General features: G+C 59.4%; 43 protein-coding genes and 1 tRNA gene. 19 read left to right on the top strand and 25 right to left on the bottom strand.

What is annotated here, in order from left to right; genetic code table 11:
* Positions 1–69 precede the first annotated feature (69 nt).
* Both CF137_RS13260 and CF137_RS13255 read right to left on the bottom strand, forming a co-directional pair.
* A complete protein-coding gene (locus tag CF137_RS13260) occupies positions 70–1,461 on the bottom strand; it encodes an alkaline phosphatase (protein WP_139719574.1) in 1,392 nt (463 codons plus the stop codon).
* Positions 1,462–1,473: 12 nt separating this feature from the next.
* Complete coding sequence (locus CF137_RS13255; RefSeq protein WP_139719572.1) at positions 1,474–2,871, bottom strand: alkaline phosphatase; 1,398 nt, start codon at positions 2,869–2,871, stop codon at positions 1,474–1,476.
* A 321-nt stretch (positions 2,872–3,192) separates the two neighbouring features.
* Here CF137_RS13255 and ylqF point away from each other — a divergent pair, with 321 nt between their 5' ends.
* A complete protein-coding gene (ylqF, locus tag CF137_RS13250; RefSeq protein ID WP_042022138.1) occupies positions 3,193–4,143 on the top strand; it encodes a ribosome biogenesis GTPase YlqF in 951 nt (316 codons plus the stop codon).
* A 426-nt stretch (positions 4,144–4,569) separates the two neighbouring features.
* On the opposite strand, the gene CF137_RS13245 is transcribed toward ylqF, so the two are convergent.
* Entirely contained in the window at positions 4,570–5,229 is a 660-nt protein-coding gene (locus tag CF137_RS13245; RefSeq protein WP_139719570.1) for a YccT family protein, read from the bottom strand.
* A 144-nt stretch (positions 5,230–5,373) separates the two neighbouring features.
* The gene (gene dinG, locus CF137_RS13240) at positions 5,374–7,446 is read right to left on the bottom strand and encodes an ATP-dependent DNA helicase DinG (RefSeq protein ID WP_139719568.1); all 2,073 of its coding nucleotides are present in this window, start codon (positions 7,444–7,446) and stop codon (positions 5,374–5,376) included.
* 396 nt (positions 7,447–7,842) lie between these two features.
* Here dinG and CF137_RS13235 point away from each other — a divergent pair, with 396 nt between their 5' ends.
* Positions 7,843–8,925: a porin gene (locus tag CF137_RS13235; protein ID WP_139719566.1), complete on the top strand. Its 1,083-nt coding sequence runs from the start codon at positions 7,843–7,845 to the stop codon at positions 8,923–8,925.
* A 518-nt stretch (positions 8,926–9,443) separates the two neighbouring features.
* Here the strand turns inward: CF137_RS13235 and tyrA are convergent.
* The 12 genes from tyrA to hinT all read right to left on the bottom strand — a co-directional run bounded on the left by tyrA (position 9,444) and on the right by hinT (position 21,920).
* Positions 9,444–10,583, bottom strand: a complete 1,140-nt coding sequence (gene tyrA / locus CF137_RS13230; RefSeq protein ID WP_139719564.1) for a bifunctional chorismate mutase/prephenate dehydrogenase — start codon at positions 10,581–10,583, stop codon at positions 9,444–9,446.
* Positions 10,584–10,707: 124 nt separating this feature from the next.
* Positions 10,708–11,781: a 3-deoxy-7-phosphoheptulonate synthase gene (locus tag CF137_RS13225; protein WP_139719562.1), complete on the bottom strand. Its 1,074-nt coding sequence runs from the start codon at positions 11,779–11,781 to the stop codon at positions 10,708–10,710.
* A 365-nt stretch (positions 11,782–12,146) separates the two neighbouring features.
* Positions 12,147–13,475, bottom strand: a complete 1,329-nt coding sequence (glgC, locus tag CF137_RS13220) for a glucose-1-phosphate adenylyltransferase (protein WP_101321434.1) — start codon at positions 13,473–13,475, stop codon at positions 12,147–12,149.
* 293 nt (positions 13,476–13,768) lie between these two features.
* A complete protein-coding gene (secF, locus tag CF137_RS13215; RefSeq protein WP_101321432.1) occupies positions 13,769–14,686 on the bottom strand; it encodes a protein translocase subunit SecF in 918 nt (305 codons plus the stop codon).
* A gap of 160 nt (positions 14,687–14,846) precedes the next feature.
* Positions 14,847–16,649, bottom strand: coding sequence for a protein translocase subunit SecD (gene secD / locus CF137_RS13210; RefSeq protein WP_139719559.1), 1,803 nt, complete (start codon positions 16,647–16,649; stop codon positions 14,847–14,849).
* Between the two features lie 156 nt (positions 16,650–16,805).
* Positions 16,806–17,240 carry a hypothetical protein gene (locus CF137_RS13205; protein WP_101347480.1) on the bottom strand — a complete coding sequence of 145 codons (435 nt, stop codon included), beginning with the start codon at positions 17,238–17,240 and terminating at the stop codon, positions 16,806–16,808.
* Positions 17,241–17,335: 95 nt separating this feature from the next.
* The gene (locus CF137_RS13200; RefSeq protein WP_101347479.1) at positions 17,336–18,193 is read right to left on the bottom strand and encodes a DUF6279 family lipoprotein; all 858 of its coding nucleotides are present in this window, start codon (positions 18,191–18,193) and stop codon (positions 17,336–17,338) included.
* A 3-nt stretch (positions 18,194–18,196) separates the two neighbouring features.
* Positions 18,197–19,054, bottom strand: a complete 858-nt coding sequence (locus CF137_RS13195) for a phosphotransferase (protein ID WP_139719557.1) — start codon at positions 19,052–19,054, stop codon at positions 18,197–18,199.
* Positions 19,044–19,640 carry a penicillin-binding protein activator LpoB gene (gene lpoB / locus CF137_RS13190; RefSeq protein WP_101347477.1) on the bottom strand — a complete coding sequence of 199 codons (597 nt, stop codon included), beginning with the start codon at positions 19,638–19,640 and terminating at the stop codon, positions 19,044–19,046. Before lpoB ends, CF137_RS13195 begins: the two co-directional genes overlap by 11 nt.
* Positions 19,640–20,038 carry a YcfL family protein gene (locus CF137_RS13185; RefSeq protein WP_042022171.1) on the bottom strand — a complete coding sequence of 133 codons (399 nt, stop codon included), beginning with the start codon at positions 20,036–20,038 and terminating at the stop codon, positions 19,640–19,642. The genes lpoB and CF137_RS13185 overlap by 1 nt, the downstream gene beginning before the upstream one ends.
* A 95-nt stretch (positions 20,039–20,133) precedes the next feature.
* Positions 20,134–21,570, bottom strand: coding sequence for a COG3014 family protein (locus CF137_RS13180; protein WP_162515935.1), 1,437 nt, complete (start codon positions 21,568–21,570; stop codon positions 20,134–20,136).
* Complete coding sequence (hinT, locus tag CF137_RS13175) at positions 21,570–21,920, bottom strand: purine nucleoside phosphoramidase (protein ID WP_139719555.1); 351 nt, start codon at positions 21,918–21,920, stop codon at positions 21,570–21,572. Before hinT ends, CF137_RS13180 begins: the two co-directional genes overlap by 1 nt.
* A gap of 251 nt (positions 21,921–22,171) precedes the next feature.
* Here hinT and CF137_RS13170 point away from each other — a divergent pair, with 251 nt between their 5' ends.
* Complete coding sequence (locus CF137_RS13170) at positions 22,172–24,184, top strand: methyl-accepting chemotaxis protein (RefSeq protein WP_101321418.1); 2,013 nt, start codon at positions 22,172–22,174, stop codon at positions 24,182–24,184.
* A 70-nt stretch (positions 24,185–24,254) separates the two neighbouring features.
* Here CF137_RS13170 and CF137_RS13165 read toward each other — a convergent pair whose 3' ends face one another.
* Entirely contained in the window at positions 24,255–25,130 is an 876-nt protein-coding gene (locus CF137_RS13165) for a 6-carboxytetrahydropterin synthase (RefSeq protein ID WP_162515934.1), read from the bottom strand.
* Between the two features lie 79 nt (positions 25,131–25,209).
* Between CF137_RS13165 and CF137_RS13160 the strand changes: the two genes are divergently transcribed.
* The 4 genes from CF137_RS13160 to CF137_RS13145 all read left to right on the top strand — a co-directional run bounded on the left by CF137_RS13160 (position 25,210) and on the right by CF137_RS13145 (position 28,894).
* Positions 25,210–26,553: a dihydroorotase gene (locus CF137_RS13160; protein ID WP_139719553.1), complete on the top strand. Its 1,344-nt coding sequence runs from the start codon at positions 25,210–25,212 to the stop codon at positions 26,551–26,553.
* 112 nt (positions 26,554–26,665) lie between these two features.
* A tRNA-Pro gene (locus CF137_RS13155) sits at positions 26,666–26,742 on the top strand.
* Positions 26,743–26,999: 257 nt separating this feature from the next.
* Positions 27,000–27,431 carry a CC0125/CC1285 family lipoprotein gene (locus CF137_RS13150; protein WP_139719551.1) on the top strand — a complete coding sequence of 144 codons (432 nt, stop codon included), beginning with the start codon at positions 27,000–27,002 and terminating at the stop codon, positions 27,429–27,431.
* A 203-nt stretch (positions 27,432–27,634) separates the two neighbouring features.
* On the top strand, positions 27,635–28,894 hold the full coding sequence (locus tag CF137_RS13145; protein WP_101324324.1) for a dicarboxylate/amino acid:cation symporter: 1,260 nt from the start codon (positions 27,635–27,637) through the stop codon (positions 28,892–28,894).
* 82 nt (positions 28,895–28,976) lie between these two features.
* On the opposite strand, the gene CF137_RS13140 is transcribed toward CF137_RS13145, so the two are convergent.
* Complete coding sequence (locus CF137_RS13140; protein WP_139719549.1) at positions 28,977–29,579, bottom strand: DUF924 family protein; 603 nt, start codon at positions 29,577–29,579, stop codon at positions 28,977–28,979.
* Positions 29,580–29,843: 264 nt separating this feature from the next.
* On the opposite strand from CF137_RS13140, the gene CF137_RS13135 reads away from it, so the two are divergent.
* Together CF137_RS13135 and CF137_RS13130 are read left to right on the top strand one after the other, a co-directional pair.
* Positions 29,844–30,764 carry a DUF808 domain-containing protein gene (locus CF137_RS13135; protein ID WP_139719547.1) on the top strand — a complete coding sequence of 307 codons (921 nt, stop codon included), beginning with the start codon at positions 29,844–29,846 and terminating at the stop codon, positions 30,762–30,764.
* A gap of 175 nt (positions 30,765–30,939) precedes the next feature.
* Positions 30,940–32,736, top strand: coding sequence for a M3 family oligoendopeptidase (locus CF137_RS13130; RefSeq protein ID WP_162515933.1), 1,797 nt, complete (start codon positions 30,940–30,942; stop codon positions 32,734–32,736).
* A 63-nt stretch (positions 32,737–32,799) separates the two neighbouring features.
* Here CF137_RS13130 and CF137_RS13125 read toward each other — a convergent pair whose 3' ends face one another.
* Positions 32,800–34,206: a nucleobase:cation symporter-2 family protein gene (locus CF137_RS13125; protein ID WP_139719543.1), complete on the bottom strand. Its 1,407-nt coding sequence runs from the start codon at positions 34,204–34,206 to the stop codon at positions 32,800–32,802.
* A gap of 485 nt (positions 34,207–34,691) precedes the next feature.
* On the opposite strand from CF137_RS13125, the gene ycfP reads away from it, so the two are divergent.
* Together ycfP and CF137_RS13115 are read left to right on the top strand one after the other, a co-directional pair.
* Positions 34,692–35,231 (top strand): alpha/beta hydrolase YcfP, encoded by a 540-nt coding sequence (gene ycfP / locus CF137_RS13120; RefSeq protein ID WP_101321404.1) that lies wholly within the window; start codon positions 34,692–34,694, stop codon positions 35,229–35,231.
* 75 nt (positions 35,232–35,306) lie between these two features.
* Positions 35,307–36,599 (top strand): NAD(P)/FAD-dependent oxidoreductase, encoded by a 1,293-nt coding sequence (locus CF137_RS13115; protein ID WP_139719541.1) that lies wholly within the window; start codon positions 35,307–35,309, stop codon positions 36,597–36,599.
* Between the two features lie 74 nt (positions 36,600–36,673).
* On the opposite strand, the gene CF137_RS13110 is transcribed toward CF137_RS13115, so the two are convergent.
* The 3 genes from CF137_RS13110 to CF137_RS13100 all read right to left on the bottom strand — a co-directional run bounded on the left by CF137_RS13110 (position 36,674) and on the right by CF137_RS13100 (position 41,202).
* A complete protein-coding gene (locus CF137_RS13110; RefSeq protein ID WP_101347494.1) occupies positions 36,674–37,315 on the bottom strand; it encodes an energy-coupling factor ABC transporter permease in 642 nt (213 codons plus the stop codon).
* A gap of 93 nt (positions 37,316–37,408) precedes the next feature.
* Complete coding sequence (gene pflA / locus CF137_RS13105) at positions 37,409–38,206, bottom strand: pyruvate formate lyase 1-activating protein (RefSeq protein ID WP_082186804.1); 798 nt, start codon at positions 38,204–38,206, stop codon at positions 37,409–37,411.
* Between the two features lie 65 nt (positions 38,207–38,271).
* Positions 38,272–41,202 carry a sensor domain-containing phosphodiesterase gene (locus CF137_RS13100; RefSeq protein WP_139719539.1) on the bottom strand — a complete coding sequence of 977 codons (2,931 nt, stop codon included), beginning with the start codon at positions 41,200–41,202 and terminating at the stop codon, positions 38,272–38,274.
* Between the two features lie 135 nt (positions 41,203–41,337).
* On the opposite strand from CF137_RS13100, the gene CF137_RS13095 reads away from it, so the two are divergent.
* The 5 genes from CF137_RS13095 to CF137_RS13075 all read left to right on the top strand — a co-directional run bounded on the left by CF137_RS13095 (position 41,338) and on the right by CF137_RS13075 (position 51,755).
* Entirely contained in the window at positions 41,338–43,026 is a 1,689-nt protein-coding gene (locus CF137_RS13095) for an FAD-dependent oxidoreductase (protein ID WP_139719537.1), read from the top strand.
* 215 nt (positions 43,027–43,241) lie between these two features.
* A complete protein-coding gene (locus CF137_RS13090) occupies positions 43,242–43,901 on the top strand; it encodes a DedA family protein (RefSeq protein WP_139719535.1) in 660 nt (219 codons plus the stop codon).
* Between the two features lie 165 nt (positions 43,902–44,066).
* Positions 44,067–48,950 (top strand): alpha-2-macroglobulin family protein, encoded by a 4,884-nt coding sequence (locus CF137_RS13085; protein ID WP_162515932.1) that lies wholly within the window; start codon positions 44,067–44,069, stop codon positions 48,948–48,950.
* 10 nt (positions 48,951–48,960) lie between these two features.
* The gene (gene pbpC, locus CF137_RS13080; RefSeq protein ID WP_139719531.1) at positions 48,961–51,384 is read left to right on the top strand and encodes a penicillin-binding protein 1C; all 2,424 of its coding nucleotides are present in this window, start codon (positions 48,961–48,963) and stop codon (positions 51,382–51,384) included.
* A 122-nt stretch (positions 51,385–51,506) separates the two neighbouring features.
* Positions 51,507–51,755: a hypothetical protein gene (locus CF137_RS13075; RefSeq protein WP_139692151.1), complete on the top strand. Its 249-nt coding sequence runs from the start codon at positions 51,507–51,509 to the stop codon at positions 51,753–51,755.
* A 55-nt stretch (positions 51,756–51,810) separates the two neighbouring features.
* Here CF137_RS13075 and CF137_RS13070 read toward each other — a convergent pair whose 3' ends face one another.
* Positions 51,811–52,776 carry a hypothetical protein gene (locus CF137_RS13070; protein ID WP_139719529.1) on the bottom strand — a complete coding sequence of 322 codons (966 nt, stop codon included), beginning with the start codon at positions 52,774–52,776 and terminating at the stop codon, positions 51,811–51,813.
* 177 nt (positions 52,777–52,953) lie between these two features.
* Here CF137_RS13070 and thiI point away from each other — a divergent pair, with 177 nt between their 5' ends.
* A complete protein-coding gene (gene thiI, locus CF137_RS13065) occupies positions 52,954–54,402 on the top strand; it encodes a tRNA uracil 4-sulfurtransferase ThiI (protein ID WP_139719527.1) in 1,449 nt (482 codons plus the stop codon).
* Between the two features lie 75 nt (positions 54,403–54,477).
* Here the strand turns inward: thiI and CF137_RS13060 are convergent, their stop codons facing one another.
* The gene (locus tag CF137_RS13060; protein WP_101324338.1) at positions 54,478–54,870 is read right to left on the bottom strand and encodes a hypothetical protein; all 393 of its coding nucleotides are present in this window, start codon (positions 54,868–54,870) and stop codon (positions 54,478–54,480) included.
* 100 nt (positions 54,871–54,970) lie between these two features.
* Positions 54,971–55,603 (bottom strand): trimeric intracellular cation channel family protein, encoded by a 633-nt coding sequence (locus tag CF137_RS13055; protein ID WP_005333975.1) that lies wholly within the window; start codon positions 55,601–55,603, stop codon positions 54,971–54,973.
* Between the two features lie 383 nt (positions 55,604–55,986).
* On the opposite strand from CF137_RS13055, the gene flaB reads away from it, so the two are divergent.
* Positions 55,987–56,904: a flagellin B gene (flaB, locus tag CF137_RS13050; RefSeq protein WP_139719524.1), complete on the top strand. Its 918-nt coding sequence runs from the start codon at positions 55,987–55,989 to the stop codon at positions 56,902–56,904.
* A 580-nt stretch (positions 56,905–57,484) separates the two neighbouring features.
* On the top strand, positions 57,485–57,671 hold a 187-nt coding region (locus tag CF137_RS13045), incomplete at its 3' end, for a flagellin N-terminal helical domain-containing protein (RefSeq protein ID WP_462477267.1).

Raw genomic sequence — 57,671 nt, 5'->3', positions numbered from 1 at the left:
GTCGCTCGAAAGAGCCGGGGCCCGGATGCCATGAGCATATTGCTCAGGGTGCAGCCGGGCCCCCGCTGCTTACAGGCCGAGCGCCTCCCGCAGTTTGCCAAACACCTTGGTGTTATCCAGCGTGCCTTTGAAGCGGTTGCTGCCGGCGCCATCGGCAAACAGCATCACATCGCCGCCGCCGTGGGTTTCCGACACCAGCTTGACGCCGGTCTCCTGCAGATAGTCATTGGCCATTACCTGATCGCTGGTGAGGACGGGGCGCACGTCCGCACGGTTGGGGCCGTTACCGAACACCAGAGTGGTGAAGGGCTTGCCATCTACATCGTTCTGGGTCGAGCCATCGCCATTTTTCACCAGATCCAGCACAGGGTTGCCCTTGGCAGAGTAGCCGTTGATGGTCATGGTGTGGTCATGGTCGGCAGTGACCACGATCAGGGTATTGCTGAGGTCCACTTTACCGAGCGCCGTTTTGACCGCTTCATCCAGCGCCACCGCATCGGTGAGAGATCGTTTGGCGTTGGTGGCGTGCAGGGCGTGATCGATACGGCCACCCTCTACCATCAGGAAGTAACCCTGACTGTTCTGGCTCAGCAGATCGATCGCCTTGGCGGTCATCTCGGAGAGCGATGGCTGGGTATTGGCTGCCCCCTTGGCGACCCGATCCAGCTCGTAGTCGAGGTGGGATTTGGTGCTGAACAGACCGAGCACCTTGCCACTGGTGATCTGGGCCAGCTCGCTTTGGGTGGTGACATAGCTGTACCCCTGCGCCTTCATCTCGGCGGTCAGGTCGCGGTTGTCATTGCGACCCCCCTTGTTGCTGGCGCTGTAGGGAGTCCAGTGATTGGCTCCGCCCCCCATCAGCACATCGACCCCATCCCCCAGCGCCTGGTTGAAGCCAGCCCCGCCCGGCACCGCCTGCGCAGCGATGGCATAGGCGGCATCCCGATGGCAGATATGGGAGTAAGTCGCAGCCGGGGTGGCGTGGGTCAGCTCGGTGGTGGTGACGGCACCGACCGATTTGCCTGCCGCCTTGGCCCGCTCCAGGATGGTGGGCGCCGGCTTGCCATTGTCGCTAGTGCAATTGTTGATGGTTTTGTTGCCGTTACCATCTTTGCTGGGGGCGACCGCCTTGGTGTCGCTGCTCATGGCGATCACCTCGTTGTTCATCTTGACCCCGGTGGTGTAGGCCGCCATCGAGGGGGCCGAATCTGTGGTCTGGGCATCGTTGGAGAAGGTTTTGATGCGGGCACTGCGCGGCAGTTTCATCATCTCCAGATTGCCCTCTTCCCCCACCTTGAACAGGCGAGTGGCGGTGAGCACTGTGGGGCCCATGCCATCACCGATAAAGAGAATGACGTTTTTGGCATCACCGGCCTGTGCCTGGGAGGTTGCGCCCAGCGCACTGAACAAGGCGGCGCAGACCAGCGTGTGCTTGATGGATGTGTTCATCTGTTTGCTCATATAAAGTGCTCCTTACAGCTTGGCCGCAGCCTTGATCTTGCCGAACACGGCGGTGTTATCGAGTGAGCCATAGAAGCTGTCAGCCCCCTTGCCGATGGCGCCAAGGAAAACATCGGTGCCGCCGTGGGTCTCGTTGCCGATCTCCCCCACCTTGACCACTACCTCTTGGCGATAGTCATTGGCAGAGACGGTGGCGTCGTCGAGCGGGGCGACGCTGCTGCGCGGGCCATCCACCCGGTTGTAGCCGTTGCCAAAACCTATGATGGTGTAGGGCATACCCTCGCTATCCTTGCTGGCATCCCCTGTCTCGTAGTTTTTCACCAACCCCAGAACCCCCGGATTATTGGCCGTGGTTTTGCCGGTGCGCTTGGCATAGCCGTTCAGCACCAGGGTATGGTCATGGTCGGCGGTGACCACGATCAGGGTGTTTTTCAGCTCGGGGTCGCTCTTTTTCACCTCGTCGATGGCAGCCTTGATGGCGTTGTCGAAGGCGAGGGTATCCTGCAGCGCCCGCTTGGCGTTGGTGTCGTGCAGGGCGTGATCGATGCGGCCCCCTTCCACCATCAGGAAGTAACCCTTCTCCTTGCCCTTGAGCTGCTTGATGGCGGCCAGGGTCATCTGGGCCAGGGAGGGCTCGCTGGCGGGGCGGTCGAGGTCATATTTCATGTGGCTAGAACCAAACAGTCCCAGTAGCGGCTTGCCCGCATCGGCCTTGTTCAGCTCATCCAGGTTGCTGGCAAACTGGTAGCCCTTGGCCTGCATTTCGCTGATGAGGTTGCGGCCATCCTCCCGCTTGCCCTTGTCGGCTTTGGGCAGGAAGAAGCTGCTGCCACCTCCGAGCACCACATCCAGCCCCTCCTTGAGGGCGGCGTTGTAGCCTTTGCCGCCCGGCACCAGCTGCACGGCGATATCCGCCTCCAGATCCCGATTGCAGATATGGGCATAGGTGGCGGCCGGGGTGGCGTGGGTCACCCGGGTGCTGGTGACTACGCCGGTACCACGGCCATCTGCCTTGGCCAGCTCCAGCAGGGTGGTCACTGGTTTGCCGGCACTCTTGCTGCAGTCGCTTTCATAGGTGGCATCGCCATCCATGCTGATGACGCCGTTGTTGCTCTTGACCCCGGTCATGTAGGCCGCCATGGACGGGGCCGAATCAGTGACCTGGGCATCGTGGGAGAAGGTCTTGATAAAGGCCGTCTCTGGCAGGGTATCTATGGTCAGATCACCCTCTTCGCCGACACCGTAGATGCGGGCTGCGGTCAGGGTGTTGAGGCCCATGCCGTCACCGAGGAAGAAGATAACGTTGGTGGGCTGGGCATCGGGCTTGGTCGCCACAGTGTCATTGTCTGATTTGCAGCCGGCGGCCAGGGCGGCGCCGATCATCACTGCAAGTCCTGCCATTTTTCTCATTGGGGTTCGCTCCTTGTAAAACCTGAGCGCAGCCTAGAGGTCGCAGATGACACTTTTACTGACTATCGGTGACGGTTGTGTGAAAAGATGATAAAAATGTTACACCATATCAATATGTTATCTATCAGTTGCCTTGACTGAACGGTTCTTTTCCGGCCGGGGTGCCCCGTCATGGCGGTTTGCTGATTTGATGGCGTGATGGTTAGAATGACCTGTCAAAATGCGGCTGCAGCAGGTAAAATGCGCCCCCTTCGTTCGATGCCTGCCACCGAGCGGCCGTAGTTCCTTACGCGCCCCCATAGTCCACAGAGAGTAACGCGAATGTCCATCAACTGGTTCCCCGGTCACATGCACAAGGCCCGCAAAGAGATTGCCGAGGTCATGCCCCAGGTCGATGTCATCATCGAGATGCTCGATGCCCGCATCCCCTTCTCCAGCGAAAACCCGCTGGTGCCCGAGCTGCGTGGTGATACCCCGGTGATCAAGGTGCTGAACAAGGCGGACCTCGCCGATCCGGCGATCACCGAACTGTGGGTGGCGCACATGGAAAAAGAGAAGGGGATCAAGGCGTTGCCGCTGACCCAACAAGAGCCGGAGAAGATCAAGCAACTGCTGAGCCTCTGTCACGAGATGCTACCGGAACGCAACTTTGAGCTACGTGGGGTGCGGGCGATGATCATGGGGATCCCCAACGTGGGCAAGTCCACCCTGATCAATACCCTGGCGGGGCGCATCATCGCCCGCACCGGCAACGAGGCTGGGGTGACCAAGTCCCAACAGCGGATCAAGCTGGAGAACAACGTCATCCTGACCGATACCCCGGGTTTCCTCTGGCCCAAGCTCAATCCGCCCTCCTGCGGCTATCGTCTGGCGATCACCGCAGCCATCAAGGATACGGTGTTCGACTATGCCGATATCGCCATGTTTGCGGCCGATTACTTTATCAAGGCCTATCCGGAGCGGATCAAGGCGCGCTACCAGATCACCGATCTGCCCGAGACCGAGATCGAACTGCTGGAGATGATCGCCCGTCAACGGGCCTTCGTGCGCAAAGGCGGTCTGGCCGATCTACACAAGGCGTCCGAGATCCTGATTAACGAGTTCCGCTCCGGTCTGCTTGGCCGTATCTCACTGGAAACCCCGGAGATGGTGAGCGTCGAGATCGTTAGCGCAGCGGAAGAAGCGGCGCAAAAAGCCAGTGAGAAAGCAGAGCGGGAAGAGGAGCGCCAGGCCAGAGCCCGTCGCAAGTACGCCCGCAAGCGTCAAAAGTAGTGAGCGCCCCCGCATCCCCTTTTGCCCACTAACCGTTGGCAAAAGCTGGACGAGTCAGCGTTAGCACATTGACGAAGCTGGAAGAGGCGACCCCAAGGGTCGCCTCTTCTGTTTTGTGGCATTTGTTTTATGGCATTTTTTTATGGTATTGCGCGGTGGCCATGTTGGTGTGTCTGGCAAGAAGGGCCTTCGCCACAGCGTTGGCACGCCGCCTTGGAGCAGAGGGGGGGATTGAAAATGTGCAGCGAGATGGCGCTGTCATTGCGCGCCAAGCCGCACTTTTTGTAGATGAATGTCGTACAGTAAAGTGCGCAAACAAGGTGAAGTGTGATCACACTGCTGGATATGGAAAAGGGGAGCTCGGCTCCCCTTTTGCTATACAAACATCTCAGTACTGACACCCCTGTAGAGAGATATCAGCCCAGCTTATTGCTGCTGGATAACCCAGATCTGGAAGGCTTTGCGGGTCTCTGCATCGGCCTTGTTGTACCAGTTTTGCAGCTGGGTCAGGGCTTCTGGATTGCTCTGGGCCTTGCTCGGGGCAGCAGCAACTGGCGCGCTGGCAGCAGCCATCACGGCAGCGGTAGAGACGGCTACTGTGGTTGGCTGGTTGAAAGCCTTGCCCATGTTGATCAGCTCTTGCTGATAGTCACGGGTCAGCTGGAAGCCTTCAACTTTCGGCATCACAAACTGTTCACTGCTCACTTGCTGGCCAGTGACCTTGTCTTTCAGCGCCACTTGCTGCTCTTTGACAAACTGCTTGGCCTCGGTTTCGTTGCGGGGCTTTTTGTAGTCAAGCACCAGCTTCTGGTTGTCGGCGGCAGTGAAGTTGAGCACCAGCGGCTCGGCGGTCACCAGTTTGATATCGCTGCGGTTGGAGAAGTTGCCTTCAAAGGCGATGACCAACTGGTGTTTGCCGGCAGTGAGGGGGAAGGTACTGGTTTTGTCGAGCAGCTTGGGGTTGATGGATTGGCCATCGATCAGCTGGACGACATAGGGATTGGACACTTCCAATTGAGCATTAGCCAGGGCGCTACCGGCCCACAACAGACCAGCCAGCGCCGGTACCAGAACAGTCAGTTTCATTTCATCTCCTTGAACAGTCAGGCGATTGCCCACTGAAAACAGGGGCTCATTTTTGCAGGTTTGACCCACTGCGGCAATGGCTCTTTCTGGTGCGCATCGTTCACGCTGTTGTCTGCTTTTATATCAATAAAGGAGGGGCAGACCTCACTCGATCCGCCGAGTGAAGGGGGGGAGTGCATCGAGCAGTCCCTTGCCATAACGTTTGGTCAGCAGACGCCGGTCAAGAATGGTGACCCGTCCCCGATCGGCCTCTTTGCGAATGAGGCGGCCACAGGCCTGAATGAGTTTGCGGGAGGCTTCCGGCACCGTCAGTTGCAGGAACGGATTCCCCCCCCGCTGCTCGACCCACTCGGCGGTAGCCTCTTCGACCGGTGAGTTGGGCACCGCGAAGGGGAGTTTGGTGATCACCAGATTGGTGAGGTAGTGGCCAGGCAGATCCAGCCCCTCCGAAAAGCTGCCGGTACCGAACAGAATACTGGCCTGACCGCCATCGCATTTTTGTTTATGCAGGGTGAGCAGGGCGTTGCGAGAGGCTTCCCCTTGCACCAGCAGAGAGAGCCCTTTGGCGCGCAGTCCCGCCACCACTTCATTCATCTGCCGATAGGAGGAGAAGAGCACCAGGCTCGCCTCCTTGCCCGCCAGAATACGAGGTAGCACGCTGATCAGCTCTTGGGTAAAAGCGGGCGAGTTGGGTTCGTGTTCCATCTTGGGCAGGTAGAGTTCGGCCTTCTGATATTCAAAGGGGGAACGCAGGCGCAGGTAACGGGTGCCGTCGTGCTCCTTGAGCCCTACCTGATGGCGAAAATAGCTAAATGAAGAGAGGGCGGTGAGGGTCGCGGAGACCAGCACGGCACCCAGACACTTGGACCACAGCCACTCTTCCAGCAGATAACCCACCTCGATGGGGGAGGCGTGCAACCAGATATCGCCATCGTCACTCTTGGCCATCCAGCGGGCGAGCGGGGTCTTGCCGCTCGGGACATGGCGTCCCAGCATCTCCCACAAGGCGCAGAAACTCTCCAGCCGTTGCAAGTGAAAACCACTCTCGGCCAGCAGGGGTTCGGCCTCTTTACGACGGATCTCGCCATCTTTCAGCGCTTCGCCGATGGCGCTCTGCATCCGATCCAGTGCCCGCAACGCCTTCTTGCTCGACTCCTTGAGGTTTTCCGCCAGCATTGGCAGGGGATCCGGCAGCACCCCTTCGGCGAAGCGGTAGTGGGGCTCACTGCCAAACAGCCGGTCGTTGGCGCTGAGCCAGTGTTCGACTGCCTTCAGATCAGGCTGGATGGAGGCCAGCGCATCCTGCAGTTTGAGTTGGGGGTCGATCAGGCTCTCTTTATTGAGCACTCGCGCCAGTTTTCCTGCACTCTGCACCAGCTTCTCCAGCCAGCGACGGGAGCCTTTGACGCTGGCCGAGGCTGCGCCGTGATCCCGGGCTATGGTGGGCAGGTGATGGGCCTCATCGAGTACATAGATACACTCATCGGGGGGCGGCAGTATGATGCCACCGCCCATGGTGAGATCGGAGAGCAGCAGCGCATGGTTGACCACCAGCACATCGGCACTGTCCATGTCGTTGCGGGCCCGATGAAAGGGGCAGTGTTGATGGTGGCTGAGGGCCTTGTTACAAGTGTGGCGGTCGGCGGCGATGTGCAGCCAGCAGGCGTCTGATATGGGTTCTGGCCAGTTATCTCGATCCCCGTCCCACTTGCCATCTGTGTAGGCCTGCCACAGGCGAGCAAAGCGATCCTTGTCGCTATCTGACGGTTTGTGCTTGCTCAAGGTACCAAAGTCGATTTCGAAGTTGACCATCTCGACGCCACTGGCCGCTTGCTCCAGCAGGTGCTCGCAGCAATAGCGCTGGCGTCCCTTGACCAGCATAAAGCGAAATGGCAGCTCGCTGTGGCGGTGGTAAAAAGGCAGATCTTTATGAATGAGCTGCTCTTGCAGGGCCACGGTGGCAGTGGAGATCACCAGCTTTTTCTGGGTCAGTCGGGCCACCGGAATAGCCCCCTGAGCGTAGGAGAGGGATTTGCCGATCCCGGTACCCGCTTCGGCAACCAGGATCCGGCGCTGTTTGTCGTACTCCCCGGTCAGGGTTTTGGCTATCTCGGCCACCAGAAAGTTCTGCTCTTTGCGCGGCACAAAACCGGGCAGTCCATCCGAAATCTGGCGATAGGTTTGACGAATGGTAGCTTTGAGGCGAGTCGAGAGCATGCAGGAATGGCCATTGAGGGAGTTAACAGAAGGGTAAGGATACCTGTAACCCCTCCTTGAGGTCGAGGTTACTGCGATTATCACGGCAAGGTTACGCGCAGCAGACCAGGTTGGTGATTTATCAGGTGGTCAGCCCCTTTAGCCTGTAAAACAGGCTGTTTGAGTCCGTTTTTTCAGCGAAATGGTTTGTAAACGTTTTCCCTTCGCTGGATGATCAGGTGAGATCTGGCTCACACTTTCGCTTTGCTGACTATGATTTCCATAAAAAGTTCCAAGTTTTTTCATTGCGGTTCAAAAAATCCGGTGCTAGTCTCGGCGGCATAGTGATGCAAAGAACATCGCTAACACAGGGAATAACAACAACTTAGTGTTTAATTACAGTAGGCATTGGAAACTATGAAAAAGACAATTCTGGCTATTGCTATCCCGGCTCTGTTTGCATCCGCCGCTAACGCCGCAGTGATCTATGACAAAGATGGTACCACTTTCGACGTATACGGCCGTGTTCAGGCTAACTACAACGGCGAGCATGACGATAAAGATGGAACTTTGGTTGGTACCTCTCGTCTGGGCTGGTCCGGCAAAGTTGCACTAAACAACACTTGGTCCGGTATCGCCAAAACAGAATGGCAAGTTGCAGCAGAAAACAGCGACAACAACAAAACTCGCAAAGTTTTGGATAAAAATGGCGATGAAGTAGGAACTGTTGAGGATGATAATGGTAAGTTCAAAGCTCGCCATATCTATGCCGGTTTTGATGGTTCCCAATATGGTCAAATCATCTTTGGTCAGACAGATACAGCGTTCTATGATTCTATTGCTGCAACCGATATTTTCAACGAATGGGGCAGTCGTGGTAACTACTACGAAGGGCGTCAAGAAGGTCAAGTAATTTATTCTAATAAATTTGGTGGCTTCACCGGTAAAGTCTCCTATCAAACTAGCGACGACAAGTTCTTCGTTGATAGCGATGCCGCGAATGATATCAAAGAAGTGGTTATTACCGATGTTAAGCGTAAGCATGCTTACAGTGCTGCAGTCGGTTATGCCTTCGATTTTGGTCTGGGCGTGAATGCTGGCTATGGCTACTCAGATCTGGAAGGTACTGATGCACTGGCTAAGGAAGATGGCAAGAAAGAAGACTGGGCACTGAGTGCGAATTACAGTATTGCTGGCTTCTATTTTGCCGGTATGTACACCGAGGGTGAAATCAAGAACAAAACTACCGGTGAAAAAATTGATGGTAAAGGCTACGAGTTTGCCGCTTCTTACAATGTAGATGCATGGACTTTCTTGGCTGGCTACAACTTTGCTGAAGCTCGCGAAACTGGTGGTGAGTACAAGGATCTGGTCGAAGATACCCTGCTGGGCGTTCAGTATGCTTTCACTCCGAAGTTGAAGGCTTACACTGAATACAAAATTGAAGGTTTGGACAAGAAAGATGACCAGTGGACTGTTGCTCTGCAGTACAACTTCTAATAAGTTGAACAAGAGTAATATCCTGGCTTGAGTCTTTGACCGAGCTACGAATGGCCGAGATGAACTCTCGGCCATTTTTCTTTTTGGCGGTATAGCTGCTTCGTATTGGCGCTATGGTGAATCGCCGGATTGCTGTTTCATGGCGATATTTGGCGAACCGTCTGTTTCGGCTAATCTATCCTGCTTCCTGCTTCCTGCTTATCTCTTTGATTGATTGGGTTATTGTTCTCTTTTGCGAAGTGAAGTGAACGGCTCTGTGTAGCTTGGTTTGACCCGTGGGTATCAGGCACCCTTTGCAAGGGGATACAGCCTATCAGCACTGATATTGACGGGGGCACCATGCTGGATGGTTGTGTATGGAAAGCTGGGGGAGGGCATTGAGGTCAGTCAGAGTTGGGCACTCGACGTGCAGCCGAGCGCGGCGGAAGCCAGTGTTTAAATCAGTAACAAATAAAAAGGGAAGATGCTCAGGCACCTTCCCTTTTACCGTTTGTCTGGGCTCCGATGCCCTCATGGCATCAGCCGTGTTGGTGGCGGTCGTTGGCCTGGGCCAGCAGCATGCGGCTTTCACGCAGGAACTGGTCGGCATGGTCGCCGAAGAAACCGGAGACTTGCGAGAAGGCGTCGATAAATCCGGCTCTATCTCCCCGCTCCAGCAGTCCCAGCGCTTCGCCAAAGTTTTGGTAGTAACGGCGGATCATCGCCAGATTCTGCGGTGACGACAAAATGATGTCGGCATAGAGGTGAGGATCCTGGGCAAACAGTCGCCCCACCATAGCGAGCTCCAGCCGGTAGATGGGGGAGCTCAAACTCAGCAGGCGATCCAGATTGGCCTGCTCCCGCGACAGGTGCCAGCCATAGGCAAAGGTGGCAAAGTGGCGCAGCGCCTGAATGAGGGTCATCGCCTCATCGTGGGCCTTGGCTTCTACCTGTTGCAACCGGGCGCCCCAGATGGTCATCTGATCCAGTAGCCACTGGCTGGCTGCGGGGTCGCGGCCCTGACAGCTGACAATCACCTGCTTGGCGAGACTCGCCACATCCGGCCCGAACATGGGGTGGAGCCCCAGCACCGGCCCTGGGTGTACCGCCAACATGTGTTCGAGCGGCGCCGCCTTCACGCTGGTGACATCCACCAGCAGGCAGTCGGTGGGCAAGTTGCCGAGCCGGTCGATGATCTGGCAGGTGATATCGATGGGTACCGCCACCATCACCAGACCGGCACCGGCGAGGATCTCGTCAGCGCGCGGCCAGTCGGCTTGTTCCAGCGTGTCGACCCGATAGCCGGAGAGGCCAAACATCTGGCCGAACAGCCGGCCAAGCTGACCCTGACCGCCGATGATGACAATCTTGCCAAGGTCCGGCTTCATGCATTTGAAGTGGTGTTCTTTTTCGCTGGCCGATTCGAGAATATAGGATTCGCGCATCACCCGGCGCAGCACGTCTTCGATGAGATCGCCGGGTACCCCCAGCAGTTCGGCCTCGGCGCGGCGGCGGGCCAGCATGCTCGCCTCCCGATCCGGTGCATAGATGGGCAGACCGTGGCGGCTCTTCACCTCACCCACTTCTCCCACCAGCGCCAGACGGGCGGCCAGCAGATCGATCAGCTGCTTGTCCACCACATCAATTTTGTCCCTGAGGGCATTCAACTCTTCAGCCATATCCAGTCCCTGCTGGTACCGCGGGTAGTGGCACCTGGTGATTCAAGATGCAACCTGCGTATCACTGCGTGTTACAGCCGGTGATACCCAGGTTGTTCAATAGGTTACGACAAGATAGCACGACTTATCGTGCAGTTCTGCTGTTGAGCGGGGTGGCTAACTCCCGATGGCATCGATCGAGCAGCGCGGCTGTGGTGTTCCAGTCGATGCAGGCATCGGTGATGGAGACCCCGTAGCGCATCTGTTCTTTGGGCTGCTCGCTGGACTGGCTACCCTCGAACAGGTTGGATTCGAGCATCACCCCGATAATGGAGCGATTGCCCTCCTGGATCTGGTGGATGACGTTGTCGGCCACCTTGGGCTGCAAACGGTGATCTTTGCTGGAGTTGCCGTGACTGCAATCCACCACCAGACCGGGCAGCAGGCCCGCTTTTTCCAGCGCCTCTTCCGCCAGCGACACATTGACCGAGTCGTAGTTGGGGTGCTTGCCGCCGCGCAGGATCACGTGTCCATCCGGGTTGCCCTGGGTCTGTAGCAGTGCGACCTGACCCTGCTGGTTGATCCCCATAAAGGCGTGAGGAGAAGAGGCAGATTGCAGCGCGTTGATGGCGGTACCCAGGTTGCCGTCGGTGCCGTTCTTGAAACCGACCGGCATGGAGAGACCGGAGGCCATCTCCCGGTGGGTCTGGGATTCGGTGGTACGGGCGCCGATGGCAGACCAGGAGAAGAGCTCCGCCAGGTATTGCGGGCTGATGGGATCGAGCGCTTCGGTCGCCAGCGGCAACTCCAGCTCCGCCAGCCAGCAGAGCAGTTCGCGGGCCCGGTGCAGTCCCAGCTCGACATCGAAGGTGCCATCCAGATTGGGGTCGTTGATAAAGCCTTTCCAGCCGACCGTGGTGCGTGGCTTTTCAAAGTAGACCCGCATGACAATGTAGAGCGAGTCCTGGTAAGCGTCATGCAGCGCTTTGAGTCTGGTTGCGTACTCTTTGGCGGCGTCCATGTCGTGGATCGAGCAGGGGCCACAGATCACCAGCAAGCGGTGATCACGGCGGTGAATGATGTCGGCGATGGTAGTGCGGGCCCCTTGCACGAAGGCCAGCGCCTGGTCGGAGATGGGTAATTTCTCCTTGAGCTGGGCAGGGGTGATCATCACTTGTTCAGACTGGATATGGATGTTGTTCAGGGGATCTCGTTGCATTGCTGGGTACCTCGCCAGCGGTGCGGCTGGTCAATGTGTGTAATTAAATATTTACAGTGGTGCGAATTCGTTGCACGAGGCCACAAGATACCAATTCACCCTCGATATTCAAGTGTAAATGTTGATATGTAATCATTTTCAGCGGTTTTTATAGGGTTTACCCATCGTTCAGAGAGGAAGTAGCGCGATGTTTACTTTTCTATGTCCATGGGTTGTATTGTTTTATTTACGAGTTGGTGCCTGTGTCAGCCGCGTCGTCGGTGAGCGGCTATGGGGGATATCGGTATGGGGGGCACCGCTATGGGCAAAAAAATGCGGGAGCCAGCATCTGGCTCCCGCAGTGTGATGAGAAGGGTTGGCTGGCGTTATGCCGATACCGGCTGTCTGGCATCGGTAACGCTGTCGCTGGCCTGCCCTTGTTTCGCCAGTGCATCCAGCATGGGTTTAGTGACCAGCACGATCCCCTGCTCGGAGCGGTGGAAGCGACGGGCGTCTTCATCGGCATTTTCACCGATCACCATGCCTTCCGGCAGTTTGCATCCCTTGTCGATCACCACCCGGCGCAGTCGACAACCGGCACCGATCTCGACTCCCGGGAAGATCACCGCCTGATCCAGGGTGCAGAAGGACTCGACCCGCACATTGGTAAAGAGCACCGAACTCAAGATAAAGGAGCCGCAGACGATGGTGCCGCCAGAGAACATGGAGTTGATGGTCATGCCGTGCTGGCCGTTTTTGTCCTGCACGAACTTGGCGGAAGGGGTCATGTTCTGACTGGTCCAGATGGGCCAATCCTGATCGTAGATATCCAGCTCCGGGGTGACGGAAGCGAGATCCATGTTGGCTTCCCAGAAGGAGTCAACGGTGCCCACATCGCGCCAGTAGGGTTTGCGATCCGGGCTGCAGCCAACGCAAGACATCCCGAACGGATGGGCGTAGGCGGTGCCTTCACTGACTACCCGCGGGATCACATCCATGCCGAAATCGTGGTGAGATTGTGCGTTGGCAATGTCCTCTTCCAGCAGTTGGTAGAGATACTCGGCATCGAAGATATAGACGCCCATGGACGCCAGCGCGGTGTCAGCTTTACCCGGCATTGCCGGTGGGTTGGCCGGTTTTTCGACGAAAGCATTGATCTTGCGATCAGTGTCTACCGCCATCACCCCGAAGGCGCTTGCTTCACTGCGTGGCACCTCGATACAGGCGACAGTCACCTTGGCACCCATGTTGACGTGATCCAGCAACATGGCGGCGTAATCCATCTTGTAGATGTGATCGCCAGCCAGCACGACCACATATTTGGGGGCGTGATCGCGGATGATATCCAGATTCTGGTAGACAGCATCGGCGGTACCACGGTACCAGCTCACTTCGTCAACCCGCTGCTGGGCAGGCAACAGGTCAATAAACTCGTTCATCTGATAGCGCAAAAAAGACCAACCAGATTGCAGGTGGCGCAGCAGACTGTGGGATTTGTACTGGGTCACGACGCCAACGCGACGAATGCCGGAGTTGATGCAATTGGAGAGTACGAAATCGATGATGCGGAATTTACCTCCGAAATGAACAGCAGGCTTCGCGCGGTTATCGGTCAATTGCTTGAGGCGACTGCCCCGCCCTCCGGCGAGAACCAAAGCCATGGTCTCGTTCAGCAATTGTCTTGATTTTGCTGTATTGGCAGGTTGTAACAACATCTCATATCCCTATTTGTAGATAAATCACTACAATGTTGCCTCTTTTGAGCCCTCAAGAAAGTGCTTTCAGTCACAAAATTGCGGCTCTGTCCGTAATAAAATGACCTTTTTGTTATTAAAAATGACGGGTTGAACCGTCATTGCTTTCAATATGGTCAGTTGTCAATTGAGGCGAGCCGAGCGGAAAAAGGGGCGGCGAGAGATTGGCGGGCGAGATGGAAAAAAGCCCCTGCCAATGGTTGGCAGGGGCCCGGTTAATTGAGGCCCGGCGAGCCGGGCCTGAGTAGCCAGGATCAGGCCGCGTTGGCCAGTGGCTCCTCACTCTTCTTCTGGTATGCCTGCGGGGTGAGACCCAGCAGCTCCTGCACGGTCGAGGCGACAGTGATGGAGGAGACGGTACCCACCAGAATGCCGGCAAACAGGGTGAAAGAGAAGCCGTAGAGGGCGTCACCACCAAACAACAGCAGGGCACCCACGGTAAACAGCGTGGTGCCCGAGGTGATCATGGTGCGACTGAAGGTTGCTTTGATGGCCACATCGGAGCACTCGTGGATCCCCATCTGGGTGCGCGAGCTCAGCAGATCCCGCAGTCGGTCCGAGATGACGATGCTGTCGTTGAGGGAGTAGCCGATCACCGCCATCAAACCGGCGATGATGTTGAGGTCAAACTCGATCTGGCACAGGGAGAGCAGCCCCAGCGCCACGATGGCGTCATGCACTACCGAGAGCAGAATGCCGATGGCCTGACGCCACTCGAAGCGAAACGCCAGATAGGCTGACATTGAGATAGAGGCGACAAGCACCGCCAGCATCCCCTGCTGGAACAGCTCGGCACCCACCTGCGGGCCGACGATGGTGGTGCGCAGCAGCTCAACCGGCATCCCCAGTTGCTGGGTCAGCATGGTGGCGAGATCTGCTGCGGGCCAGGGCAGCTCATGGGGCGGCAACTTGATCAGCCATTCGCCAGGTACACCGGCAGAGCTGAGTTCCACGGCACCCGCCAGCGGGGAGACCAGCATGGCATTGAGATCATGGGCCTCTTTCAGGGTCTGGATATTAAACTCCAGCAGGATCCCACCGGTAAAGTCGAGCCCCAGAGTCAGGCCGTTTACCAGCAAGATGGCCACGCTGGCCACAGTCAAGGCGATAGAGGCCCACAGGCCGATATACCGCCAACGAGTCAATCCCATTGCCACAATCATTCTCAACATATTTCTATCCTCGGCCACCGGGTGTTGCACACCACAGGGGCCTATTACGCGATGATTTTTCACCGCGAGGGAACAGGTCTCTGGCCCACGGATCATGCTCTTCCTGAGATGTGAGCGTTGATCAATGCGAGCCGGAGCATCTTGATAGCCGGTGTGCGGGTTACACCTTCAGGGTGCGTTCGCTGCTGCGTCCCCACAGGGGGTTGATGATGGCGCGCGTCCCCCAGATCCCGGTGATCATGCTCGATAGCAGACCCAGAATAAGGGTGACCGAGAAGCCTTGCAGCGGACCGGAGCCGATGGAGTAGAGCACCACGGCACAGATCAGGGTGGTGATGTTGGCATCGAAGATGGTGTGAAAGGCCGAGCGATAGCCAAAATCGATGGCATTGGCGAGGCTACCCCCTTCTCGCAGGCGATCCTTGATCCGCTCGAAGATCAGCACATGGGTATCGACCGCCATGCCCACCGTCAGTACCAGACCGGCGATCCCCGGCAGGGTCAGCACTGCCCCCGGTAGCACTGCCAGCATTCCCACCTGCATCAACAGGTTGGCGACCAGCGCCGTGATGGCAACCCAGCCGAACTTGCGGTACCAGGCCATCATGAACAGCATCATGCCCGCCATGCCGAAGGCCAGCGCGGTGAAACCTGCCTCGATATTCTGCATCCCCAACGTAGGGCCTATGCTGCGCTCCTCCAGGATCTTGAGGGGAGCGGTGAGGGCGCCAGCGCGCAGCAGCATGGCCAGCTCTTGCGCTTCTGGCAGACTACCAATACCTGTGATGCGGAACTGGTTGCCAAGGGCAGTCTGGATGGTAGCGACGTTGATCACTTCGCTCTGGGCTCGCAGCTTGCCCTGGGTATTGGTCTTGTATTCGGTGAAGACGGTCGCCATCGGCTTGCCCACATGCTGGCGGCTGAACTGGTTCATCTTGCTGCCACCCAGGGTGTCGAGCACGATATTGACCTGAGGCTGGCCCATCTCCCCCATATTGGCGCGGGCATCGACGATGTGCTCGCCGGTCAGCACTGGCTTGCGGGCCATGCCAATGGCCTGGCCGCTGCGATCGGCGATATAGAAGTGGCTGTCTGCTTTGGCTTCATAGAAGGCCAGCGATGCGGTGGCACCGATCACCTCTTTCGCCTGCTTGGGGTTGTGGACCCCGGGCAGTTCGATACGGATACCATCTTGGCCCTGACGGACCACCGAGGCTTCGACGATGCCGAGCTCGTTGATCCGTTTCTTGAGGATCGACAGGTTTTGGGTGACGGCGTTGTTGACCAGCAGGGTGCGCTCCGCGTCGCTCAGCACCAGTTTCAGGTCATTACCGGAGCGGGTCAGTTTCCACTGATCCTGACGGGTACCGGCACTCTCCTTGATGATGGTTAGCCAGCTCTCCTGCTCGGCGACATCCGGCAGGGTCACGGCCACTGCGCCCTGTGCGCTGCGCAGGACGCTGGCGCCGCGCAGGTTGGCTTCACGAAAGCGGGTGCGCAGGGTATCCACCAGATTCTTGGTCTGGGTGTCGATAACAAAATCGAGATCGACGCCGATCAGCAGTTGGGAACCACCGCGTAAATCCAGCCCCAGCTTGATGGGGTCGGCGCCGAGACCGGTGATCCAGCCAGGGGCGTTGGAGTGAAACTCCAGGGTAAGGGCCGCACTGTCGACCCCTTGCTGCTCCAGTAACTGTTTGGCGCGCTGCTGTTCGCCCTGGCTGGCAAAGACCAGCTCGACTCGCTCGGATTGCTCGATCATCTTGAGCGGTGTCAGGTGTTTGTCGGCCAGCAGCATCTGTTGTTGTGGCGTCAGGCTCTGCTGTCCGTGCAGGCCGAGGGAGGGCTGCTCACCGAAGAAGGTGGGCAGGGAGTAAAAGGTAAAGGTCAACAGCATCAACAGCAGCAGCGCGTACTGCCACTTGCTCATGCGATTGAGAACGGTGCGATTGGTTTTTCTCATGCCAAATAGCCTCTGTCAGGAGAATGGAGCGCAGGCCCGTGTCATAACGGCTCGGCCGGGCGCAAAAAATAGATGCGTTCAGAGCAGGATGGCACCGAAGTGCAGCCCGTAACAGAAGAGGAGGTGTGCGAAAAATAGCTGCCAAACCCCTCGGGGTCAGGCGGTCAGAACGCTCTGACTGAAGCGGTATTGCAGATGTTGGCGGTGCAGCCGGTGTCGATGGATGGTGCAAAAGCGATCGCGAAAGCTGCGCTGGTGATAAATCTGGGCGGCCAGTATCAGCCAGCCGAGCAACAGCAACAGGATGGCCTGGGTAGACCAGCTCTGGATCAGCTCGTAAACCACCTCTTTGGGCAGGTCGTCACTGCGCAGGGATTGTTCCAGCCGCAGCAGGTGATTCTGATGGCTGGCGACAAACTTGATGATGCCCTCATCGCTGTCACTAGCCTGATTGAACACCAGCGTTTGTTGCGGTTCACTGTGCGAAAAAGTGGGTAGCAGTGAGCCTTCCATCCGGGTGATGGAACAAAGCAGAGTGAGGGCGATAACCAGGGTTACCAGCACCAGTTTGGCTTTGTCGATAAGGCGCAAGCAGTGAATTCCACAAAAAGAGAGCAGGCAAGCTACCACACTCATCGGGCCAGAACAAGGTTGTGGCCCGATGAGTCCTTGATGGATGAGGGGGTTCAGTGGCCGGTCATCTGGTCAAAATCGCGGGCGTAGCCCTTGAGCAGAGTGTAAAGATGAGTTCGCTGGGCGAGATCCAGTGACTGACTCATGGCGCTCAACCAGTTGACGGTGCGTTGACGCGACTGCTCGGTATAGCCGGTAAAGCGGCCATCCATCAGGCCATCTCCCTCGGCCAGTAGATCAGTCAGCTCACGGGTAAAGTCGGGACTCTGGCGCTGCTTCATCAACCTCTCCAGCTCCCGGGTCCAGGACTCCTGAAAATCGAGCCAGGGGGGCATCAGCTCGTATTGCCACTCGGCCCACTGGGCCACCAGCGGTGCCTGAGCCGGTTTTACCTCGCCAATCCAGAACACCAGCCGCTTGTTCATCTTGTCGCGAAACTCCGCCAGCATCTGCTCTTTGGGCTGGGTGGCAAAGTCGTGTTGCCGCTCCTGTTGCCGCTTGACCCGATCGGTCATAAAGCGGGCCACCTGATCGTCGGTCAGGGTGCGCGCCAACCTGACCGCGCGGGGAATGGTGTTTTCAAGGGTGCGGGTCAGGCTCTGCTGCACCGTATCCAGATTGGTCGAGATCTGCGCCGGGGTCATGGGGCTGGCAATGGCTTTGGCCAGCGCGTCGAGATCCCTGGCGTAGCGGGGCAGCTCATGCTGGCGGTGCCAGGCCATCAGCCCCTTCACTTCGCGGCTGAGCAGATCTTTTTGCGAGTAGGAGAGGGCAAAGTAGTCATCCAGCTGCCAGATGATGGCGGTATCGAGCCAGTAGTAGATCACCCGGGTGGAGCAGCCGGTCAGCAGCAGGCCGATCAGCAGCAGACCCCAGGTTTTCGGCTTGTGCCAGCGCACCTTGTTTATCATCTGTTACTCCAGTCGTTGCCGGTTGATGGCGATCAGGGTGTCATAGTCAGGTGAATCGTCGGGTGAGGCCTGTTGCTCGGCCATCAGCAGGGCCCAGAGCAGGCCGATGTAGTCGACCCAGGGTAAAAATGCCTCGCTCTGAAAATCGGGCCGCTCATGACGCGGGAGCGAGCGCAGATAGTGCTCCTCCAGCGCTTCGCGCCGCTCGGCGGGCCATTCATGGGTGCGCTGGATACTGGCCAGCTCAAAGCCGGGATGCCCTGTCGCACCATACTCCCAGTCGATGACCCAGGGTCTGCTTCCCAACAAGTTAGCCGGATTGAGATCGTGGTGGCAAGGGCGCCAGCAATCATCAGGCTCACGGCTGGCGAGCAAGCTCCGCTCCAAGGCGGGCAGCCAGGAGGGGATATGGGCCAGTCGGGCGCGATAGCCCGCGGCGTGGGCCCGTACCGCCATCACCACCGTGGGCAGCGGCAGGCGGTGCAGCTTGCGCAGCACCTCAGCCAGCAGGCGGGGTTGTTCGGCCGCCGGTGGCGCCGCGAGCGCCCAGTTGGGCTCATCGCACCATTCGAGCAGCATCAGGCCGCTGGCGGGATCGCCATAGTGGCAGGGCAGCGCCAGCCCTTCGGCCATCGCCCCCTGATAAAGCTGCCACTCGGTGGCACGATCGATGCCAAGGCGCAGCGGATCGGGGTGGCCCTGACGCAAAAAGTAACTGCGCCCCGAGGGGAGGCGCAGTCGATAGTTGCTGTTGGTGAGGCCAGTGCCCAGCGGTTCCAGCTGCCCGTCCCGCCAGGGGGCGGGCAGACTGGTCAGCAGCGCATCACAGACGCCCGTCAGCGGGATCCCGTTACCAGCCAAAGGTGGATTTCTTCGCCTGTTTGCGGATCTCTTTCTGATCGGCCCACAGCAGTTCGCCGTTTTGCAGATCCATCAGGTTCATGGTCATCTGGTAGTAGACATCCTTCACCTTGCCATTGTCTTTGACGATGCTGGAGAGGTTGCCATAGACCATGTAGCGAGCACCGGTCTGCTTGCCCAGCCGCACCATGGAGGCCGGATCCACCATGCCGCTGCTCTGCTGGTATTCGAGCTGCTGTTTGACGGCGGCCACCTTGCTCATGTCGACGAAGCGGAAGGTGCCAGAGCGCAGCAACTTGGTGCGGATGGTGTCGGTGATTGCCTCGGTATCGATGTGCTCGGAGGTCTTGTTACGGATGGAGTCCATAAACATCACCGGACGACCGCCTGCGGTGATCTCGCGGGTGGCCGGGGAGGCGAGCATGGAGTCCGCCATCTTGTCGGCGATGGCCTGCAGATCGCTTGAGCCGTAATCGACGGTGACGGTTTCGGTTTCAGTGGGATCGCCATAGCTGACTGTGGTGCTGGAGCAGCCCCCCAGCAGCAGGGTGCCGGTCAGGATCAGCAGGGCATGATTCATTTTCATCAGTTGGATTCCTCAATCACTTCACGTACGTAAATCCGGTAACCCTGCGCCGCCGGGCTGGGCGCCAGGGCCGAGAGGGTGCGGGTCTGATAGCCATGCAGCTTGATGGGGGTCCAGCCGCGGCCATCGCTGGCGACCTCCTGACCGGCCTCATCATACCAATAGAACATGTATTGCAGCTTGTTATCACCGCGCTGGGTGCTGGCGGCGGCCACATTGACCTGCAGCAGGCCGTTTTGCTGGCGGCGGCTGAGCTCAGTCAGGGTGACATTGACATTCTGGTGCTGCTCCAGCGTGGGTGCGCCGCCCGCCGGGCCATAGAGCGCAATGCCGGAGGTATTGGTGGCGCAGCCGCTGAGCAGTAGCGCGAGCCCGAGGGCCAACCCGTATGCTTTCATCTTGCTCTCCTTAAATCGGGGTGAGTGGGGTAGCGCGTGAGCCTGCCCGTTAATCGTCTCGTTCATCTGCGTTGGCCATGTGTTCAAACATGCGTTCAAAGCGGCATCACCCGGGTGGTCAGACCGGCGCCGAGGCGCTGTACCCAGACCAGGGTGGTGCGTCCCTGGTGGATGGTGAGCGGCAATTGCCGCTGGGTGGCACCAGCTCCCAAGGTGAGCTGAACGCTGCCTGCCGGCAACATCCCCTGCCAGCTGGCGGCCTGCGCCGGCAGTGTCAGCCAGCTGCGGGTATCGGCCCGCTCGGAGAGGGTGTTGAAGATCCCCACCAGAATATTGCCCACATCGCCCCCCTCTTTGGCGGCGGTGTGACGCATCTGCTCTTTGGCCACCAGTCGCAGCGCCTGACGGGTCAGCATGCCGGGCAGCCGCTCTTGCAGATCTTTGGCCGCCAGCGCTTCCAGTCGTACCAGCTCGCTGGTCTGTTCGACCCGTTTGCCGACTTCCACCGTCAGCGGGCCTGTGTCGCTGGCCCGATTATCGTAATAGGGGATGGCGACGGTAAAGGTGCGAAAATCGCCGCGGGAGGTTGAAATGGGCAGCGGCAGGAACAGTTCGCGCCGCGCCGGGATCAAGCCATCTTCAAACAGCACCACCAGCTGGCCTTGATCCTTGGCCAGCGGCGGCGCCTTGCGGCCCACCTTTTTTTCGGTCGCGCGGATCTCGTCCGGTGAGCCACGTAGCCGCGCCAGTCGCAGCAAGGCATCTTGCAGGCTGCGGTTGTCCGGCGCTATCTGGTAGCCGCGCTGATAATCGACCCAGGCGTCGTTGAGATCCCCCGCCGCCTCATAGAGCACGGCGGAAAAATAGAAGGTGTAGGCGTTCTGAAAACCGTTCTTGACCTTGCCGATCAACCGGTCGAGATCCGGTGCGCCGCGCGACATCAGCTGGCGCATCTCGCCTTCTGCCGCGGCCTCTTCGCTCTCATCCTTCGCCTTGCGCACCTCGTCGGCCCGCCGTTTCAGGGCCTGCTCCTGCACCTGATTAGCGCGGCGTACCTCCACCAGCGCGCCATCGGCATCACCTCGTTGCAGGTAGTTGAGGGCCAGATAGTGGTGCAGCATGGTGCGTTCGTAATCGGGGGTGCGATAGGCCATTGACTGATCGTTGGTAAGCAGGCTGCCCACTTGATCCAACCCCTGGCTCAGCCGATATTCGGCTTGGCTATCCTCCCATGACAGACGACTGTCGGCTACGGTGAACGCCTGCTTGCTGCCCGCATCCTGACCGGCGAGCCAGGCGATGCGCCCCTCCTCAAGGCGATCGAGGACAAAGGTGTCATCCCCGAGGGTGGAATCACGCACCTCTGGCAGCGCTTCGGCGGCATGACCCAGCAGCAGCTGGTTGCGCAGGGGCACCATCTGATCGGAGTAGGAGACGAACATATCCTGCCAGCGGGAGGCACAGCCCCCCAGCAACAGCAGAGAGCCGCAGAGCAGCAGGGCGCTGCGGCAGGTTGCGAGGTGGCGATTCATTACAGGCTGAGCAACGGCCCCAGCGGCTCGCCGCCGACCAGATGCATGTGGATGTGGTAGACCTCCTGCCCGCCGTGGCGGTTGCAGTTCATGATGAGGCGGTAGCCATCTTCGGCAATGCCCGCGTCGGCGGCCAGCTTGCGGGCCACGGTGAACATCCGGCCAAGGGCCAGCTCATGTTCGGCTTCCACATCGTTGACGGTGGGGATCAGGATGTTGGGGATGATCAGGATATGGGTTTTGGCCTTGGGCTGGATATCCCGGAATGCGGTGACCAGATCGTCTTGATAAAGGATGTCGGCGGGGATCTCTTTACGGATGATTTTGCTGAAAATGGTTTCATTCGCCATTGCTAACTCCCTTATATGAAAAAGAAAATTGAATTTTAGCCCCGAGAGGCTCCCGACAGGAGGCGAGCCGCTCCGCAAGTGTGACACAAGCCGACATTTGACACCGCCAATGCCCAATTCCCTTCAGTTACTGTTAAAAATACCGATAGCCGGAGGGACGTCATCTGCACTGCCTGTTCAGGGTGGTCTGCAGGGTATCAAAAGGACGGGGTACTCAGGCAAGGGACTTTTGCATATACAGCGGGACAATAATGAAACAAACAATGTCAAATCTCTCCATTTTGCAGCGCGTCTATCTGGGCTTCGCTATTTTAGTGGCCGTGATGGTGGCCAGTTCACTGCTCACATTTCGCAGTCAGCAGACCCTGGGGAATGCGCTGGATCAGGTCACCCAGCAGTCGATGCCGCTGGTGATCGCCAGCAGTCAGACCCAGATCACCCTGCTCAGCGCCAACAAGTGGCTGGGGGATGTGCTCACCGAGCAAGATCCCAAGCTGTTGCCCGCCGAGGTGGCTGAGTTAAAACAGGCCAAGGCCGAGGTCGACAAGACGCTGGGCACTCTGCGCCAGCAGCTGGCTCATCATCCTGAGTTGCAGGGGGAGATGGGTGCCCTTGGCCAACAGGTCGACCGCTATCTGCAACTCACCGACACTCTGCCTGGTGAACACGAGGCGTTGCTGGCCCGACTGCACAAGGTCAATCTGGCCAAGGGGCAGTTTCAGGTCAGCCTGCCCCAGTTCAAGAAGAGTCTGGGTGACATGATGATCACCATCGACGACAGCTTCATCAAGATGCTCTCCGAGACCCTGACCACCAAACTCTCCGCTATCGAACTCTCCACCATGGATGCCCTCAACCAGACCATTCCGGCACCCATCGAAGGGGCGCTCAAGCGCAACAAGATGCAGATCGAGGGGTTCAACAGCACCATCAAGGATCTGCAGGGGGAGCTGAAGAATTTCGACAACGACATGGGCCACTATGTTCACGGCTTTGTGCGTGACACTACCGCCAGCGAGGGGGTGCTCTCCCAATATCTGGCGCTGATGAAGCAGCAAGAGCAGATGCGGGAGAAGAGCAAGCAGGCCAGTGCCCTGATCGTCGAGATCCAGCATCGGCTTGAGCAGATCACCGGCCAGAGCCAGCAGTTGATGGGCCAGAGCATTGCGCACGCCAGAGCGGTGCAGAGCCAGAGCACCCTGACTCAGGGGGCCAGCATTGTGGTCGCCATCCTGATCGCCATGCTGGTGGCCTACACCCTCGGCAAGGCCATTCGCCGTCCGCTCAAAGAGCTGCTGCAGGTACTGACCTATGTGACCCGGGGCGACATGACCCAGCGCATCGGGTTTCGCAGTAACAACGAATTTGGTCAGTTGGCTAGCCAGATCAACCTGCTGATCGCCCAGATGGGGGAGGTGCTGGCTCAACTTTCACAGGCATCGACCCAGCTTAACGATGCCGCCCACGGCAACCGCCACACCACCGAAGCGGTGCGGGCGGATCTGGAGAAACAGCGCCAGGAGACCGCCTCGGTCGCCGCGGCCATGACCCAGATGGAGGCCTCGGTGCGTGAAGTGGCGCAGGCGGCCAACCAGACCCTGGAGCGGGTGCAGGATGTGGAAAAGGCCTCCGAAATGGGGCGCAAGGTGATGGCAGGTAACATCACAACTACCCACCAGCTGGCGGGCAAGTTGCAGCAGACCGGCAAGGTGATTGGCGATGTGAGCGCCATGAGCAGCCAGATCGGCAACATCCTCGATGTTATTCGCGGCATTGCCGAACAGACCAATCTGCTGGCCCTCAACGCCGCCATCGAAGCGGCGCGGGCAGGGGAGCAGGGGCGCGGCTTTGCGGTGGTGGCGGACGAAGTGCGCAGTCTGGCGGGCCGCACCGCGCAATCCACCAGCGAGATCCAGACCATGATCGAGAACCTGCAGCAGGGGGTCGCCAAGGCGGTGACCGTGATGCAGGAGTGCTCCCGCGAGATGGACAGCTGTGTCGATCAGAGCTCTCATGCCAACAACGCCATGGAGGAGGTGCAGGGGATAGTGGTGCTGATCAGCGACATGTCGAGCCAGATCGCCTCAGCCGCCGAGCAGCAGCAGGCCACCAGCGCCGATATCGCCAACAACCTCAACCGCATCTCCGATATCTCGGATCTCAACTATCAGGGAATTGAGCGGGTGGCCGAGACCAGCCAGCAGCTGGACTCCCTTGCCGAGCAGCAGGAGAGCTTGGTCAAGCGCTTCCGCCTCATCGCCTGATGAGTCGACACTTAAAACACCAAGGCCCCGCAGATGCGGTGCCTTGGTGTTAATGGGGTTAGCTGAGCGCTTAGGCGTAGGCAATAGCGCCTTTGCCGACACCTTCATAAGCGACAATCTTGACGAACTTGTCCCCCACCATCTGCTTCACTTCGCGGGCGATGTAGCAGGCCAGCAGCTCGACCGTGGTATCGGTGTCGATCATCTCCACCTCGACGGCGGGAATGGCCAGCTGGAACAGCCCTTGCGGTGCCACATATTTGAAACCCAGATGGTGAGCACCCAGCTGGGCATTGGCGCGAGAGCTCAAGGAGAGCTCGGTCAGCGCTACCTTGTCCTCTTCGGTGCCGAGGTAGATATCGCCCCAGCGTTCGGCCCAGTTGAGTTCCAGTTCATCATCGCGCTCACCATCGACGTGGATCTCGATGGGAGAGCGGTGGCCGTGGGCGATGCGCTGGCAGTTGCCATCGTGCTTTTTCAGGCCGTGGCTGTAGTGGTAGAAGGCGCCGGTGATCGCCTCCTGACGCAGGGTCAGGGAGATATCCTTGATATTGTCCGGCAGCCGTTTGGCCAGTACCGCCAGCAGGTAGCGGGTCACCGACTCTTTATCGACATGGGGGGCAGGGATAAAGGCAAAGCCCTGGGTCGGGCAGCGCAGGTGGATGGAGCGCTCCTGGCGCAGCAGATCCACCGTGCTCTCGTCACCGTCCAGGGTCTCGATGTGGATCAGCGGGCAGCCGGTCGGCACCAGCAGCTTGTGATCCACCTCTTCATCGATGATCGATTTGATCAGCTTCTTTACCCGGCCAAAGTCCAGCAGCATGCTCATTTCGTTGAGCTCACCGCTCATTTCGATATCTACCAGCCAGCTCTCACCCACCATGCCGCGGCGTTCGCACAGGTAGCTGGAGTCGATCACGGTCAAATCTCTTACAAATAACTTCATCAGTCAGGCCTTGCTATAGCGAAAGGGCAGTTTGCGATATTATGACTCGCGATTATCGGCAAAGGAACTGGAACCCCCCATGAACAAACTGCTTATCAAGAATGCCACCCTGGTCAATGAAGGCCGCATCTATGCTTCCGACGTATTGATTGAGGGGGAACGGATTGCCCGCATTGCACCCGATATCGAGGCGCCGGATGCGCTGGTCATCGATGCCGCAGGTCGTCACCTGATCCCCGGAATGATCGATGATCAGGTCCACTTCCGGGAGCCGGGGTTGACCCACAAGGGCACCATCGCCAGTGAATCCCGGGCCGCCGTCGCTGGTGGCACCACCAGTTTCATGGAAATGCCCAACGTTAATCCCCAGACTACTACCCTCGATGCCCTCGAAGCCAAATACCAGATCGCCGCCAACTCCTCCGCGGCCAACTACAGCTTCTATCTCGGCGCCACCAACGACAACCTTGAAGAGATCAAGCGTCTTGACCCTAAGCAGTCCTGCGGGGTCAAGGTGTTCATGGGCTCCTCGACCGGCAACATGCTGGTGGATAACCAGGAGACCCTGGCGGCTATCTTCCGCGACTGTCCGGTTATGATCGTCACCCACTGCGAAGACACCCCGACCATCGCCAAGGCGGAAGAAGCTGCGCGGGCCAAGTGGGGCGAGAATGTGCCGATGGGCGAGCACGGCCGCATTCGCAGCGACGAAGCATGCTACAAATCCTCCAGCATGGCGGTGGCGCTGGCGAAAAAATACGGCGCCAAGCTGCATGTGCTGCATCTGACCTCCGCCAAGGAGCTGTCGCTGTTTACCGCCAGCCCGGATCTGAGCGAGCTGAAAGACAAGAACATCACCGCCGAGGTGTGTGTCCATCATCTGTTCTTTAACGACACCGATTACGACACCCTTGGCAGTCAGATCAAGTGCAACCCGGCGGTGAAGAGTACCGCCGATCAACACGCGCTGCTCGATGCGGTGCGCAATGATGTGCTCGATATCATCGCCACCGACCACGCCCCCCACACCTGGGAGGAGAAGCAGAACAGCTACTTCAAGGCGCCGTCTGGCATTCCGTTGGTGCAGCACTCCCTGCAGGCACTGCTGGAGCTCTATCACAACGGTGTGTTCAGTCTGGAGACCATCGTCAAGAAAACCTCCCACGCGGTGGCCGAGCGCTTCCAGGTGGAGGATCGCGGTTATATCCGCGAGGGTTACTTCGCCGATCTGGTGCTGCTGGATCTGGGCAAGCCATTTGTGGTCAACGATGACAATATCCTCTACCACTGTGGCTGGTCGCCCTTCAACGGCTACCGCTTCCATAGCACGGTGGAGATGACCCTGGTGAACGGCCAGATCGCCTGGCAGAACGGTCAGGTCAGTGACGGGATTTTAGGCAAGCGGCTGACCTTTAACCGCTGATCGTTCGTAAAGCAAGCGAACGCACCATAGACGGGGTTTTGCTCTCTTTTCCTTGTTGACAGGGCGGGGTCATCTCCATAAACTCTGCCCCCGTCAGCCGAGCTGACTCCGTCGGTGTGTAGCGCAGCCAGGTAGCGCATCTGCATGGGGTGTAGAGGGTCGGAGGTTCGAATCCTCTCACACCGACCAAATTCCCCGGTAAAGGCCTTGTCAAACGACAAGGCCTTTTCTTTTGCGCGCAATTCGGCGCCGGTGTGTGGCCCAGACAGGCAGGAGCGGCGGGTCGAGCAGGCGAGTAGAGGAAACAGATAGAGGATACGGGCAGAGGAAACAGCCACTGTGATTGTGCCGCCACCGGGGGTTGTGCTGTAGTAACGGCTCCGTTGCCCACATCCCAGCCGAGGTCCTCTGTGCCTGCTCTCCTGTCAAAAGCAGTTTGTCTGCTGATGCTCACCCTGCTGCTGGTAGGCTGCGCCACCCCTTACGAGAGTCAAAAGTCGTTCTGGAACGGCCAGACCGGTTTCTCCCAGACCCGGCTTGGTCCCGACAAGTGGCAGCTGGAGTTTGTCGGCAACGACCTGGTAGACAGAGAGACCGCCCGCAAATATGTGCTCAAGCGGGCAGGAGAGTTGGCGCTGGCAGAGGGCAACTCCTGGCTCAAGGTCGATGAGTTGACCATTACCCGCGATGCCGTCAGCGTGACCCCATCACGGCCGGTCTTCGGTTTTGACGAAGATGAGCCGGATCTCTTTATGGCCCAGATGCAGGTGCAGCACCGTATCTCGGCGCTGCTCACTTTCCGTTTGTTGCCACAGGCTGTCGATCAGCAGAGTCTGTCTGCTAAATATCTGGCAGAAATAAAAACAAGCAGTGATTAATAGTGCCTTTTTGCAAGATCCATATCACATACACCTAATGACAGCATAAAATTCTAGTCAAGCCTCTGGATTTAGCCCCTGCTTTTAGGCATTCTCCCAGCATACCGGCCGCCAGGAATCAACGGCCCGGATCACAAAAACGGACTGTAGTGGCTCCCACGCCATTGTTTACGGCTTGCACCAATCAAACCCGGGACTCCCCCATGAAAATGAATAAACTGACGGTTGCCATCCTCATCGCCATGATGTTTGGCATCCTAACCGGCCAGGGCTATCGCATGTTTGCCGCAGATCAGGCGGCGGATTTTGCCAATAACATCACCATCCTCACCGATATCTTCCTGCGACTGATCAAGATGATCATCGCCCCGCTGGTGTTCACTACCCTAGTGGTCGGCATCGCCAAGATGGGCGATACCCGCACTGTCGGCCGGATCGGCGCAAAAACCCTCGGCTGGTTCATGCTGGCCTCCCTGATGTCCCTGAGCCTGGGTCTGGTGATGGTGACCTGGATGCAGCCGGGTGTGGGTCTCTCCCTCTCCCTGCCCAATGACACCGCCAGTTCAGGGATTGCGGCCGGTGCCATTAGCCTGAAAGATTTCGTGACCCACGCCATTCCCAAGAGCGTGGTCGAGGCGATGGCCACCAACGAGATCCTGCAGATCGTGGTGTTCTCGCTGTTCTTCGGTCTGGCTGCTGCCGCGCTCGGCGATCTGGCCAAGCCGGTGGTGGTGCTGATGGCCAGCGCCGCCGAGATCATGCTGAAAGTGACCGGTTACGTGATGAACTTTGCGCCGTTCGCGGTGTTTGGTGCCATCGCCGCCATGGTCGCCAAAGAGGGGCTGGGTATTCTGGTCACTTACGGTAGCTTTATGGCCCAGTTCTATATCGCGCTGGCCTGCCTCTGGCTGCTGCTGATCGCCATGGGCAGCATTTTCCTGCGTGGTCGCGTCATCAAGCTGCTGGCGATGATCCGCGAACCCATCTTGCTGGCCTTCTCTACCGCCAGCTCTGAAGCCGCCTATCCGAAAACCCTGGATCGTCTGGAGAAGTTCGGGTGTGACAAGCGCATCGCCAGCTTCGTGCTGCCGATGGGTTACTCCTTCAACCTCGACGGCTCCATGATGTACTGCACCTTCGCGGTGATGTTCATCGCCCAGGCGTATGGCATCGAGCTCTCCATGGCCCAGCAGATCACCATGCTGCTGCTGCTGATGGTCACCTCCAAGGGGATGGCCGGGGTACCGCGCGCCTCCCTGGTGGTGATTGCCGCCACCCTCAACCAGTTCCATATTCCGGAAGCGGGCATCCTGCTGCTGCTGGGTATCGACCACTTCCTCGACATGGGCCGCTCTGCCACCAATGTGCTGGGTAACGCCATCGCCGCCAGCGTGGTAGCCAAGACCGAAGACAGTCTGGGCGAAACCGACGCGCTGGGTGACGGTGAACCGGCCAAGGCCTAACCATGGCTTGAGCCGACCACAAGGTTGGTTGCACGAAAAATCCCCGTCATCACCATGACGGGGATTTTTTATATGGCGGGTTTTAGAATCCCGAGCCCGGTTGCTGCAAAAATGCCGCCTCTTCCGGCGTGCTGGTGCGACTCAGTATGTCGTTGCGATGGGGGAAGCGGCCAAAGCGTTCGATGATCAGCTGATGGCGGCGGGCAAAGTCGGCAAATCCTGCGAAGGTCGCTTGTGCCGGAGTGCTGGCTTGCTCGGCAGCCAGTGCTTCGAACAGGGCCACGCTTCTGGCCTGCTGTTCGCGGGATTCGGCATGCTCCAGCGGCAGATAGAAGAAGACCCGCGCCAGTGGCGAGAGGGATTTGTCTGCCCCGATGGACACCCCTTTCAGGCAGAGATCCCGTGCCAGCGGATCCTGGGCAAACGCTGCTGGCGTGCCGCGATGGATATTGCGCGGCAGCTGGTCGAGCAGCAGGATAAGCGCCAGCCTGCCGTCCGGTAGATCGGCCCAGTGGGCGAGGGAGCCCTCGGCTGCGGCCTGTGCCAGCTCGCCGAAGCGGCTGGCCAGCAGGGCATCCGTTTCGCTGTTTTTTCCCCACCAGAGCGGGGCTTGCCGTTTGGCCCGGATGGCGTCATCGGCCTCGTCGCCAAACCAGAGATCGAGCAGAGGTTGCCAGGGTTGCATGGGAACTCCTTGGATGTGATGCAGAGGTAACCAAGATCAAGAGGGAACCAAGATCAAATGGCTCCGGGGTGCTGCCGAAGCGGCGGCTTCTCGTTACACTGTGCCATCTTTTGCCGCAAATAATGACCCTTTGATGGCAGGCGCCTGTTTATCGGCGTTGCCTGTGACGATCGCCCCCCTGCACCATGACTCCTGCGGTTCGGGATGACGGTGGCGGGTGGCGATGCCAAGGGGGGGTTACCACTGATATAAGGAATCTTTGATATGGCCGGAACCAGTTTGTTGGCCCTGCTCGATGATATCGCCAGCGTGCTCGATGACGTGGCACTGATGACCAAGGTGGCGGCCAAAAAGACCGCCGGGGTGCTGGGGGATGATCTCGCCCTCAATGCGGAGCAGGTCTCCGGGGTGCGTGCCGAGCGGGAGCTGCCGGTGGTGTGGGCGGTGGCCAAGGGCTCGTTTCGCAACAAGCTTATTCTGGTGCCCGCCGCCATCGCCATCAGTGCGCTGGTGCCCTGGCTCATCACCCCGCTGTTAATGCTGGGGGGCGCCTACCTCTGCTTTGAAGGGGCCGAGAAGCTGGCGCACAAATTCCTGCCCCATGAGGGGAGCGAGGGGGAGGCACACACTGCCCCTATTCCCGACGATCTGGTCGCCTTTGAACAGCAGAAGGTGAAGGGGGCGATCCGCACCGATTTCATTCTCTCTGCCGAGATCATCGTCATTGCCCTTGGCACAGTACAGGGGGCGAGCCTTGCCCTGCAGCTCTCGGTGGTAGCGGGCATCGCCCTGCTGATGACGGTGGGGGTCTACGGGTTGGTGGGGTTGATCGTCAAGCTCGACGACATTGGTCTGCATCTGCTGCAAAAGCCCGATGGCAGCGCCCTGCGCCGCGCGGTGGGGCAGGGGCTGCTGGTCACGGCCCCCAGGTTAATGCACCTGCTGGCACTGGTCGGCACCATCGCCATGTTTATGGTGGGGGGCGGCATTCTGGTGCACGGCTGGCCCTTTGCCCATCACCTGATTGAAGGTGCTGCCGCCGTTGTTGCCACCCTGCCCACCGTAGGGGCCGTGCTGGCAGCGGTAACGCCGACCCTGCTCAACGCCGTGGCCGGTGTGGTGGCGGGTCTGCTGCTGGTTGCGGTGATGACGCTGGTGAGCCGCCTTACCCCGGCCAAGGGATAAGTGAGCTTGCGGGCTCTTTTCTCTCTTTTTCCTCTTTTAATTTTTCTGCCTGCGGGCTGGTGCTGCCTGCAGGATTTTTCTGTCTGTGGGCTTGTTCTGTCTGCGGGACGCGGAGCCTCGGGCCCGGTGCCCGCAGGCCTGTTGCGCCTCCCGATGAAGGCCTTTGCGAGAAGCTATGTATCAACAACAGTGGAATAACGACCATATCTACCCGGGCCTCGACAGCCCCGAGCTGGAAGCGGACATGAGCGCTGCCCGCGGCGCGCTGGGAGAGCTTGCCAGCTATATGACGGGTCTGGGCGGGGTGCGCGGCGATGACGCTGCGCTGCAGGATTTCTTGCGGGAAGTGCGGCTGCGCGCCCGTGATATTCGCCATATCGGCTGGAACGTCGCCATTCTGGCCGCGTGTCGCGGCAGTCAGGATGCGCGGGATCCGCAGGCCAAACAGCTGGCGTCTCGTGCCCGCGCCCTCAATGCCGATCTGTTCAAGACCCTGGCGCCGGTGGAAGATCTGATGCTGGCGCTGCCGGAAGAGGAATTTGCTGCGCTGATGAGGGATCCGCTGCTCGGCGAGGAGGCGTACCGCTTGCGCCATGAGCGTCGCTTGCAGGATCAGCGCCTGCCGGTGGCGGCGGAGCAGTTGGTGATTGGTCTGGGCACCGATGGCCTGCACGGCTGGGGCAACCTCTACAACGATCTGGTGGGCAAGATCCGCTTAACCATTGATGGTCGCGAGATGGGGCTGGCCGAGGCGAGCAATCTGCTCTCCAGCCCGGTTCGCGCATTGCGTCTTGAGGCGTTTGACGCCATTAGTGCCGGTTGGCAAGGGGAGCAGGAGACGGTCGCAGCCATCCTCAATGCCCTCAACGGCTGGCGGCTGGAGCTGGCCCGCCAGCGCGGCAAAACCCGTTTGCTCGATGCGCTGGATCTCTCTTGCCACCAGAGCCACATCGAGCGCACCACCCTCGATGCTCTGATGAGCGAAACATACCGGGCCCGTGGGCTGGGTCAGCGCGCCCTGGGGCTGATGGCCGCGCGGCTCGGTCTTGACGAGTTGGGGCCGGAGGATCTCTTCGCGCCGCCCCCTGCCGCCAGCAGCCGTGACATTCCTTTTGATGAGGCGATCGCGCTGATTGCCGATGCCTTTAGCCGTTTCGATCCCGAAATGGGGGAATTTGCCCGCATGATGGCCGAGAAGGGGTGGATTGATGCGGCCCCCACGCCCAATCGCCGCACCGGCGCCTACTGCACCAAGTTTGCCGCGCCGGTGGAGCCGCGGGTCTTTGTCACCTATGCCGGTACCATGGACAACGTCATCACCCTGGCCCATGAGCTGGGCCACGCCTGGCATAACTGGGTGATTCGCGATCTGCCGATGAGCCAGCGCAGCTACCCCATGACGCTGGCCGAAACCGCCTCCATCTTCGCCGAAACATTGGTGCGCAGCGCCCTATTTGAACAGGCGCAAAGCCCGCAAGAGCAGCTGGCCATCGCCTGGGCGGAAGCCGACGGCGCCGCCACCTTCCTGGTCAATATCCCGGCCCGCTTCGATTTCGAGCAGGCGCTGGTAGCGGAACGTGCAGATGGCTACGTGTCTGCCGAGCGGCTCAAGGTGCTGACCGACCAGGCGTGGGGCCGCTGGTATGAGGGGAGCCTGACCCGCTATCACCCGATGTTCTGGGCCGCCAAGGCGCACTTCTCCATCGCCGGGCTCGGCTTTTACAACTACCCCTATCTGTTTGGCTATCTGTTCAGCCTCGGGGTCTATCAGCAGTTGATGAGCCGCAAAGCGGCAGGGGAAGAGAACGTGGCACAGGCCTACCGCGCCTTGTTGCGCGATACCGGCCGGATGAGCGCCGAAGATTTGGTGGCCAAACATCTGGGGCAGGATATCCGTGAGGCTGCCTTCTGGCAGGGGAGTCTGGCACCGGTGGCGCAGGCGGTAGAGCGCTTCGAACAGCTGCCCGCCTGATTGGCTGAGTGGTGATGTGAGTCACAGGCCCCCGGACAACGAGAGTGTCCGGGGGCCTGTTTGTTATGTCTGCTCCTGCTTTGGTTGGACCGGGCCGACCAGCAATGGCTTGGTCTGGTGGGTCAGATCCGGTTGGTAGCCGTTGAAGAAGAGGTTGAGCACCACCGAGCTGATGGTAGCCAGCAGGATGCCGCTATGGACCAGTGGTTGCAGCGCTGCCGGAAAGTGCTGGAAGAAGTTCCCCGAGACAGTCGGGATCATGCCAAGACCGAGGCTGATAGCGACAATGTAAAGGTTGTGGCGATTGCCGTTGTAATCAGCACGGGCCAGGATGCGAATGCCGGTCGCCAGCACCATGCCAAACATCACTATGCCAGCGCCCCCCAGAACGAAAGGAGGGATGGAGGCAACCATCAATGACATTTTGGGGATCAGGCCAAAGGCGAGCAAGATCCCCCCCGACATCACGCAGACCCAGCGACTCGACACCCCGGTCACGCTCACCAGCCCGATATTTTGGGAAAAGGAGGTGTGGGGAAAGCTGTTGAAGACCCCGCCGATAATGGTGCCGATGGCATCAACCCGCAGCCCACGCACAATGTCGCCGCGACTGGCCGGATGGCCGACGATGTCGCCAAGGGCCAGAAACATCCCCATGGATTCGATAAAGGTGATGAGCATGATCACCGTCAGAGTGGCGATGGAGATAGGGTCGAAGGTGGGCCAACCAAAGGCGAACGGCACTATGGGGGCAAACCAGGCCGCGTCGCCAAGGCCATCAAGGCTTACCTCGCCCATTCCGATGGCCACCACGAAGCCGAAGATGATCCCCAGCAGCACCGAGATATTGCTGAAAAAGCCCTTGGTGAAGCGGGTCACCAGCAAGATGAAGGTGAGCACCGCAAAGCTGGTGCCGATATAGCGCAGGCTGCCATATTCCGGATTGCCCTTGCCCCCCGCCATCCAGTCGATCCCCACCTGCATGATGCTGATCCCGATGGAGGTGATGACCACCCCGGTCACGACGGTGGGGAAGAGCGGCATCAGCCTGCCGATCAGCGGCACCAGCAGGGTGGAGATGATGCCGGCGGCGATGGTGGCGCCGAAGATGCCGGTCAGCCCCAGATCCGGGTTGGCACCGATGGCCAGCATCGGCATCACGGCGGCAAAGGTCACCGACATGATGACCGGCAGCCGGATCCCGGCAAAGCGGCCAATCCCGACACATTGCAGCAGGGTGACGATGCCACAGCAGAAGAGATCTGAACTGATGAGATAGGATATTTGATCCTTGGGCAGCCCCAGACTGCCGCCAATCACCAGTGGCACCGCCACGGCACCGGCATACATCACCAGCACATGTTGCAGGCCCAGGGTAAAGAGCTGGCCCATGGGGAGCATGCGCTCCACTTCATCCACCGGGCACTTGCGCGTACCCGGTCGGGGGGAGGGGGGATTGGTCTCGTTCATGAACACAGCACTCCTTGAAGCCCGCGCAACCGCCACAGGCAAGATAGTGAAAGCCGCAGCTTTCCCGGTCATTGATAGCGAGCATGGTCTGACGTACCCGATCCATCCGCAGGTGTGATGAGGGGATCTGGTGCTGGTGCTGGTCAGTGCACAAAACATGCACAACGCCGGTCATGAGCGAAAACGTTTGGCTGTAACGCCTTGTTTTTGTGGGGTGAGTCACATCCCGGCCCGATAAATGTCCTGGCCAGGGGGCGGGTGTGCGCAGCGGCATCTCAGATTGGTAAGCGTTTTATCATTATCGGTCTGGCGATCTCACTTTGATAGCGGCGCCCGGGCAAGAGCCTGATGGCGCCCCCTTGCCCCACGATGTAATCAGGGGGCGGGGCGTGATCCAAAGCAAGAAAGTGCGATGTTTTGGTGGCGCACGGGGCCGCCGCTGGGGTAGTTTCGATAAAACCGACACAGATCCTGAGGTCTTATCCATGATCATCTATCTGCATGGCTTTGATGCCACCAGCCACGGCAATCACGAAAAAGTGCTGCAGTTGCAGTTTATTGATGATGATGTGCGTTTCGTGCACTACAGCACGGTTCATCCCCGTCATGACATGAGCCACCTGCTCAAGGAAGTGAAGAAGCAGCTCGACATGAGTACCGATCCCAAGCCGCTGATCTGCGGTGTGGGGCTCGGTGGCTACTGGAGTGAGCGGATCGGCTTTCTGTGCGGCATTCGCCAGGTGATTTTTAACCCCAACCTCCATCCGGCAGAGACCATGCAGGGCAAGATCGACCGGCCAGAGGAATATGACGATATAGGCACCAAGTGTGTAACTGAATTTCGTAATAAAAATTCAGGAAACTGCTTGTGCATCCTTTCCGTTCAGGATGAAGTGCGCGATAATCGGGACACTGAACGTGAATTGAAGAACTATTACGACATTGTGTGGGATGAGCGCGAGACCCATAAATTCAAGAATATCTCGCACCATCTGCAGCGGATGAAGGCCTTCAAAGAAGCTTGAATCATCACGTCGACCGATTTCGTTTTAGGGAGCCACTGGCTCCCTTTCGTTTTGAGGAACCAAGGAAAAATCATCATGATGAATATTGTCGTTGTCGGCGGCGGCGCCGGTGGTCTGGAGCTGGCCACCAGTCTGGGTCGCAAGCTGGGCAAGAAGAACAAGGCCAAGATCACCCTGGTTGATCGTAACCGTACCCACTTATGGAAGCCGTTGCTACACGAAGTGGCCACCGGCTCCATGGACGCGGGCATCGATGCCCTGAGCTACCAGTCCCATGCCAAGAACCACGGGTTTGATTTCCAGCTCGGCACCCTGACCGACATCCAGCGCGACGAAAAGCGCATCGTGCTGGCACCGATCCATGACGAAAATGGCGAGATCGTGGTCAATGAGCGCGCCGTGCCTTATGACATGCTGGTGATGGCCATCGGCTCTGTTTCCAACGATTTCAACACCAAGGGGATCAAGGATCACTGCATCTTCCTCGATAGCCCCTCCCAGGCCCATCGTTTCCACAACAGCATGATGAACCGCTTCCTGCAGTTCGCCACTGAATACCAGCCGGGTGACAAGGTGAAGATCGCCATCGTCGGCGGCGGTGCGACCGGTGTTGAACTCTCTGCCGAGCTCTACAACGCGGTTGAGCAGCTTTATGCCTACGGCTTCAAAAACCTCACGGCCGATAGTTTGAAAGTGACTCTGGTGGAAGCGGGCCCCCGCATCCTGCCTGCCCTGCCGGAGCGTATCAGCGGCGCCGCTCATCAGGAACTGGTGAAACTGGGGGTGGACGTGCGTACCGCCACCATGATCACCGAAGCGACCAGCGAAGGTCTGCACACCAAGGATGGCGAGCTGATTGAAGCGGATCTGATGGTGTGGGCGGCCGGTATCAAGGCGCCGGACTTCATGAAGGATATCGCTGGCCTTGAGAGCAACCGCATCAACCAGCTGGTGGTGAAAGAGACCCTGCAGACCACCCGTGACGAGAATATTTTCGTCATCGGTGACTGCGCCGCCTGCCCGCAGCCGGATGGCAAGTTTGTGCCGCCGCGTGCCCAGTCTGCTCACCAGATGGCCAGCCAGGCGTTCAAGAACATTCTGGCAAAGATGAACGGTGGCGAGCTGAAGCCCTACCTCTACCACGACCACGGTTCGCTGGTGTCCCTTAGCCGCTTCTCCACCGTGGGCAGCCTGATGGGTAACCTGATGCGTGGCTCCATGATGGTGGAAGGCTACATGGCGCGTATGGTCTACATCTCGCTGTACCGGATGCACCAGGTCGCCCTGCACGGCTACGTCAAGACCGGCCTCATCATGCTGGTGGGCCGCATCAACCGGGTGCTGCGCCCGACCCTGAAGCTGCACTAAGCAGAATTCAGAATGGAAAAAGGAGAGACTATGGTCTCTCCTTTTTTATCGGCGCTTGTCAGGGAAAAGGCTGGCTACTGACCCAGATAGGTGCGATCGAAGAAGGTGTTGACCCAGTGAGGGCGGTAGATGGCCAGCACCGTCATCGCCATGCCGTTGAGCAGGGCTTCGGGGAACAACAGCAGTGGCCAGATGGAGAGGTAGTCCGCCGTAATGGTGTGCCAGGGGTAGCTGTCACTTAGCCCCATTAGCAGCGCGCTGGCCGCCACCTTGACCGAAATGGTGATGGCGCCGCCGAGAAACGCCGCCACGAAGATATAGACAAAGAGATGGCGCGGCAGCCAGGCCCAGCTTGCCAGAAACAGCAGCCAGCTGGTGGCCACTGGCAGGGCGATACCAAGCAGCGCTTGCCAGCCGAAGTCAGCCAGATTGGTGACGCCGAAGTAGCCGAGTACCAACAGGGTCAGGCAGGGGGCGAGCAGCGCCAGTCGCCAGCCCAGCAACAGGGTGAGGGTGGTGAGCCCGAGAAAATGGACCTCCAGCCCCTCATGCAGACCGGCCCGTAACGTCCAGAGTGGTACCAGAGCGATGGCACTGCCCAGCAACAGGTGCTGATAGAGTGGGGTGTCATGGAGGGTTTGCCACAAAGAGCGGCGCAGGCTAAAGGCCAGTAGTACCAGCCAGATCAGGAGGGCGGCGAGTTGTCCTTCACTCATCTTGTCGTCCATTCATGCAGTAGGGGTGAGTCCGGGCGGCCTTCCTGACCGGCCCATAGCAAAGCAGGCTGACGAGTCAGCCTGCTTTCACCATCAATATTTGACGTTGTCGTGGTACTTGCCGAGGATGCCCTTGACCCGTTCCATGACCTCTTTGCTGGGGGGCTTGATCCCGCTCAGCTCGTAAGGATCGCCAAGTACATCCCACTTGTGTTTGCCCAGTTCGTGGTAGGGGAGCAGTTCGATCTTCTCGACGCTCTCTCCCAGCTCGGCGATAAACTGACCGAGCCCTTCGGCGCTCTCGTCATCGTCGCTCCAGGTCGGTACTACCACGTAGCGGATCCAGATAGTCTTGCCTTTGGCGGCCAGATAGCGGGCAAACTCCAGGGTATAGCGGTTGCTGACGTGGGTCAGTGGAATGTGTTTCTCGTCATCGATCTGCTTGATGTCGAGCAGTACCAGATCGGTCTGTTCGAGCAGCTTGTCGACCTGTTCATCGAGATGACGGACGAAGCCGTTGGTGTCGAGACAGGTGTGAATACCCTGCTCTTTACAGGCGGCAAACAGTTCGGTGATAAAGGCCGGTTGCAGCATGGCTTCACCGCCGGAGGCGGTCACCCCGCCGCCAGAAGCATTCATGAAGTGACGATAGCTGGTGATGTCCTTCATCAACTCCGGCACTGTCACTTCACGACCACCCTGGGTATCCCAGGTATCGCGATTATGGCAGTACTTGCAGCGCATCAGGCAGCCTTGCATGAATACGATAAAGCGTATTCCCGGACCATCGACAGTGCCGCAGGTTTCAACGGAATGGATCCGGCCAAGGGTGCCTTGAGATGCGGCCGGTTGGCTGATTTCAACGGCGGGGATCCGATTAATGACAGTCATAGACAACTCCAACGATTCGAGCAGGACGTTATTTTATTACATAAACCCCTATTGATCCTACACCTTTAGTCTGGCGCCCGACTGCCGAGCAGCTGCTCAAGGGCCTTGACGGTGAGCGGGCGGCTGGTGAGGTATCCCTGATAATGCTGGCATCCCAGCGCTTTGAGGATGGCCAACTGCGCCTCCTCTTCCACCCCTTCGGCGGTGACGGTAAAGCGAAATACCTGAGCCAGGTCGAGGATCGCCTTGACGATGGCGCGGTCCTGTTCGCTGTTAACCAGGGTCTGAATGAAGCTTCTGTCGAGCTTCACCTCATCGGCGGGCAGATCCCGCAGATAGGCCAGCGACGAGTAGCCGGTGCCGAAGTCATCGATGGAGATGAGGATGCCCAGCTCTTTGAGCTGGCGCATTCTGGCGATGCTCTCGAGCCGATTCTCCAGCACCACCGATTCGGTCACCTCCAGCAGCAGGCGGGAGGGGGGCACGCCGGTGTCGCGCAAAATGTACTCCACCTGCTGCACGAAGCCCTGGGTGTGGAACTGGCGGGCACTGACGTTGACCGACAGATGGGGGATCTGCAGGCCGCGGTTGAGCCAGAAACTGTATTGGGCGCAGGCGGTTTTCATCACCCAGTAGCCAATCTCCAGAATGAGGCTGGTCTCCTCGGCGATGGGGATGAACTCGGCGGGCGGCACCATGGTGCCATCGCTACGCTGCCAGCGCAGCAGTGCCTCGATGCCCGACAGCGAGCCATTGTCGACCCGGTATTGCGGCTGGTAGTGCAGTTGCAGCTCGTGATGACGCAGCGCGTCGCGCAGCTCATTGGTGAGGGTCAGGCGGTTCTTCTCGTGCTGGGCCATCGCCTCGGTGAAGAAGACATAGTTGCCCTGACCGGCCCGCTTGGCCATGTGGGTCGCGGTGTCGGCCTGTTGCATCAGGATCAGATGATCCGTCTCGTTGCTGGAGAAGAGGCTGATCCCCACCGAGGCGCTGCAGTGCAGCTTGTGATCGCCGATGTCGAACGGGGTGCGAAACAGCCCCATCAGCTCGCGGGCAAAGTGCTCGGCTAAAATTTTGGCGGTGACTTCCCCCTGCCCAAGCTGGGTAAAGAGCAGGGCAAACTCATCCCCTGAAATGCGCGCCTGCACCAGATTGTCCTGGGGAAGATCCTGGAAACGCAGCACCACGGCCTGCAGCAGTTGATCGCCACAGGCGTGGCCGAGGGAGTCGTTGATCGACTTGAAGTTATCGAGATCCAGCAGCAGCAGGGCGCCCCACTGACCACTGGGTTCGCTCAGGGTTTGCTGCAAAATCGTGTTGAGGCTGCGCCGATTACGCAGGCCGCAAAGCTCGTCATAGTAGGCAAGCTGCTCGATGTGCCTGGCCGCCTCTTTCTCTTGAGTGATGTCGTAGAAGCTGCAGATGAAATGGCTCAGCTCCCCCAGATCATTGTTGACGCCACTGACCATCAACCGGATTGGCAACAGGTGGCCATCCCGGTGCAGGCAGCGCTCTTCACCGAGCCAGAATGCCTGCTCGGTGACGGTGCGAGTGACATCGACCCTCAGGTTATCCCCGTAGTAGGTGGGGCGCAGTTTACGAATGGAGTGACCGATCACCTCAACGTCACTGAATCCGGTGATCCGGCTGAAGGAGTGGTTAACCTTGAGAACGATGCCGCTCTGATCCATCACCAGCAGACCATCATGGGTATTGAAGGCCACTTCCGCCAGCCGCAGGGCGTCGTCGGCAGCCAGACGCTGCAGCTCGATAGCGGCCCGCTCGTGCTGGCTGCTCAGCAAGTCGAGCAAGGTGTCAGGATCGCTCAGCGGCGTGTCTAGCAGCAGAGTGAGTTGCCCGATCGGGGTACTATCCGGGCCATGTAGTGGAATACCTATATAAGCGCTGGCATTGAGGGCCAGTAAGCGCGGCGCTTTGGGGTAGCGCAATGGCAGATCTTCCACATAGATAGCCTTGCCATGCTGGAATAGCTCCAGGGCCGGACCGGGATCTAGCTGGATGGGTTTGCGGGGGCATAATGCCTCTTCGTTACAGACGTAACGGGGAATAATCCACAGTTCCTGGCCGCGGGGCTGAAACTCGCCGACCCAGCCAATGCGAGCGCCGCTGGTCGCCATGGCCCAGTGAACCAGGGTTTCGCAATAACGGATCCCGGTCAGGTGATTGAGCTCGGCAGGCAATGCCAGTTCAGGCTCCTGCTGGCTGGGCTGCCAGTTACCAAGCAACTGGGCACAGTGGCGAACCAGCAGCAACATATCGTCACTGAATGGCGTGGGGTCGAGATATTCCAGACTCAGCACCCCGAACAGCTTGTCCTGCTCCAGCAGGGCGCCATCGAGGCGCGAGCGCACACCGGCACTGGTCAGATAGAGGTGATTGCTCAGCATCGGCTGGTGGGCCGCTTCCGAGAAGCTCAACGATTTGCGGGTGCGCAGGGCGCGGATATAGCGGCTGTCACCGCGAATGGGGTAGAGCGCCTCGACCCCCAGGGTGAACACCGGGGTGAGCTGCTCGCAGCCCAGATCGCCATTGGCCTGATAGTGCCAGAGGATGAGCCGATCGGCCCCCAAACTCTCTTTAAGGGCCTCGAGCAGCAGCGCATACTGCTGCTGGCTCGCCATCTGGCTGAGCCGTGGCAACTGCAAGCCCAGATCGGCAACCGGCGCTTGTCGCAGGTTTTGCAGGCAGATTAGCCAAAAGCCATCCTGCTCGTGGGCGAGGGCGATGTGCCACAGCTGGTTGGCAAAGCGCACGGTGATCTTACCGCCCTGGCCATTGGCCAACAGTTGTTCGATGGGGAGTCGCAGGGCATCGGGGAGCTGGGCAGGCCAGGGGGCGCGTGGCTCGTCGAGCCAGTAGAGCGGGGTTTGCATCACGTCGGTCAGGGCGACCAGCCGTTGACTGCGCAGATCCAGCCGGAAAAAGAGCGGCGTCTGGAGGGCAGGAGGACGATGACTCAGTGCGGTAGACGACATGAACAAACAACATCCTGTTAAACAACCGTCGGGGTTGCAAGAATACTGCAAAATTGTGTGAAACAAAATTTCATTGAATTCTAAATTAGAAAAGTCTAATTTATTGCTAATTATCTCGTATGAGGAGTCTTGCAGATGAAACGGATCCTGATTATCGGTGGTGTCGCGGGGGGCGCATCGGCGGCGGCTCGTGCTCGTCGTTTGAGTGAAGAGGCTGAGATCGTGATGTTCGAGCGGGGCGAATTTGTCAGCTTCGCCAACTGCGGTTTGCCCTACCACATCGGGGGCGATATCCCCGACCGGGATGCCTTGCTGCTGCAGACTCCCCAGAGCTTCAAGCGCCGCTTCAACGTCGATGTGCGGGTGTTCCACGATGTGATTGAGATCGACAAGGCGGGCAAGACCTTGCTGGTGCGCAACCTGCAAACCGGTGAAGAGCAGCGCGAGCATTACGATGTGCTGCTGCTGAGCCCGGGGGCGGCGCCGATCCGCCCTCCTTTCCCCGGCATCGACAGCCCCCATGTCTATACCCTGCGCAACATCCCGGACATGGATCGCATTCTGGTGGGCCTGCACCACGACCAACCGCGCCATGTCACCGTGGTGGGCGGCGGCTTTATCGGGTTGGAGATGATGGAGGCGCTGCACCAGCGCAAGCTGGATGTCACCCTGCTGGAGCTGGCCGATCAGGTGATGGCGCCGGTGGACAAGGAGATGGCCAACATGCTCCATGCCCGCATCCGCGAAGAGGGGATCGATCTGCGCCTGCGCACCGGTCTCACCGCCATCGAGAGTCTGGATCTGCCTGCCGAGAAGACCTCCGCCGTGCCGACCGCCAACAGTGGTGGCCTGCGCCTGACCCTCAATGACGGTTCACACCTTGATACCGGTCTGCTGATCCTCGCCATCGGCGTCAAACCGGAAACCCTGCTCGCCGCCAAGGCTGGGCTGGAACTGGGCCCGCGTGGCGGCATCAAGGTGGATGCCGGGATGCGCACCTCGGATCCCTTTATCTACGCGGTGGGGGATGCGGTGGAAGAGACTGATTTTGTCACCGGCGAGTCTGTGCTGATCCCGCTGGCGGGTCCGGCCAACCGGCAGGGGCGCATCGCCGCCGACAACATGCTGGGCCGCGCCGAAACCTACAAGAAAACCCAGGGCACAGCCATCTGCAAGCTGTTCGATCTGGCGGTGGCCAGCACTGGGCTCAACGAGAAGCGACTGGTACAGCTGGGGCTGCCGTTCGAGAAGGTCTATGTCCACCCGGGCAGCCACGCCGGTTACTACCCGGGTGCCCATCCGGTCAGCCTCAAGTTGCTGTTTGCCCCGGATGGCAAGATTTATGGCGCCCAGGCCATTGGCAAGGATGGCATCGACAAGCGCATCGACGTGCTGGCGGTAGCCCAGCGTGCCGGTCTGACCGTGTTTGACCTGCAGGATCTGGAGCTCACCTATGCGCCGCCGTTCGGCTCGGCCAAGGATGTGATCAACATGGCGGGCTTTGTGGCGAGCAATCACCTGAAGGGGGACACCCAGCTCTGCCACGTGGCCGAGGTGCAGGCTCGTAACCCCCACCAGCTGGTGGTGGATGTGCGCAATGGCCCCGAGCTCGACAAGCTGGGCCGTATTCCGGGGGCGCTGCATATCCCCCTCGACGAGTTGCGCAGCCGTCTTCACGAGTTACCTAAAGAGAAGGAGCTGCTTATCAGCTGTCAGGTCGGGCTGCGCGGCCATGTGGCCTGCCGCCTGCTGAGCCAGCATGGCTTTAAAGTGAAAAATCTCTCCGGCGGTTTCAAAACCTGGCAGATGGCCACCGCCGAGTAACCGTTTTATTTCTGTGCCTGTTTGCCCCTCTCCCTTGTGCGTGCAAGATGAGGGGCTTTTTGTCTCTGCAGTTTGCCCTCCTTCCATCCCCCTTGTTGCAGCAATATTTCGACACACTTTTTTTCCTGTGCCGGACAAAATTAACGTTTTGTTCAGGGGATGGGTGCTATAACCCCTGCCTCGTTCATGATGAACCGTGTAGTAGGGAGAGTGACATGCTGGATATGCTGATGGCCATTTGGCATCAGGATTTTGACGCCCTGGTTCAGATGCAGGCGGTACCCCTGCTGATCAGTTGCCTGATGCTGGTACTGCTGCTGGAGTCTGCATTCGTCTTTCTGCCCCTGCCGGGGGACAGCTTGGTCTTGCTGGCCGGTGGTCTGGTCGGTATGGGGGTATTTGGCACTGAGGTCACGCTCATCTATCTGCCGCTGGCGGCGGGTCTGGGATCCGTGCTGGCGTACTGGCAGGGGCGTGCTCTGCAGCGCACCCGCTTTATGGATCATATCGAGCGGATGCTGCCCCCCGACAGCCTGCCCAAGGCGACCCGGCTGCTGAAAAAGTACGGTTTTCTGGCGATGTTCTCCTCCCGCTTTATCCCGTTCGTGCGGGTGCTGACCCCCATGCTGATGGGGATTAGCCGCCTGAGCATCGTGCGCATGTGCGTGGCCAGCTTTGCCAGTGCCGTGCTCTGGTCACTGTGTCTGAGTTTGGTGGGCAAGCTGGCGATGAATACCCCTTTCTTCCTCCACCACAGCGAGCTGTTGACCCGGGCCTTGCTGATCACTTCGCTGGTGCTGTTTCTGGCGGCCGTCATGGCCATCCTGTTTCGCTGGTTCAAAGGCGGGGCGAAAAACCAGACTACCCACGACTAGATGACAACCCTTGCCGTACTAAATGGGTGGGCAAGGGGGTTATGGTGCAGCCGGGGCGCTGAATTGTGCCCATCCGGGTAATGAGCTTTGTGTCGGGTGAGCAGGATGCCTTATCCTGTTTCCTGCCACGCTGCGCTTGCAGCACTCCAACTCGGGATGGAACCTATGCGCCTCTTCGACTCTCCCCCTGCTTCTCACAGATCTACTGCTGGAACCGGTGCTCTGCGCCAGCGCTGGTCGGCCCTGCTACTCTGCGGGCTGGCCGGTTTGCTGTCTGGTTGCGGCCCTGACAAGCCGGTAGCCAATGAGCCGACCACGCAACCCGCTGCGCAGCAGGAGGCTGGGGCGCCGAGTTCAGTAGTGCAAGCCAATGCCCGCCAATATCGCGATGCCCCGGCGCTGGCGCTGGTCTTCTCCGGCCCCCTGGTGCCCAAGGCAAACTGGCAGAGCTGGCTCGGGGTCAGTGAAGGGGGCAAGCAGGTGCAGGGGGAGTGGATCCTCGCCGACGATGGTCGCACCCTCTATTTCCCGAACGTCCAGCCCGATAAAAGCTACGAGGTGAGCCTCAAGTCGGGGTTGGGCCCTGGGCCCCAAAGCTGGACCCTCAAGACCCGCCCGCTGGAGGCGGGGGCCTCCTTTACCGCCAGCGGCATGGTATTGCCGCTGCGCCAAGAGCTGCGCCTGCCCATCAGCGCGGTCAACGTGGATGAGGTCAATATCGATTTCTTTCGGGTCGATGCCGAGTATCTGCCCCGTTTTCTGGCGGAGTATCGCCCCGGCGCCGGCATGGGCAACTGGGAGCTTGAGCAGATCACCCAGCGGGCCAAGCGGGTGTTCAGCGGCCGCTACGCGCTGGAGCTTGATGCCAACCGGCGCGAGACCCGCCTTATCAATGTCAAAGAGCCGCAACTGGCCGAGGCCGGTGTCTACTTTGCGGTGATGTCGCCCCTTGGCAACTACGACTGGCGCAAGGAGACCACCTATTTCGCGGTGAGCGACATGGGGCTCAGTGCCCGCCGTTACAGCGATCAGCTGGAGGTGTTCGTCAGCTCGCTGGCCACCGCTGACCCGCTCAAGGATGTGCAGCTCTCCCTGCTCGACGAGAAGGGCAACCGGCTGCAGGTGCAAACCACCAATCCCCAGGGCCATCGTCGCTTCGATCAGGTGCAGGGGGCTCGCCTGCTGCTGGCCGAGCAGGGCAAGCATCTGGCGGTGCTGCGCCTAGATGGCGCGGCGCTCGATCTCTCCACTTTCGATCTCGGCACCCAGCCCTGGCAGGCCCAGCAGCTTTATCTGTTCAGCGGGCGCGATCTCTATCGCCCCGGCGAGCGGCTCGACAGCGAGGTCCTGCTCAAGGGGCAGGATGGTCAGCTGCTGCCGGGGATGGCGGTGGAGCTGGAGGTGAAACAGCCGGACGGTCAGCTGCTCGAACAGAAGCGCCTGCTGCCCGATAGCCTGGGCGCCGCCCACTACGGCCTGCGTCTGCCGGAGGATGCCCCGCTGGGGCGCTGGACCATCAACCTCAAGACTGCTGCTGGCAGCCGCTTTGAGTGGCCCTTTTTGGTGGAGGAGTTTCTGCCAGAGCGCTTGAAACTGCAGCTTGGCAAGGGGGCAGATGGGGAATTGCTGACCCAGCAACAGGCGCTCACCCTGCCGCTGCAAGGGGACTATCTCTACGGTGCCCCGGCCAGCGCCACCAAGGCGAAGGCGGAAGTGAAGATCAGCCGCGCCACCATGCCCTTTACCCAGTGGCAGGAGTTCACGCTGGGTGACGTGCTGCTCGCCGAGCAGGCCAAGGATCTCGAGCCGCAGAGTCTCACCCTCGATGCGCAGGGGCAGGGGACTTTCTCGCTGCAAGATGAACTCGATGGGGTGCGCGGTTTCGGGCCGCTGGAGGTGGCTTATCGGGTGTCGCTCTCCGAGCCCGGTGGTCGCGCCGTCAATCGCAGTCGCACCCAGTTTGGCTGGCCCGCGGGCAGCCAGTGGCCAGCGCTCAGGGCCGATTTCGTTGCTGATCGGGTGGACGGAGGCAAACCGCTCCCCTTCCAGATCCTCAACCTCGATGAGCAAGGTCAGCCGGTGGCGGGGGCGGTGAAGGTGCGCCTCATCAACGAGTACCGCGACTACTACTGGCACTACGCCGATGGGGAGGGGTGGAAGTACGAGTTCAACAGCCAGCCCTATCTGGAACAGGAGCAGACCCTGCAGCTGGATGGCAAGGGGCCGACCCCCCTCAGTTTGCAGCTGGCGGCGGGCTGGTATCGATTGGAGGTGGAGAACAGTCAGGGCCATCAATCGAGCCTGCGGGTGGAGATCGGCAGTTACGCCTGGGGCGGCGGCGGTGAGCAGGCGCGGCCCGACAAGATTGCCATCACCCTCGACAAGCGCGCCTATCTGGCGGGCGACAAGGCAACAGTGACGCTGGTGGCCCCGCGCCCCGGCAAGGGCTTGCTGATGGTGGAGGATGGCGACGGCCTGCGCTGGTGGCAGCGTATCGAGCTCAAGGGGGCCGGTGGCGATGCCAAAGATGCCCGCGGCGAATTCGAGATCCCGGTTAGCCCCGAGTGGCAGCGTCACGATCTGCATATTTCGGCCCAGATCGCCGCGCCAGACAGCGACTCCAAGCCGGTGAGCCAAAAGAGTGTGCAGAGCCTGCGCTCGGTCGGACTGGTGCCGCTCACCCTGGACCGGGAAGCGCGCCGTCTGCCGCTTACCCTGAGCGCGCCTGATAAAGCTGTGCCGCTCACCCGACTGGAAGTGACTGCTACCTCCATCCCCAATAGTCAGGGCCGCGTGGTGCTGGCTGCGGTGGATCGGGGCGTGCTCAATATCAGCGACTACCAGCCCCTCGACCCGTTCGAGATCTTCTTTGGTCGCAAGCGCTTCGCCCAAGATTTGTTCGACAACTACGGTCAGGTGATCTCGCCGCAGGATGGCAAGCTGGCCCGCCTCAACTATGGGGGCGACCGGGCACCGCTGAAAAAGGGCGGCGCCTTGGAGAGCCGTGTCGAAGTGGCAGCACTCTGGAGCGGCGAGGTGAGTTTTGACGAGAGCGGCAAGGCGGTGATCCCGCTCGATCTGCCCAACTTCAACGGTGAGCTGGCACTGATGGCGCTGGCCTGGAACGAACAGCAAGTCGGCGAGGCCGAGCGCGCCGTCAAGGTGGTGGCCCCCTTGGTGGCCGAGATTGGCTGGCCGCGCTTTGGCGCCAGAGGGGATGAGACCCAGGCGCTGGTGCAGCTGCGCAACATGAGTGGCGAGGATCAGGCCCTCTCCCTGGTGTGGACCCTCAATGGCGGGCTCAAGGCAAGCGGCGAGCTGCCTAGCACCCTTTCCCTCAAAAACGGCGAGGAGCAGTGGCTGACCCTGCCGCTCACCGTGACCGGGGCGAGCGGTGTGGCGAGCCTGCAGTTGGCGGCCATCGGCAAGGATTTTGCCATAAGCCGCGACTGGTCTTTGCCGCTGCGCTCCCCCTGGCCTGCCGAGACTCGCCAGCGCTACCAGATGCTGGCTCCCGGCCAGCAGATGAGCTTTGCGCCAGATGAGCTGGCTGGGCTGGAGCGTGCCAACCTGCAGGGACTGCTCAGCCTCTCCGGCACTCCCCCCTGGGATCCGGCAGCCCAGTGGCAGGCGCTGGCCGACTACCCCTACGCCTGTCTGGAGCAGACCTTGTCGCGCTCCTGGCCCTATTTACTGACCACGGCCGATGAGCGGGCAGCCTGGAGCAAACCCGCAGAGGGTAAGAAACCTGCGAGCGAGGCGGATCTGCAGCGCGCCCTGCTGCAACGGCTGCAGCGGTTGCAACTGCCAAGCGGTGGCTTTGGTCTCTGGGATGGCCGCTCCGACGAGGAGCAGTGGCTCACCGCCTATGCCGCCGACTACCTGCTGGCCCGCAAGGAGGCGGGCGACGCCGTGCCGGAGGCGATGCTCAATCAGGCGCTGAATCGTCTGCAAAGCTATCTCACCGACAGCCAGTACGGCGAGCGCTGGAGCAGTGCCCCCGAGCACAGCCGGTTGGCCTATCAGGCCTACAGCGCCTATGTGCTGGCCCGGGTGGGCAAGGCGCCACTCGCTACCCTGCGTCTTATCTGGGAGCAGCAGGCCGATCACGCAAGATCTGGCTTGCCACTCTTGCACCTCTCGCTGGCCCTCTCGGCCATGGGGGATGAGCAGAACGCCGCCAAGGCCCTCAGCCAGGCATTGGCGACCGAGCGCGGTGACGACTATCTCGGGGATTACGGTTCACCGCTACGCGATCAGGCCCTTGAGCTCTCCTTGCTGCGCCAGCACAAGCTGGCTTTGGAGCGCTGGCCAGCTCTCAGTGCCAAGGTGGCCGACACCCTGGCTCACCGTCAGTGGCTCAGTACTCAGGAGCGGCTCGCCCTGCTGCGACTTGCCCGCTTCGATCCGGCCGTTGACTGGCAGGCCAGGGTAACTTCCTCTCTTGGCAGTGGATCCCTGAGCGGTTCGGCTCCGCTGCAGTTGGGCGCCCCCGAGGCGCTGGCGGCGAGCACCGTCACCAACGAGGGCAAGGGATCCCTCTATGTACAGCGCACTCTGGTTGGTTACCCCGAACAGGCGCCAGCACGGATCAGCAAGGGTATGAGCGTGACCCGCAGCTGGTTCAACAGCGACGGTCAGCCGTTTGATCCAGCCAAGGTGAAGGTGGGCGATCTGGTGGTGGTGCGGCTCAATGTCAGCAGCAAATCGGCGGTGCCCGATGCCCTGCTGGTGGAGATGGTGCCCGCTGGCTTCGAGCTGGAGAATCCAGCCCTTGGCAACAGCATCAAGCTGGAAGAGCTCTCCATCGAGGGGAAACCGGCGTGGCAGAGCGAGTGGAACGACTATCTCAAGCATCAGGAGTTTCGCGACGATCGCTACACGGCAGCGCTGGATCTGAGCGAGGGGAGCAACCAGCAGTTGGTCTACCTGATGCGGGCGGTGACGCCGGGTCGCTATCAGGTACCGCCGACCCAGGTGGAGGATATGTACCGACCCGAGCTGCGGGCCGTGGGTGAGGATATCCATGAGGTAACTATCTCTGAGTAGCTGGCGCTTGATGAGTCGCAGACGCCCTCTGAGCAACGTTCCCTCCCTTGAGCGGGCCCGCCCGCTCACTTTCTGGCAGCGCGGTTGGCTGAGGCTTTGCCACAGTTGCCGCGCCTGTGGGCGTTGGCTTGGCCGTCTGCCACGCTGGCTGCGCTTCTCGCTGCTGGGGGCTGTTGTCCTGATCCTGTCGCTGCTGGCGCTGGATCGTATTTTCCCGCCGCCACCGCTCGACCCGGCCTATGCCCGGGTGGTGCTCGACATGAAGGGGCGGCCGCTGCGCGCTTTTGCCGACACCAGCGGTGTGTGGCGTTATCCTGTGACGCTGGAGCAGGTCTCCCCGCGCTATATCGATGCGCTGCTGGGCTACGAGGATCGCTACTTCTGGCGCCATCCCGGGGTCAATCCGCTGGCCATGGTGCGCGGGGTCTGGCAATGGCTGCGCTACGGTCGGGCCGTCTCGGGCGGTTCGACCCTCACCATGCAGGTGGCGCGCCTGATCGAGCCCTACCACAGAAGCGTGCCCGGCAAGCTGCGCCAGATGGCGCGCGCGCTGCAGCTGGAGTGGCACTACGACAAGCGCACTCTGCTCACCGTCTACCTCAACCGGGCTCCCTTTGGCGGCAATCTGGAAGGGGTGCAGGCGGCAAGCTTTGCCTATCTCGGCAAGAGCGTGGCCAAGCTGACTTATGCTGAAGCAGCGCTGCTGGCGGTGCTGCCGCAGGCCCCCAGCCGCAACCGACCAGATCGCCATCCCGAGCGTGCCCGCGCCGCCCGCGACAAGGTGATGCAGCGACTGGTGGCACAGGGGGGCTGGCCCGAGCAGGTGTGGCAGGAGGGACGCATCGAACCTGTGCTGGCCCGCGGTCACTTCACGCCGATGGAGGCGCCGCTGTTTGCTCGTCTGGCCGCCGACAGCCAGCCGGGCGCCCTGGTGCACACCACCATAGACGGCGATCTGCAGCGTTGGCTGGAGGGGCGGGTGGCCAGCTATATTCGCCGCTTCCCCGAGCAGACCTCCGCCGCCCTGCTGCTGGTGGACAACCGGACTATGGCGGTGCGTGCCTATGTGGGCAGCGCCGAGTATGGCAATTTGCGTCGCCACGGCTACCTCGACATGGTGCAGGCGATCCGCTCCCCCGGCTCCACCCTCAAGCCCTTTATCTATGGTCTGGCGATGGATGAGGGGCTGGTGCACTCAGCCTCCCTGCTCTCCGACGCGCCAAGGCTGGGTTCGGACTATAGACCCGCCAACTTTTCCGGTGCCTTTCAGGGGCCGGTGAACCTCGCTCAAGCGCTGCAGCAATCCCTCAACGTACCGGCGGTACAGGTGCTGGAGGCGCTTGGGGCCGACAAACTGGTCAGTCGCCTCGACAACGCCGGGGTGCGGCTGGCGCTCTCCGATAAACCCAATCCGGCCATTGCGCTGGGGGCGGCAGGTATTCGGCTCGAGCAGCTGGTGGCGCTCTACAGCTCGCTCACTCGGCAGGGACAGGTGGCGATGCCGGTTTGGTTGACGGGGCAGCAGGCGGTGTCGCGCCCTTTGTTGAGTCCGGGGGCGGCCTGGATCATCTGGCAGATCCTGAGCGCCCAGGGACGGGCGGATCAGCCCTTTGCCAGCGAGGCGACCGGTCGGGTCAACCGACTGGCCTGGAAGACCGGCACCAGCTACGGCTATCGCGACAGCTGGGCGATGGGGGTTTCCGGTCGCTGGACTATTGGCGTCTGGCTGGGGCGCCCCGATGGCACCCCCTTGCCCGGCTTTTATGGCCAGAGTGCGGCGGTGCCGCTGCTGCTTTCGGTCTACTCGCGGCTGGCGGACAACAGCCCCTTGCCGGTGCAGCCCAATACGGTGAGCGAGGCCGAGATCTGCTGGCCGTTGGGGCGCAAAGCGAGCGCGACCCTGCCGCAGACTTGTTTGCAGCGCCAGAGCGCCTGGTTGCTGGAAGCGAGTGATCCCCCCACCTTGCCAGACCCCATGGATTGGCCCTCGCCGCTGCGGCAGATCGCACTGACTGCCGAAGGCAAGCCGACCCTGGCACGCTGCCAGGATGCGGCGCAGTCCGGTTTTCGGGCCCTGTGGCCGCTGTCACTGGAGCCATGGCGGGCGCCCGGCGAGCGCAGACAGGCGCTGCTGGCAAGCGGTTGCAAGGGAGAGGGGCAGAGTGCCGAGCTGCAGGCCCCGATCCGCATCGTGGCGCTGGGGGAGGGCAACCTTATCCGCAGTCAGCGCTATCGGCTGCAACCCAAGGTGCTGGGCGGCGTCGGCAAGCCATTCTGGTTTCTCAACGGCCAGCGGCTGCGCTGGGACGGGGATCAGGTGCTGAGCGTGGCGGGGCGCTACCAGTTGGTGGTGGTGGACGAGGCGGGCAACAGCGATCGTATCGAGTTTCGCGTGGTGCATCCCGATAGTGAGGCCGGCACCATCACCCGTTGAACGTTTTGTCGGCAATTATTGAGGTGGATGTAATTAAACCTTTGAAATGCATCAATATTTGATTGGCTAAATTAATTCATGAATAATTACGAGTTCATTCAAATCCAATCGGGAGTTCTCTTTTGCTGCGTGTTTTTTGTCCCTTGCTGGTGCTGATGAGTTCGGGCTGTGCCACTACCAATCATGGTGATCACCATGTTGCTCCCGAACGTACCGGGTTCTATTCACCTTTCGAGCCTGGCTCAGAAAGCTTTGTACGCTGTTACGAGAAACAGTTTGCCTGTACCAGTGAGGGTATCCGCCGCGACAACGCGATGGAGGCGCGCAGGCAGGCGCAAGAGCGGGCCAATCACCGTGGTGATGACTGGTAGGCCGCAGATAACGAGAGGGGTTGGCAGATGCCAACCCCTTTTTCATTCCGCCGATTCAGCCCGGTTGGCGCAGATGGCCGAGCCGGGTGAAGAAGTGCCGACTCTTGCGCTGATGAAAGTGGCTCTTCTTGATGGGATGGAAGATGAGGTGGCTTTCGGGGTGGCTTGCCTTTAACTGATGGATCATCGCCATGGCGGGCAGGCTGGTGCTGACCAGGGTGGTGAGTGGCATGCTGATGGTCTCGGGCCCCAATAGTTGATTGAGCCCCTGCTGTGCCTGCTCGAAGCGGGTCAGTACCACCGGATCGGCATAGCCGCTACCCAGCATGGCGAGCAGGTGGTCGAGGGCCTGATGAAATTCGGCCAGCTGCTGGCGAAAGCCGCTGCGCCCGCGCAGGGCAATTAGCGCTGCAAACGGAATGTCGGCGAGGTGAGTGGGCACTTGCAACGGGATCTCGAGGTGGAAGCAATCCTGACCCCCCCGGTTGTGGTAGCGGGATTCCAGCAGGTGGAGCAGGCGGTCGAGATAGTCGTGATCGGTGATGAGGGCGCCGTCATTGGCGAGTGCCCACTCACGGGCGAGGCGCATGGAGAGCAGGTTGGCAAAGCGCCGCGCCATTTTGATCCCCCCTTCATCTTGCGTAGCAAAGCCGTGAGTCAGACAAAAACCGTGCAGTTGCTCCAGCCCCGCCTGAGCCGGGCAGAAGCAGTCGTGGTTGGCAGGCTGGCGCCAGCGACCAATCAGCTCCTTGTTGCCAAACACCTTGTGGCGCACGAAATCGGGGGCGATAAGGCCGCTGATCTGGCTCTCCAGTTGAGGGGTGATGGCTGCGAAGAAGGCGGGGTCTGGACGTTCGGCCAGCAGATCGGTCTGATCTTCAAGGGTGCCCAACAAGGCGGTGAGGCCACTTTTTTCACTGACGGTGAAGACGAAGGCGAGTCGCTCCAGATAGAGCAGGGCAAACTTGAGCCAACGCTCGTCGCGTACCTCCATGCCGGGATAGTAGATGTGGGTCTTCATCGGATCAGTCTGTTGTCAAAAATCTGGCGAGGTGCAGGCTCGGGAATATACGCAAGATTGCGGGCGTGCGGCAAACATTGCATGGCGTAATGTGAGCAAGCGCTCATTCAGTAGCCGCTTGCCACAAAGTTCTGATATAATCCGCGCCCTTAAATCAAGGCCACCCGAGTCAAAACCATGAAGTTCATTATCAAGCTGTTCCCGGAAATCACCATCAAGAGCAAATCAGTTCGCCAGCGCTTCACCAAGATGTTGCAGGGCAACATTCGCAACGTGTTGCGTCGCTTCGACGAAGATGCCCGGGTACGGATGGATTGGGACAAGCTGGTAGTGAGCTCCCGCAATGATCAGTTCCACGCCCAGTATCTCGAGACCCTGGCCTGCATCCCGGGCATTCAGTACTTCCTCGAAGTCAAACTGAGCAACTTTACCGACCTGCACGACATCTTCGAACAGACCCGTGCCGTCTGGGGCGATCGGTTGAAAGGCAAGACCTTCTGCGTTCGTGCCCGTCGCGTCGGCAAACACGACTTCAGCTCGCTGGAGCTGGAGCGTTATGTGGGCGGTGGCCTCAACCAGCATTGTGAAACCGCTGGGGTGCGCCTGAAAAAGCCGGACATCCAGGTTAATCTGGAAGTGGAAAATGACGAGCTCTATATCATCAGTGCGGTGCACCACGGCATGGGCGGCTTCCCCATGGCCACTCAGGAAGATGTGCTGAGCCTGCTCTCCGGTGGTTTCGACTCCGGTGTTGCCTCCTACCAGTTCATCAAGCGCGGTTGCCGCGTCCACTACTGCTTCTTCAATCTGGGTGGCGCTGCCCACGAGATCGGCGTCAAGCAGGTCGCTTATTACCTGTGGAACAAGTTTGGCGCCTCCCACAAGGTGCGTTTCACCGCCATCGACTTTGAACCCGTGGTGGCCGAGATCCTCGAAAAGGTCGACAACGGCCAGATGGGCGTGGTGCTCAAGCGGATGATGATGCGTGCCGCCGGTCAGGTTGCCGACTACTTCCAGATCCCGGCACTGGTGACCGGCGAGTGCGTGGGCCAGGTATCCAGCCAGACGCTGACCAACCTCAACGTCATCGATCGGGTGATCGACAAGGTGATCCTGCGCCCGCTCATCACCTGGGACAAACCGGACATCATCAGCGAAGCGCGCCGCATCGGCACCCTGGAGTTTGCCGAGACCATGCCGGAGTATTGCGGCGTCATCTCCAAGAAGCCGACCGTGAAAGCCGAGCTTTCTCGCATCGAGGCGGAAGAGGCCAACTTCGACTTCTCCATTCTGGACAAGGTGGTCTCCGAGGCCCGTTACCTCGATATCCGCCGTATCGGTGAAGAGACCGCTGCTGAAGTGCAAGAGGTGGAAACGACTCAGGTGCTGGGCGCTGACGAGGTGATCCTGGATATCCGCTCTGCCGACGAGCACGACGAGAAGCCGCTGGTGGTGGAAGGTCGTGATGTGCTGCACCTTCCTTTCTTCAAGCTGGCCACCGCCTTTGGCGATCTGCCCAAAGAGAAGACCTATCTGCTCTACTGCGATCGCGGCGTGATGAGCAAGCTGCAGGCGCTCTATCTGAAAGAGAAGGGCTTTGACAACGTCAAGGTGTACCGCCCGTAATCACGGTTTTCACCGCCCATAAAAAATCCGGCCACTGTGCCGGATTTTTTTATTTCACTGAGTGAGTAATGACTATCAGGGGCAGGGAACCGGGGTAAAGGAGTCTTGCCCCTGGCAACGCCAGCCCATTTCAGCCTCCCGCATCTGCCACAGGTTGTCGTTGCGATAGAGGGTCAGGATGTAGATCATGTCGCTCTTGCTGCCATCGAGGGCGACCGAGAGCACCAGATCATTGTCCAACTGCTGGGCATGGATGCGACTGGGGATGTCACCATGACCGACGAATCGCAGTGCTACCTCACGGTAGTCATTGACCCAGTGCTGCTGTTGATGGCTTGCCTGACGTATCTGCTGGTTGAACTGCTGCACCGGCGCCGAGGCCAGGCGTCCAAACACCACTTGGGCTTCGGCGTGGGCTACTGTCACGTTCGCCAGGATGAGAGTGGTAAGCATACCGATTTTGCGCATGAGAAGTTCCGGCTAACAACGACTGCTTCTATGACAACAGAAAAGCCGATTTGGTTCAACGCAAGGCCCACAGCGACATGATGGCGCTGTGGGCCCGCTCTCAATTGCGTTGCAGCGAGAAGGTGGGCAGCGACAGGTGCCAGTAGATAGCGGCAACCCGCAGGCCAAACACCGCAGTCATGCAGATGAGCATGGCGGTTACCCTGTCCATGTTCGCCTCCAGCGCCAGGGTATAGAGAATGCCGCCGAGGATACAGGCGGTGGCATAGATCTCTTTTTGCAGCACCATAGGGACCTCCCGCGCCAGCACATCGCGGATCATACCCCCGGCTACGCCGGTCATGGTGCCCATTATCACGGCAATCAGCCCCGGGGTGCCGAAGTTGAGGGCCTTTTGGGCACCAATAACGGTAAAGAGGGCCAGTCCGAAGGCATCGGCCACCGGCAGCACATACCAGGGCATCCTGCGGGGCAGTTTGACCATCCACATGCCGATCAGCGCTGTCGCGATGACGACCCAGATATAGAGCGGATCGCGTACCCAGAACACGGGGGTTGCCCCCAGGATCATGTCACGGATGGTGCCGCCGCCAATGGCGGTGACAGCCGCCAACACCATGACGCCAAACCCGTCCATTCTGAGTCGGCCAGCCACCAATACCCCTGAAAACGCGAATACCGCAGTACCAAACATGTCGCTGATGTAAACAATCTGCTCAACCAGTGTCTGCATGGAGAACAACTCACGCCAAATTGTTGATGGGGCCGCGATTTTAGGGGCTGGCGAGCCCAATCGCCAACTGTGCTCGACAAAATTGAGAGTCGGCCGTGATTTTTTCTCGCTGCCCGAACCGGGAGAGTCTCGTGTGTGCCCGCTTGCCCCCGCCGTTGGCGGGGTTCGCAGGATTGCTCCCATCGTGGGTTTACGGGCGTTTTTTTCCTTAAGTTTCCCCCTGACCCGCCGATATATAAGGTAAGCGGCGTTAATGCGATGAAGCGTTGAAAAAAATGCTAAAGACATCCAAAAACGAGCCGTTAAATAAGACGCATCGGGCACAGAAAATAATAAAGCCTGAGCAAATAGAAGAGTAATTTTAATAGCTTAGGAGAAGAATCATGAGTCTTTACATCAACACTAACGTTTCATCACTCAACGCTCAGCGTAATCTGATGAATACGACCAAAGCACTGGATACATCCTACACTCGACTGGCATCTGGCTTGCGAATCAACAGCGCCAAAGATGATGCTGCCGGTCTGCAAATCGCTAACCGTTTGACCTCACAAATCAATGGGTTGAATCAGGGTAACCGCAATGCCAATGATGGTATCTCCGTGGCGCAGACGGCCGAAGGGGCGATGGATGAAGTGACTGCCATGCTGCAACGGATGCGTACACTGGCTCAACAATCATCGAACGGTTCTAACAGTGCTGATGATCGTGTTGCCTTGCAGCAAGAATATACTCAGTTGGTTACGGAAATTGACCGCGTATCTAATGACACAACCTTTGGTGGCCAGAAACTATTGGCTGGTGGATATGTTGGTTCATTCCAGGTCGGTGCTGATGCCGCTCAAACAATTACGTTCAAGATGACATTAGCATTTACCCTGACAGGAATTGCCAGTGGTACCCAAGGTAGTGCAACTGTAGCGACAACAACACTCACTACTACTACAGAGCCTTACACAGTGACTAAGGTAACTACAGCGGTGACAGCAGCTTCGGTCCAAACAATCACGGATGCGTCTTCAGCACAGCTAGCCATGGCGAACCTGGATTTTATGATTCAAACGGTAGACAGTAAACGAGCTGAACTTGGTGCGGTACAAAACCGTTTTGACTCTACCATTCGTAACCAAGCGAACGTTTCTGAAAACGTCAGTGCAGCCCGTTCACGTATCCGTGACGCTGACTTTGCCACTGAAACCGCCAACTTGACCAAACAGAATATTCTGCAGCAAGCGGCATCGACCATTCTGTCTCAGGCAAACCAGCGTCCGCAGTCTGCGCTGTCACTGTTACAGGGCTAACAAAAGAAAACAGGGCGGTTGTTCAGGCCGCCCTGGTCAAGAGATGGAACAAAGGGGTGTTCGGGTTTGCACCTTGTTCTATCGGAAGAGATATAATTCTCTACTAGTAAAGCCAAGTGTTGTCCAGATGTTCAGTTCTGTCACCCTTGGTCATATTCTCCTGAGCATATGCTCATCTTTAGGCCGGTTTACCGGCCTCTTTTTATTGTGTCGCCAAATTGACGTCACTCTTTCAGTACAAAGCATGAACCATGCCAACGCTTCTGATCTCATGAAGGGGGTCATCATCAAGGAGGAGGCTGCCTGGTAAGGGTCATGGTTCTCTTTCTATTGCCTCCTACCGGAGAAAACTTGCCGCTGTAGGCAAGGATTTTCCTAAAGCTTGTCGCCGCGCAGCCGCTAAATAAGATGAAGCAATCGAGGGGTGTTCGGAATCCAACGTTTGCACTACTGCGGGTGACCTGTTCGTTCAAACAGCCACCCGCCAGAAGAGCCAGGCTTGTTCAACCTGCTCTTCAACTGGTGGGCTGCTGCGTAGTCAGCACAACCCGCAGTCGCATGTTCTTCGGGAGAATATTTTATGGCCATGTACATTAACACCAACATTTCATCATTGAACGCTCAGCGTAACTTGATGAATACCAACAAAGCGTTGGATACCTCCTATACCCGACTCGCTTCGGGTCTACGTATCAACAGTGCCAAGGATGATGCGGCCGGTTTGCAGATATCCAACCGTTTGACCTCTCAGGTCAATGGTCTTACCC

Origin of the sequence: Aeromonas sobria, from assembly GCF_006243315.1 — a bacterium.
Taxonomy (GTDB): domain Bacteria; phylum Pseudomonadota; class Gammaproteobacteria; order Enterobacterales; family Aeromonadaceae; genus Aeromonas; species Aeromonas sobria_A.
This window is presented reverse-complemented; position numbering and strand designations above follow the sequence as displayed.

Bases quoted from the DNA above. Each gene is read 5' to 3' on its own strand.
- CF137_RS13260 (WP_139719574.1), bottom strand. From the start codon at position 1,461: ATGAGCAAACAGATGAACACATCCATCAAGCACACGCTGGTCTGCGCC.
- CF137_RS13255 (WP_139719572.1), bottom strand. From the start codon at position 2,871: ATGAGAAAAATGGCAGGACTTGCAGTGATGATCGGCGCCGCCCTGGCC.
- ylqF (WP_042022138.1), top strand. From the start codon at position 3,193: ATGTCCATCAACTGGTTCCCCGGTCACATGCACAAGGCCCGCAAAGAG.
- CF137_RS13245 (WP_139719570.1), bottom strand. From the start codon at position 5,229: ATGAAACTGACTGTTCTGGTACCGGCGCTGGCTGGTCTGTTGTGGGCC.
- dinG (WP_139719568.1), bottom strand. From the start codon at position 7,446: ATGCTCTCGACTCGCCTCAAAGCTACCATTCGTCAAACCTATCGCCAG.
- CF137_RS13235 (WP_139719566.1), top strand. From the start codon at position 7,843: ATGAAAAAGACAATTCTGGCTATTGCTATCCCGGCTCTGTTTGCATCC.
- tyrA (WP_139719564.1), bottom strand. From the start codon at position 10,583: ATGGCTGAAGAGTTGAATGCCCTCAGGGACAAAATTGATGTGGTGGAC.
- CF137_RS13225 (WP_139719562.1), bottom strand. From the start codon at position 11,781: ATGCAACGAGATCCCCTGAACAACATCCATATCCAGTCTGAACAAGTG.
- glgC (WP_101321434.1), bottom strand. From the start codon at position 13,475: ATGTTGTTACAACCTGCCAATACAGCAAAATCAAGACAATTGCTGAAC.
- secF (WP_101321432.1), bottom strand. From the start codon at position 14,686: ATGTTGAGAATGATTGTGGCAATGGGATTGACTCGTTGGCGGTATATC.
- secD (WP_139719559.1), bottom strand. From the start codon at position 16,649: ATGAGAAAAACCAATCGCACCGTTCTCAATCGCATGAGCAAGTGGCAG.
- CF137_RS13200 (WP_101347479.1), bottom strand. From the start codon at position 18,193: ATGATAAACAAGGTGCGCTGGCACAAGCCGAAAACCTGGGGTCTGCTG.
- lpoB (WP_101347477.1), bottom strand. From the start codon at position 19,640: ATGAAAATGAATCATGCCCTGCTGATCCTGACCGGCACCCTGCTGCTG.
- CF137_RS13185 (WP_042022171.1), bottom strand. From the start codon at position 20,038: ATGAAAGCATACGGGTTGGCCCTCGGGCTCGCGCTACTGCTCAGCGGC.
- CF137_RS13180 (WP_162515935.1), bottom strand. From the start codon at position 21,570: ATGAATCGCCACCTCGCAACCTGCCGCAGCGCCCTGCTGCTCTGCGGC.
- hinT (WP_139719555.1), bottom strand. From the start codon at position 21,920: ATGGCGAATGAAACCATTTTCAGCAAAATCATCCGTAAAGAGATCCCC.
- CF137_RS13170 (WP_101321418.1), top strand. From the start codon at position 22,172: ATGAAACAAACAATGTCAAATCTCTCCATTTTGCAGCGCGTCTATCTG.
- CF137_RS13165 (WP_162515934.1), bottom strand. From the start codon at position 25,130: ATGAAGTTATTTGTAAGAGATTTGACCGTGATCGACTCCAGCTACCTG.
- CF137_RS13160 (WP_139719553.1), top strand. From the start codon at position 25,210: ATGAACAAACTGCTTATCAAGAATGCCACCCTGGTCAATGAAGGCCGC.
- CF137_RS13150 (WP_139719551.1), top strand. From the start codon at position 27,000: ATGCTCACCCTGCTGCTGGTAGGCTGCGCCACCCCTTACGAGAGTCAA.
- CF137_RS13145 (WP_101324324.1), top strand. From the start codon at position 27,635: ATGAAAATGAATAAACTGACGGTTGCCATCCTCATCGCCATGATGTTT.
- CF137_RS13140 (WP_139719549.1), bottom strand. From the start codon at position 29,579: ATGCAACCCTGGCAACCTCTGCTCGATCTCTGGTTTGGCGACGAGGCC.
- CF137_RS13135 (WP_139719547.1), top strand. From the start codon at position 29,844: ATGGCCGGAACCAGTTTGTTGGCCCTGCTCGATGATATCGCCAGCGTG.
- CF137_RS13130 (WP_162515933.1), top strand. From the start codon at position 30,940: ATGTATCAACAACAGTGGAATAACGACCATATCTACCCGGGCCTCGAC.
- CF137_RS13125 (WP_139719543.1), bottom strand. From the start codon at position 34,206: ATGAACGAGACCAATCCCCCCTCCCCCCGACCGGGTACGCGCAAGTGC.
- ycfP (WP_101321404.1), top strand. From the start codon at position 34,692: ATGATCATCTATCTGCATGGCTTTGATGCCACCAGCCACGGCAATCAC.
- CF137_RS13115 (WP_139719541.1), top strand. From the start codon at position 35,307: ATGATGAATATTGTCGTTGTCGGCGGCGGCGCCGGTGGTCTGGAGCTG.
- CF137_RS13110 (WP_101347494.1), bottom strand. From the start codon at position 37,315: ATGAGTGAAGGACAACTCGCCGCCCTCCTGATCTGGCTGGTACTACTG.
- pflA (WP_082186804.1), bottom strand. From the start codon at position 38,206: ATGACTGTCATTAATCGGATCCCCGCCGTTGAAATCAGCCAACCGGCC.
- CF137_RS13100 (WP_139719539.1), bottom strand. From the start codon at position 41,202: ATGTCGTCTACCGCACTGAGTCATCGTCCTCCTGCCCTCCAGACGCCG.
- CF137_RS13095 (WP_139719537.1), top strand. From the start codon at position 41,338: ATGAAACGGATCCTGATTATCGGTGGTGTCGCGGGGGGCGCATCGGCG.
- CF137_RS13090 (WP_139719535.1), top strand. From the start codon at position 43,242: ATGCTGGATATGCTGATGGCCATTTGGCATCAGGATTTTGACGCCCTG.
- CF137_RS13085 (WP_162515932.1), top strand. From the start codon at position 44,067: ATGCGCCTCTTCGACTCTCCCCCTGCTTCTCACAGATCTACTGCTGGA.
- pbpC (WP_139719531.1), top strand. From the start codon at position 48,961: ATGAGTCGCAGACGCCCTCTGAGCAACGTTCCCTCCCTTGAGCGGGCC.
- CF137_RS13070 (WP_139719529.1), bottom strand. From the start codon at position 52,776: ATGAAGACCCACATCTACTATCCCGGCATGGAGGTACGCGACGAGCGT.
- thiI (WP_139719527.1), top strand. From the start codon at position 52,954: ATGAAGTTCATTATCAAGCTGTTCCCGGAAATCACCATCAAGAGCAAA.
- CF137_RS13060 (WP_101324338.1), bottom strand. From the start codon at position 54,870: ATGCGCAAAATCGGTATGCTTACCACTCTCATCCTGGCGAACGTGACA.
- CF137_RS13055 (WP_005333975.1), bottom strand. From the start codon at position 55,603: ATGCAGACACTGGTTGAGCAGATTGTTTACATCAGCGACATGTTTGGT.
- flaB (WP_139719524.1), top strand. From the start codon at position 55,987: ATGAGTCTTTACATCAACACTAACGTTTCATCACTCAACGCTCAGCGT.